Origin of the sequence: Planococcus sp. CP5-4_YE (genome assembly GCF_019042655.1) — a bacterium.
Taxonomy (GTDB): Bacteria; Bacillota; Bacilli; order Bacillales_A; family Planococcaceae; genus Planococcus.
On sequence record NZ_JAHPZO010000010.1, the window covers coordinates 57,232 to 114,623 of the forward strand.

The following is a 57,392-nucleotide window of genomic DNA, read 5'->3' on the forward strand; positions in this document are numbered from 1 at the left end:
GAAACTGCCGGTCGACCAATACGGCGTCGACGCAGCGATTCTTTACAAAGACATCGTGACACCGCTTCCAGCAATCGGGGTGGACGTCAAGATCAAAGGCGGCGTCGGGCCGGTCATCAGTAACCCGATCCGTACAAAAGCGGATATCGACCGCCTCGGCGAAATCAATCCAGAACAGGATGTCGACTATGTCCTAAAAACAATTAAATTGCTGACAGAAGAGCAATTGAACGTGCCGCTTATCGGCTTTTCCGGGGCACCATTCACTTTGGCGAGCTATATGATCGAAGGGGGCCCTTCGAAGAGCTACAACAAAACAAAAGCGATGATGGTATCAGAACCGGAAATGTGGTTTGCGCTCATGGATAAACTGGCGGATACGATTATTCCATATGTAAAAGCACAGATCCATGCAGGGGCGAAAGCGATCCAGATTTTCGACTCGTGGGTCGGCGCATTGAATGTGGAAGATTACCGCATCTTTATCAAACCGGTCATGGATCGTATCTTCAAGGAAATCGGCGAAGAAGGCGTACCGATGACAATATTCGGTGTCGGCGCAAGCCATCTGGCGAACGAATGGCATGAACTGCCGGTGGATGTCGTAGGACTGGATTGGCGTTTGCCGATCACCGAAGCGCGCGAAAGAGGCTTGACGAAAGCCTTAATGGGGAACTTCGACCCTTCTTATTTGCTGGCGGATTGGTCTGTCATCGAAGAACGCACAAAAAAAATCTTGGATATGGGCATGCAAAATGATGGCTATATCTTCAATCTTGGGCACGGGGTCTTCCCGGAAGTGCAGCCGGACACGCTGAAGCGTTTGACGGCATTTGTCCATGAGTACAGTGCAGCACACAAACAACAGAACTAACAAATTTTTGACGAGGTGATTGTGATGAAAAAGACAATGGGATTATTGGTAATGGCGTATGGCACGCCGTATTCTGAAGATGACATCGAGCGCTACTACACGCATATCCGCCGCGGCCGCAAGCCGAGCGAGGAAGCGTTGCAGGATTTGAAAGACCGCTACAAGGCGATCGGCGGCATTTCACCACTGGCTAGAATCACGGAAGACCAAGCGAATGGCTTGTGTAACCGTTTGAACGAATTGCAAGATGACATCGAGTTCAAAATGTACCTCGGCTTGAAGCATATCGAGCCATTCGTGGAAGATGGAGTGGAAGAGATGAAAAAAGACGGCATCGAAGAAGCGATTTCAATCGTTCTTGCGCCGCATTTCTCAACATTCTCCGTTAAATCCTACAACGGCCGTGCAAAAGAAACAGCCGACAAGCTAGGCATCAAGCTGACTTCAGTAGAAAGCTGGTACACAGAGCCGAAATTCATCCAATTCTGGAGCGAAAAAGTAAGCGCGGCATTTGCTGAAATGTCAGAACAAGAGCGCGCCAAATCTTGCCTGATCGTCTCTGCGCACTCATTGCCGGAGAAAATCATTGCAAATGGCGACCCGTACCCGGATCAATTGAAAGAAACAGCAGATTTGATCGCTCAAGCGGCAGGCGTTGAAAACTATGAAATCGGCTGGCAAAGCGCCGGACAGACGCCGGAACCGTGGATCGGGCCGGATGTCCAGGATTTGACGCACGACTTGCATAAAGAAAAAGGCTATACCTCCTTCGTCTACACGCCAGTAGGCTTTATTACAGACCATTTGGAAGTCTTGTACGATAACGACTACGAATGCAAAATCGTCTGCGACGAAATCGGCGCAACTTACCGCCGTCCGGAAATGCCGAACGTCGATCCATTGTTTATCGATGGTATGGCCAATGTCGTCTTGAATAAATTAAACGAAAACTGATCCTGGCGAAACCGCCTAGGATGTAAGCTTTTAAGCAATAAACCGTTAATAAAACGCCGCTCGGCAGTCAACTGCGGCGGCGTTTTATCAATGAATGGGCAGAAATTGCGGCAAGCAGGAGCAATTTCTGCCCAGCACGAGGAGGAAATCACATGAAAAAATGGATCGTTTTGCTGCTGGTGCTGCTGTTGGCGGCATGCGGCGAAGAAGATTCATCGGCTGGTGCGGGAGAAATGCCGCAGGAAGTGAAAGTCGAGTTCAATACAGAAGAAACCGCCGACCCGGGCGAAGAAGTGCTGCTATCTGCCACCATTACACAAGGCACAGAAGCGGTAGAAGATGCAGATGAAGTGGTCTTTGAAGTGTGGCAATCAGGAGCTCGCGAAAACAGCGAAATGCTGGAAGCAACTCATACACAAGATGGCATTTATGAACATAGCTGGACGGCCGAAGAAGAAGGACTGTATTTCATCCAAGCCCATACGACAGCCCGCCGCATGCATGTCATGCCCAAAATGGAATTGACAGCAGGCGATCCGGATCCAGAATCGATTGTGCCTGACGATAGCGAAGATTCAGATGCCATGGAAAAGATGGGGCATTGATTTTTTCCGTCCCTGCCACTGTTGCACAACAGCTGGAAGGCGAGGCATAAAAAAACGGCCGGAGAATTTCTCCGGCCGTTTTGTCTGTTTAGATTTCGTTGCAGGTCTGGCAGTGATTGCCGTAGCACTCGTGTTGCTCTTCGATTTTCTCTCCGCAAGTGGCACACTGTTTCGGTGGCAAGTTCTTGAAGAATTCGACTACGTTCTCAATCATTTCTACCAGCTCCTTTTTGTTATAGTACTGTAAGTGATAAACACAGTGTATTATAACAGTTTGGATCCGTCAACCCTCAACCGTGATTATTTTTAAAAATTCCGTTAAAATAAAGACAGTCAATAGTAAAAAAGGAGAGAGATCATGTATTTCGTAGACAATAAAGGCATTACCGATCCACGTATCAACTTGGCCATAGAGGAATATTTATTGAAAACGATGGATGTCGATCAAAACCCATTCCTGCTGTTTTATATCAATGAACCGTCCATCATCATTGGGAAAAACCAAAATACGGCAGAGGAAATCAATACAGATTACGTCGATTCAAACGGCATCCACGTCGTACGCCGGCTGTCAGGCGGAGGCGCGGTCTATCATGACCACGGCAATTTGAACTTCAGTTTCATCACTAAAGACGATGGCAATAGCTTCCGAGATTTCCGCAAGTTCACCGAACCGGTCGTCAAAGCTTTGCAGGACATGGGCGTCAATGCAGAGCTTTCAGGGCGCAACGACTTGCTCGCAGAAGGCCGTAAGATTTCCGGCAATGCCCAGTTCGCGACAAGAGGGCGCATGTTCAGCCATGGCACGCTGTTATTCGATACGAAGATGGATGAAGTCGTGTCGGCTTTGAAGGTCAATAAAGAAAAGATCGAATCGAAAGGCATCAAATCGATCCGCAGCCGCGTGGCGAACATTTCGGAATTTCTCGATCAGGAAATGTCGGTGGAACAATTCCGTGAAGCCGTGCTGCATTCGATTTTTGCCGGTGAAGAAAATGTCCGTTTCTGGGAACTCACCGATGAAGACTGGAACAATATCCACGAACTGTCGAAAGAACGATACGCGAATTGGGACTGGAACTACGGCAAATCACCAAAGTTCAATATTAAGCAATCCCACCGTTTCCCGGTTGGCGGCATCGATGTTCGCTTGCAAGTGGAAAAAGGCACCGTACAGGAAGCGCATATTTATGGCGATTTCTTCGGTGTTGGCGATGTATCGGAAATCGAACAGGCGATCACCGGCGTGAAATACGAACGCGCTGCACTTGCTGAAGCGATCGAAGAGATCGACATCCCGAAATTGCTCGGAGGGATCACGACAGAAGATTTCCTCAAGTTGATTTATTAAGATTTTCTGTAGAGCCTGCTTTCGAGCAGGCTCTTTTGTTAGAATAGAAGGAAATGGAAGGGGGAGTAAGTATGGGTGAACAGCGGATATTCATTGTCGAAGATGATGCGAAGATCGCTTCGCTATTATCGGATACATTGCGCAAATATCATTACCAAGTGGAAACTGCGAAAGACTTTGACCGCATATTGGAGGAATTCGCTGCCTTTGACCCCCATTTGATTCTTTTAGACATCAATTTGCCTTCTTATGATGGGTATTACTGGTGCCGGCAGTTGAGGCAGCAGACAACTTGCCCGATTTTGTTCATTTCTGCCAGATCAGGCGAAATGGATCAGGTGTTTGCACTTGAAAACGGCGGCGATGATTTCATTACGAAACCTTTCCACTATGAAATCGTCCTTGCAAAAATAAGAAGTCATTTAAGAAGGGCTTATGGGGAATATGCACCGAAACAAGAAGAGCGAACAGTTCGTGCAGGACGGCTCGTTTTATATATGGAGCGGCTCGAATTGCATTGCCGGGAAGCGGAAATCCCGCTCCAGAAAAAAGAAAGCACTATTTTGGAACTGTTGATTGCCGCGCATCCCAAAGTGGTGACGCGTGAGCAATTGCTAGAAGAGCTATGGGATGACCAGGCGTTCGTCGATGAAAATACATTGAATGTCAATATGGCCCGCGTGCGCAAGAAGTTGACGGATTACGGCATCCAGAGTTTCATTGAAACGGTTCGCGGTGCTGGTTACCGGCTGATTCTTGGCAGGGAGGAACAATGATGCTGCGGCTATTCTTGCGTGAATACGCCGCATTTATCGTCTTTCAGATCTTGCTCGTAGGATTCATCCTGATGCTTTATTGGCTTGATGGATTCCGCAATACGGATACGGCCGTCTATTCATTCATCATCAGTTTATTGCTATTGGCTAGTTTTCTCGGTGTCCGCTTTGCGATGCGCTACCGTTATTACGAGCGCCTGCTGAGCAACCCGCCGAATATGGAGCATGCTTTGCAGCGGGAAGGGCGCTCGCCGGAAACGGTGCAGACGGAATTGTATATGCAAAAACTGTACCGCCTGTATCAATACGAAGTGCAGTCGCTTTATGCGGGGCAAACTCGCCATCTGCAATTCATCAACCAATGGGTGCACCAGATGAAGACACCGCTATCTGTCATGCACCTGTTACTGCAGGAGCCGGAAGAACTGGATAAGGCAAGCATCCGTGAAGAAGTGGATCGTTTGCGTGCAGGGCTCGACACGGTATTGATGAACGCCCGCCTCGATACATTTGAGCAGGATATGCAGATCGAGCAAGCGTCGCTGCGCGGCATGGTATCCGAAATGGTCACGGAAAACAAGCGCTTGTTCATCTCGCGCCGCGTCTATCCGGAAATCGACATCGAAGAACGCTACCAAGTGGCGACAGACCGCAAATGGATGAAATTCATCATCGGCCAATTGCTGACGAATGCGGTAAAATACACATTCGAAGAAAACAAGAAACTGTATATCCGGGCCAGCTGCCTAGAAGGCACCATTACCTTATCGGTGCAGGATGAAGGCATCGGGATTCCGCCATCGGATTTGCCGCGCGTTACCAAGGCCTTCTTTACGGGAGAGAATGGGCGCCTGAGCGGCGAATCGACCGGGATGGGGCTGTATCTGGCCCAGGAAGTATGCAACCGGCTTGGGCATGAGCTGGAAATCACGTCATCGCCCGGAGAAGGGACGACCGTATCGATCGTCTTTCCTTATCAGGAACAGAATGTAGGGGGATCAACATGACAGTAGTGAAAATCGATGAAGTGACCAAAGTCTATGAAGGAAAAGTGACGCATCGCGCGTTGAACCAATTAAGCTTCGAAGTGGAAAAAGGGGAATTCCTTGCGGTGATGGGCCCTTCCGGAAGCGGCAAGACGACGCTGTTGAACTTGATATCGACAATCGATTCATTGACTTCTGGCACGATCCTCATCAATGGCATCAATCCGCATTCTTTGGATAAAGATGAGCTGCCGCTGTTTCGGCGGCGCCAGCTCGGGTTTGTGTTCCAGGATTTCAATTTGCTGCAGATGCTGACCGTGGAAGAAAATTTGGTGCTGCCGCTGACGCTTGACGGCATGCCAATCAAAGAAATGGAAAGCCGCGTCCAGGAATTGGCAGCTCGGCTTCAGTTGCAGCCGTTTCTCCATAAGAAGCCGAATGAAATTTCCGGCGGGGAAGCGCAGCGCACGGCGATCGGCCGTGCGCTCATCCATCGTCCGGCGCTCATACTCGCGGATGAACCGACCGGCAATCTCGATTCGAAAGCCTCGAAGGATGTGCTCGAGCTATTGAGCGGCTTGAGCCGTGAGGAAGGGACGACGATCATCATGGTGACGCACGACCCGATCGCAGCGAGCTATTGCGACCGTGTGCTGTTCATCAAAGACGGCGAATTCTTCAATGAAATTTACGGGGATGATCGTCGCCAAACCTTCTACCAAAAGATCCTCAACGTGTTATCTCTATTGGGAGGCTCCGTCAATGACCTTTCGCCAACTCGCCTTCCGTAACGTTTTCAGGAATTTGAGAAGCTATGCAGCCTTCCTATTGGCCAGCGTCTTTTCGGTCATGGTGTTCTTCATCTATTCGATGTTCATCTTCCATCCGTTATTCGAAGAAGAAGGTTTCCGTGTATTGGCAGTGCGCGGCATGTTCATCGCGGAAATTGTACTGTATATTTTCACGCTGTTCTTCTTGTTCTATTCCTTGAGCGCATTTTTACAGGCGCGGACAAAAGAATTCGGCGTCTTGATGCATCTTGGGATGAGCAAAAAGCAGCTCAATAAATTGGTTTTTTTCGAGACGATGATACTCGGCGGCCTTTCGACAGCGGCAGGGATCGTCTTCGGATTCGCGTTCACGAAATTCTTTTTCATGGTCGGCCGTGAAATCATGCAGTTGGAGGAATTGCCGCTGTATTTCTCCTGGAAGCCATTCGTTCTGACCATTGGCGCATTTGCCAGTTTGTTCATCATCATCTCGCTCATCAGCGTGTCTTTTATCCGCACGAAGCGCGTTGTCGATTTGCTGGAGGGCTTCTGGAAAACCGAAGAGGAAGCAGCGTATTCACCGGCTTTATCGGCGTTCGGATTAGTGCTTTTGGGCGTTGCGTATTTTCTGGCGGCGACGGTGTCCGACCGTACCGTTTACATCATGGTGTTCATCGTCCCGCCGCTCGCGACGATCGGCACGTATTTGTTTTTCACGCATTCGATTCATACTTTCCTTCAATTGTATAAGAAGCGGCGCAGTATCTATTGGCATAAAACACGCCTCGTATCGCTAGCCGAAGCAGCGGTTAAGTTAAAAGACAGCGCGCAAATGTTCTTCATCGTGACCATCGTCTCGACCATTGCCTTTCTGACGGTCGGCACGCTTGCCTCGTTCACTTCCTATACAGCGGAGTTCCGGCAAAGCAATCCGCTCGGTTTGATTTATGTTTCTTTTGAAGGCAATTCACTCGAACAGCAGCAACTGGACCAGTTGAGGCGTGAACTCAAACAGCAGCAGCTCGCTTACACGCTCGTGCCTTTGGAAGTGAAGCGGCAGACATCGAGCGCAAGCGGCAATGACGTCGACATCATGTCCTTGTCCCAGTTCAACCGCCTCGCCGTAGCGCTCGGCCATGAACCCGCGAGGCTTCAAACCGGCGAAGCGATGTTCGTGCCGTTTTCACAGGAATCGCTCCGTGAGCTGCAGAAAAGTTATGCAGAAACGGAATTGGTGGAAAGTGGGGTGGAGCTGACGATCGACCAGACCTACCCGCAAGTGTTGTTTCCGGCGCATACCTTGAATGCCAATACGATCATTATGAACAATGAAGATTTCGGGGAAGTCGATGAACCGTTAATGGGCTACCCGCAAGGCGCATCGGATTTTCGCTATTATGCCTTCCATGTGCCGGATTGGACCGAGACCGTCTCGATTGGTGAAAACGTCCGCTACCCGATCAGCGAGGCGATGGTCAGCGGAAATTTTGCCGGGCTCAATTATTATTTCGAGAATCCAGGCTACGAATACCGCTGGTTTAAATCCTCTTTTGCGTTGTTATTGTTCATCGGCTTGATGGTGGCGGCTGTGTTCTTGCTGGCTGCCGGAAGTTTCATTTATTTCAAGTTGTATACCGGGCTTGAGCGCGACCGCAGGCAATACCAACTGATGGTGCGCCTAGGGATGACGGAGCGGGAACTCGGCAAAATCGTCAACCGACAGCTCGTTCCACTGTTTTTCCTACCTTGGGCGCTCGCGCTTCTTCACAGTGCTTTTGCGTTCATTTCGCTTCAAGTGGTGTGGGATGAGTTTGCGGAGCTGTCGATTTTGTCTGAGATGGCGATTGTGCTCGGCGGTTTCACGCTCATGCAGATTCTTTATTTCTTCCTGATCCGCTGGCGTTATATTGCCCATTTGAAAGCTTAAGGACCCAAGCGAGCCGCCGGTTAAATCCGGCGGCTTTTTGCTGGGGATTTTTGGCGGGCAGTTGTATTGTCTGAAGATTTATTTTATAATGAAAAAAGTAAATATGAATGAGTATTCATTCAACAGAAAGAGGGATATTCAATGAATTTGGGAGAACGTGTTCACGAAATTGCACAACAGGAAGCTGGAAGAATTGCTTATACGTTCATGGGCAAAGACACGACTTACGGCGAATTTGATCAATCGGTATCGAAATTCGCAGGGGCATTGCAGGAACTCGGCGTGGAAAAAGGGGACCACGTCGCATTTCTTTTGAGCAATACCCCGCATTTTCTCATTTCACTCTATGCCACTTTGCGGCTGGGTGCAACTGCAGTCCCGGTCAACCCAATCTATAGCCCGGATGAAATCGCTTACATTGTCAATAATAGTGATGCAAAAGTGGTTGTAGCGCTCGATGCCTTGCTGCCGCTTGTGGAAAAAGCACATCAGGCCTTGCCTGCAGTAGAAACATATGTCATTTGCGAGACCGACCCATCGACTGCTGAAAAAATGGCGCAACTGCCAGAAGCGGTGAAGGGGAAAGTCCGTTCGTTCACGCAACTTCTTGCTACTGCCCATGCATTTGATGGAACCGCTGGTATTGCACAAGATGATAATGCGGTCATACTCTATACGTCTGGGACGACCGGCAAACCGAAAGGCGCGATGCTAACCCATGGCAATCTCTATTCCAATGCCCGCGATGTCGCGGAGTATCTCCAAATCACGCCAGATGACCGCGTAGTGGCGACGCTGCCGGTGTTCCATGTGTTCGCATTGACGGTCGTCGTCAATGCCCCATTGATGCAAGGCGCGACGATCGTTCTTGTTCCACGCTTCACGCCGCAAGAGGTATTTGCAGCAACGAAAGCTTCACAAGCCACGGTCTTTGCGGGCGTTCCAACCATGTTCAATTTTATGTATCAACTGCCGGATGTAGACCCGGCCGACTTCGCCTCTGTGCGCTTGGCCATTTCCGGCGGATCCGCGATGCCTGTCGCCCTGCTGCATAATTTCGAAGACAAATTCAATGTGCGGATCTCCGAGGGTTACGGCTTGTCCGAGGCTTCGCCTGTTACTTGTTTCAATCCGATCGATCGCGAACGCAAAGCGGGATCGATTGGCACCTCGATCATTAATGTCGAGAACAAGGTCGTCAATGAACTTGGCGATGAAGTCCCAGTTGGGGAAGTGGGCGAGTTGATCGTCCGTGGACCGAACGTCATGAAAGGCTATTATAAAATGCCGGAAGAAACGCAAGCTGCCATTAAAGAGGGCTGGTTATATACAGGGGATCTTGCGAAGATCGATGAAGAAGGCTATTTCTTTATCGTTGACCGTAAAAAAGACATGATCATTGTCGGAGGCTATAATGTCTATCCGCGCGAAGTGGAAGAAGTTCTATTCGCCCATCCGGCGATTGTTGAAGCAGCGGTTGTCGGCTTACCGGATGCTGATTTCGGCGAGTCGGTCAACGCCTATGTGGTGTTGAAAGATGACGCAGTTTCCATCGATGAGCTGCAGGGATATTGTGCAGAGCATTTGGCGAAATACAAAGTGCCGCGTCATATGGAGATTCTCGATGAATTGCCGAAAAACACGACCGGCAAAATCCTGCGCCGTTCGCTGAAAGACCAGGCCGTTAAAAAATAACCATAAACCGCTTTCCGCTTTTGCCGGAAAGTGGTTTTTTATAGGAAAATTGGCTATCCAGTTTCCAAAGAGCTTTCATTGAAAAGACAGACAATTACCGATATAGTGAAAGGGCAACTGTTACGATAAACGAAATAGTTATCCAGGAGGCTGAACGTATGTCGAAAAAAGCTGTTGGAATAAAAGATTTACTCGAATTAACGTCCGTGACAGACCCGAAGGTTTCACCCGACGGGAAACGCGCGGTATTCGTCCAAACAAAGATGGACGAAGAAGAAAATACATATTATTCGCATGTGCACCATATTTCGTTGGAAACTGGTGCGTCGAGTCCTTGGACTTACGGAAAAAACCGCAATAGCCAACCAGCCTGGTCAGCAGACGGCCGCCACATCGCTTTTCTATCCGACCGCAACGACAAGAACCAATTGTATGTCCTTCCAGCAGGCGGCGGGGAAGCGCGCGCTGTGACGGATTTTGAAAAAGGGGTGAGCAGTTTCCGTTGGTCGCCTTGCAATAAGAAAATCTGGGTCAATGCGCTGGTGCAGGACGGAAAAACATTCACGGATCAAGAACCGGAAAAAGAGGAAGATAAGAAAAAGCCTGAACCTTACCGCACGACGATCATGAAATACAAAATGGATGGCAACGGGCTGGTCAAGCAGGACTACCACCGCCAAATCGGTTTTGTGGACCTGGAGACAGGAACGGTGGAGCAGTTGACGGAAGGGCCTTATCATTTTAGCTTGGAAGCCATTTCCCATGACGGCACGAAACTGGTGTATGGATCGGCCAAAGAAGAAAATCAGGATTTCATTTTCCGCCAGTCGCTCTACATGCGCGATCTGGAAACGGGAGAAGAAACAGCCGTCATCGAACAAGACGGATATTACGGGGATGCCGCATTTTCCTTCGATGATGCACGCTTGGCGTTTGTCGGCCATTCACGCGCTTATGAAAATGCCACACAAGCCGACTTGTATGTGTATGAAACAGCAACTCAAACGACGCAATGCCTGACAGAAGGCATCGATGCTCCAATCGGCGATTATGTCGTCGCGGACCATCAGCAAGGCGCCCAGGCACCGGGCGTCGTCTGGACGAAAGACGACCATTTATACTTCCAGGTATCTACAGATGGCGATGTGCGCCTGTATTTCGCTTCGCTTGACGGCGCGGTGTATCCGGCTTCCCCGGAAGATGAGCATGTCTACGGCTACGACATCTCTAGAGACGGCAGCTTCGCGCTTGCCGCCATCAGCAACCCGGTGTCTCCCGGAGAACTTTACAAACTCGCCATTTCGACTGGAGAGCGCGAAGCACTGACTTCCTGCAATTCAAACTACCTAGAGCAAACAGAATTGATTGCACCGAAAAACGTCTCGCATACAACGGAAGACGATTTTGAAGTACATGGCTGGCTCATGAAGCCACGCGGATTCGAACCAGGCGGAAAATATCCACTCGTCGTCAATATCCACGGCGGACCGCATGCCATGTACGCCAATACATTCGTCCATGAAATGCAATTGCTTGCAGCAAGCGGCTACGGTGTCCTGTATGTCAATCCGCGCGGCAGCCATGGCTACGGTCAAAGCTTTGTCGATGCGGTGCGGGGCGACTACGGCGGCGGAGATTACCGGGACATCCTAGGGGCGCTCGATAGCGTCATCGGAGACAATGACTGGGTGGATATAGAGCGGCTCGGCGTAACCGGCGGCAGCTACGGCGGGTTCATGACCAACTGGATCGTCTCGCATACCGACCGTTTTAAAGCGGCTGTGACCCAGCGTTCGATTTGCAACTGGATTTCCTTTTTCGGCGTTTCAGACATCGGCTATTATTTCAGCGAATGGCAGCACGGAGCCGCCATGGACAATGTCGATAAGCTATGGGAGCATTCCCCGCTGAAATATGCGAAAGACATCCACACGCCGCTGCTCATTCTGCATTCGGAAAACGACCATCGCTGCCCGATTGAGCAAGCGGAGCAATTGTTCGTCACGCTGAAAAGCATGCACAAGGAAACGGAATTTGTCCGTTTCCCGGAAGCGGACCATAATTTATCGCGCACCGGCAAGCCGAATTTGCGTTTTGCCAGATTGCAGGAGATTGTTGGCTGGATGGAACGGCTGTGAATAGAAAAAAGCCAGGCGGAGATTTTTTCTCCGCCTGGCTTTTTTGATTAGCGCCCTTTAAATTCCGGTTTGCGTTTCTCGCCGAACGCGAGCAGCGCCTCAACGCGGTCCTCTGTCGGGATGGTGATTTCGTAAGCTTTCCGTTCGATTTGAAGCCCTGTTTGCATATCGGCATTCATGCCATGTTTAATGGCAAATTTAGCTTGCTGCAACGCGATTGGCCCGTTCGCTAAAATTGAATCCGCAAATTCGCCTGTTACTTGCGCCAAGTCGTCTGGCGCAGCGAGGCGGGTGACGAGGCCGTAATCGAGCGCTTCTGATGATTTCAAACGGCGCGCGGTCAAGATCAATTCCATCGCTTTCGCTTCGCCGATCAATCTCGGCAGGCGCTGCGTGCCGCCGGCGCCTGGTATGATCGCAAGGCTCGTTTCGGTCAACCCGAGCAATGTATCGTCCGCTGCGATGCGGAAATCACAAGCCAAAGCAAGCTCCATGCCGCCGCCGAACGCGTAGCCATTGATCATGGCAATTGTTGGCTGCGGCAAGTTTTCGATGGTCGTGAACACTTCACCGATTTTGTAGAGATTGCGCTTGACCTGGTCTTGCGTCAAGGTCTTGCGTTCTTTCAAGTCGGCCCCGACACTGAAAGCCTTGTCGCCAGCACCGGTGAAGACGACGACCCGAATATCGGGATTGATGCGGATCGCTTCTGCCACTTGGCCAAGTTCAGCGAGCATATCGTAATTGAATGCATTCATCGAATCCGGCCGGTTCAAAGTGATGAACGCCAAATTTCCTTTTTGTTCATAATGAATTGTTTCCATATGCATCCCCCTTTAATAATCCGTCCGTTAAAAACATACCACTTTTTGGACTAATCTGTCACCAAACTCTATAATGGGAACAACAGGGGGGAGCTCATTCATGAACCAGGTTACATATCTCCGTATTTACCGCATCGTTTCCATGGCGATCCGATTTTATTTACAAATATCGCTTTTCCAAAGGCGCAATAGGGGCAAGTGGACTCCAGTCGTTGAACAGCGCTGGAATGAACTCGTCACCCGACAGGCAAAAGAATACAAGGAACTGGCGCTCAAACTGGGCGGCCTGATGATCAAATTGGGCCAATTCTTGTCCACCCGTGCGGATATCATGCCGCCAAGCTTCTTGGCGGAGCTTGAGGGACTAACGGACCGCGTGCCATCCGTGCCGCGAAAAGACATCATCGAAGTGATGGAGCAGGAGTGGAATGTCGAGCATGACAATTATCTGGATGAATTATCGGATCAAGCAATCGCTTCCGCCTCCATCGGCGAGGTGTTCAAAGGCCGCTTGAAAAATGGCACCGAAGTCGCTGTCAAAGTCCAGCGCCCGGGGACCGACCGGATCATCCGCGCCGATTTCCAGGCGATGCGCATCGTCATCTGGCTGGCGAAGAAATTTACCCCGTTTACAAAGCAAGTCGACTTTGACCAATTATACGTCGAGATGACTGAAACGATTGGCGCGGAACTGAACTTCGTCCGCGAACTTCAGAACGGCCGGGCTTTTGCGGACCGCTTCGCGGAAATGAACGGCGTCCACATCCCGGTCTATTACGATGAATACACGACGCGCCGCGTGTTGGTGATGGAATGGATTGAAGGCGCAAGGATCACAGACATCAGTTTTATCGAAGAGCACGGGCTCAACCGCCACGAAATTTCCGAGCGATTGTTCATCCTGTTCTTAGAGCAAGTGTTGTACGGTGGCCAGTTCCATGCCGACCCACACGGCGGCAATATCCTGTTGAAGCCGGACGGCACCATCGTGCTGATCGATTTCGGGATGATCGGCACAATCTCCGAGCGCGATTCGCAAGCGATTCTGCTGATTGCGGAAGGCATCCTGTTCAAGAATTATGAACAAGTGCTCGACGGTTTGGAGGATTTGCGTTTCCTTCTGCCAAATGCGGACCGCGACTTACTAGCGGAGGCCGTTGAGCGGCTCGTCGCCGCTTACGAATCAAATGAGTTGATGCAGATGGATAGCTTTGTTGTCGAGCGTCTATTGAAGGATATGCAGGACATTGTTCGCACACAGCCGGTGCAGCTGCCAGCGGAATTCGCCTTTTTCGGCCGGGCCACATCGATTTTTGTCGGCGTTTTGCATGTGCTGGATCCCAAAGTTGACCTGTTCGCACTTGCACGTCCACGCGTCTTGGAATGGGCTTCGACCAAGCGCGAAGGGAAAGGCATCTTCGGCAAGGAAGATGTTTTCCGCTGGATCCTCAATTCCACAGGACCGGCGAGGGCGTTCCCGAAAAAACTCATCAATTTCCTCGATGAACCGGAACGCATCCGCCATTACTTGGAGAACAAAGAAGGCCGGGAGCGCGAGCATCAGCGCAATCTGCAGAGCCGGATGTTCGCTGGCATTTTCTCGCTAGTGTCATTTTCCGGGATTTCATTATCCGTCTGGTTCTGGCACGAACCGTTCCTATGGGTTTCGTCGGTATTTTTTGTCGGCTCGCTGTGGGCATTCCGTGCCATCCGTTGAACAAAAAAATCGCCTGATCGAAATGCAGGTTGATCCTGCATGCCGAAAAGGCGATTTTTCATATGGTGAATAAATACAGCGCAAGTTCGTCCGGTATGGCAAAAAACAATCGAAATCATCCTTTTTTAACTAGCGGCTCTTGCAATTTACGGATTCCCAGTTAAAATAAAAATAAGAACACTTGTTCCTATTTACTGGGGGTGGGGAAATGCCTCTGATTTCAAGGGCGGAAATAGCCGTGTTTGAGAAGCGGGTGCAATTGCCGATGGTGCTCCTCATTTTGGAACGGGATCGCGAGTGTATCCAAAAAGGCCCTTTCAAATTGAAAGCCCCCTATCTGGAATTACTGGACCGGGCGATCGAACGGGCAAAGGGCGACTTGGCCGAAACCATCGCGTTCATGAGGGCCAATGGCATGAAGGTGAGGCGGGGAAGTAAAGACGACAATTTCTCGGAATATGTATTTTGTCATGGCGGCTATGAAGACCATCGCCGCTATTTGAATATCCGCTTGAAAAATGCCGTTGAAGATCAATTGAGGCTTTATCTGACAGCAGCCGCTAAATCATTTTAATCCAGCGGCTGCTGGCTGCGAGGCGGAAACGCCCGTTTCGTCACATAATTCATCCGGTGGTTATGGACGCGTTGCGCTTTTTTGAAATAGCGGCGCAAAGATCCGGTGAACGAATGCTGGTTGCGAAGCGCAATGGGAGAGATGTCTGCAGGGACGACGACGCCATTGCTGAGCGATACCAAACTGCCTCGCCCGCTATTGTCCGCAGCGATCAAATCGATGGCATCGAAATTGAACCAGATGGAATCCTTGTTTTTCGGAGAGTGGGTAGGAAAGAAAATCAATGGATTGCCGTAATACTCACCGACGATGATCGGCGGTTTGTGTTTAACGCCAATCGCTTTTTGTGCGTAGAGCGTGGCGCTGGCGAGGGAGCCGCGATAGAAAGAGCACGATTTCGCTACAATTTTATAGACCGATTCCTCCACCAGGAATTCGCTGCGGTCTTCAATGACGCGTGTCAAGAGCCGGTGGCCGTCCATATACGGGAGCAGCGCATATGTATTGCTGCAAATTGTATAAGAGACAGGATATTGATTCTTCTTACCCATGAATATTTACCCCCTAAATTTACTTTACATACCTCATTATAATAAAAAATGGAAAATACACAATAAGTATTTTCCGAAAAAATTATTTTTTCAATCTCATTGTAATTTTCAAAAAACTCTTGCTTCTTTCTTGCGCTTTCGTGTATACTAATGAAAAGCATTCGGGGTGAAGAAGAATGGAAAACTATTATTCTTATGCTGACTTCATGAAAGCGATGGCTCAAACGAAAAAGATCACGGAAGCGGAAAAGCTGCTGAATGAGATCTACCTGGATCTGTTCTTGAAGCATGTTCACCGCGAACAACAGGAAACGCAATTGCTGGCACTTATCGACGAAGCCCTGGATCATAACGACCGCAAATCTTTTGACACATATACCGCACAGCTGCAAGAGCTGAAGCGGGAAGAAGAATGACAAAACCGCCCGGAGCAACTCCGGGCGGTTTTTTTGTGCCTTGAATTACGGCAGCTGGTCTTCACTGGACTGCGAAATTCTACCTGTAAACAAGCGATTCGCTGAATATACTTGAGAAAAAACATACGTTCGCTTTTTGTTAGGGGGATTTTAGGGCATATGTTAAAATAGAAGTAGTGAAAAATACGGGAGGACATATCCATGAAAAAGGAATTTAACCTGCAAGCCCCTTATGAACCGGCGGGCGACCAACCGGAAGCCATCACCCAATTGACCAAAGGCATCATCGACGGCAAAAGATTTCAGACCTTGCTCGGTGCTACCGGTACGGGGAAAACCTATACGATGTCGAATGTCATTCAACAAGTGAAAAAACCGACATTGGTCATGGCGCACAACAAAACTTTGGCAGGTCAGCTCTATAGCGAGTTTAAGGAATTTTTCCCTGACAATGCCGTAGAATACTTCGTCAGCTATTACGATTATTATCAGCCTGAGGCATACGTGCCGCAGTCCGATACATTCATAGAAAAAGATGCGAGCATCAATGATGAAATCGATAAACTGCGCCACTCGGCGACCAGTTCTTTGTTCGAACGTGATGATGTCATCGTCATCGCCTCTGTTTCCTGCATCTACGGCCTTGGTTCCCCGAAAGAATACCGGGAACTTGTCGTCTCTTTGCGCAAAGGCATGGAAATTGAACGCAACCAACTGCTGCGTAAATTGGTCGACGTGCAATACGAGCGCAACGACATCAATTTTATCCGCGGGACATTCCGTGTACGCGGCGACGTGGTCGAAATCTTTCCGGCTTCGCGCGATGAGCGCTGCTTGCGCGTGGAGTTTTTTGGCGATGAAATCGACCGCATCCGGGAAGTCGATGCCTTGACAGGGGAAATCATCGGCGACCGCGAACACGTCGCTATTTTCCCGGCGTCCCACTTTGTTACGCGTGAAGATAAAATGGTCAGAGCCATCGAAAATATCGAAGCGGAACTCGAAGAACGCCTGAAGGAAATGCGTGCGGAAGATAAATTGCTCGAAGCGCAGCGTCTTGAACAGCGTACGCGCTACGATTTGGAAATGATGCGCGAGATGGGCTTCTGCTCAGGCATCGAAAACTATTCGCGCCATTTGACGCTGCGTCCAGCAGGCGCACAACCGTATACATTGATCGATTATTTCCCGGACGATTTCCTGCTGGTCGTCGACGAAAGTCACGTCACGTTGCCGCAAGTGCGCGGCATGTTCAATGGGGACCAAGCGCGCAAAAAAGTGCTCGTCGACCACGGCTTCCGTTTGCCATCCGCCATGGATAACCGCCCGCTGACATTCGATGAGTTCGAAGAGCATATCGACCAGGCGGTGTTCGTTTCAGCGACGCCAGGCCCTTATGAACTCGAACATACGCCGGAAATGGTCGAGCAGATCATCCGTCCGACAGGCTTGCTGGATCCAGAAATCGAAATTCGGCCTATTGAAGGACAAATTGACGATCTCATGGATGAAATTCAGCAGCGCAAAGAACGTGGTGAACGCGTCTTGGTCACGACCTTGACTAAGAAAATGTCGGAAGACTTGACGAATTACTTGAAAGAAGCAGGCGTCAAAGTCAATTACCTGCATTCCGAGATCAAGACGCTCGAGCGCATCGAAATCATCCGTGAGTTGCGGATGGGTGTATACGATGTGCTGGTCGGCATCAACTTGCTGCGTGAAGGCCTCGATATCCCAGAAGTGTCATTGGTGACCATACTCGATGCCGATAAAGAAGGATTCCTGCGTTCGGAACGCTCCCTCATCCAGACAATGGGGCGTGCTGCCCGAAACGAGAACGGCCACGTCATCATGTATGCGGATCGGGTCACGGATTCCATGCAGAAAGCGATCGACGAGACGACCCGCCGCCGCACCATCCAGGCAGCTTATAATGAAGAACACGGCATTGTGCCGGTAACGATAAAGAAAAAAATCCGCGACGTCATCCGTGCAACAGAAGCGGCGGAAGAAGCGGAAGAGTATGTCAGCAAAGCGGTCGAAGGCAAGAAACTCAAGAAAGAAGACCGCATGAAGCTCGTCACATTGCTCGAGAAGGAAATGAAAGAAGCGGCAAAAGCGCTCGATTTCGAACGTGCCGCAGAACTGCGTGATACAGTGTTGGAATTGAAAGCGGAAGGATGATAGGACTTGAAAAACCAAGAGATACGCATACAAGGCGCGCGTGCCCATAATTTAAAAAACATCGATGTGACGATTCCGCGTGATAAGCTCGTCGTCATGACCGGTTTATCCGGTTCGGGGAAATCATCCCTGGCATTCGATACGATCTATGCGGAAGGCCAGCGCCGATACGTCGAGTCCTTGTCGTCTTATGCACGGCAATTTCTTGGCCAAATGGATAAACCGGATGTCGATTTGATCGAAGGATTATCTCCGGCGATTTCGATCGACCAGAAGACAACAAGCAAAAACCCGAGATCGACCGTAGCGACTGTGACAGAAATCTACGACTATATCCGGCTCATGTATGCGCGGATCGGCAAACCGATCTGCCCGAACCATGGCATCGAAATTTCTTCCCAAACAGTCGAGCAGATGGTCGACCGTTTAGTTGAATATCCGGAGCGGACGCGCATGCAAGTGCTGGCACCGCTCGTATCAGGGCGCAAAGGCACCCACGTGAAACTGTTGGAAGATATTAAGAAACAGGGATACGTGCGGGTCCGCGTCAATGGCGAACTGATCGACTTGGACGACAATATTTCGCTCGATAAAAACAAAAAACATTCCATTGAAGTGGTCATTGACCGAGTCATCATGAAAGACGGAATCGCCCCGCGCTTGAGCGACTCGCTGGAGTCAGCCTTGCGTCTCGGGGAAGGGCGCGTGCTGGTAGATGTTATGGACGAAGAGGAACTGTTGTTCAGCGAACATCATGCCTGCCCGATTTGCGGATTTTCCATCGGTGAATTGGAGCCGCGCATGTTTTCATTCAACTCGCCATTTGGGGCATGCCCTGAATGTGACGGGCTTGGGATGAAACTGGAAGTCGACCCTGAACTGGTTATTCCGGATTGGGATGTCAGCCTCGAAAATCATGCTATCGCCCCGTGGCGCCCGACGAGTTCACAATACTACCCTCAATTGCTCCAAGCGGTATGCAGCCATTTTGGTATTGAAATGGATGTGCCGATGAAAGAGTTGCCTGAAGACCAGGTCAACATCATCCTGCACGGGTCCGATCGTGAGAAAATCCGCTTCCGTTATGAGAATGATTACGGCAAAATCCGCGACAGCCATATTTTCTTTGAAGGCGTGCTCGCGAATGTTGACCGGCGCTACCGGGAAACCAGTTCTGATTATATCCGGGACATGATGGAGAAATTCATGGGCCAGCAGCCATGCCCAACATGTTCAGGCTACCGGTTAAAACCGGAGTCATTGGCAGTCAAAGTCAATGATCTCCATATCGGGCAAGTCGTTGAGTATTCGATTACGGAAGCGCAAGCGTTTTTCGACAGCTTGACGCTTTCGGAGAAAGACCGCCAGATAGCGAATATGATCCTCCGCGAAATTCAAGAGCGTGTCGGTTTCTTGATCAATGTAGGGCTCGATTATCTGACATTGAACCGCGCATCGGGCACATTGTCAGGCGGGGAAGCACAGCGCATCCGCCTTGCAACGCAAATCGGCTCGCGGCTGACAGGCGTTCTTTATATTCTCGATGAACCTTCAATCGGGCTTCATCAACGCGACAACGACCGTTTAATTAACACGCTAAAAAATATGCGTGATATCGGCAATACGCTGATTGTCGTTGAGCACGATGAAGATACGATGATGGCAGCGGATTATCTCATCGATGTCGGCCCTGGAGCCGGCGTACACGGCGGCGAAATCATCGCTGCTGGAGCACCCGAAAAAGTGATGAAAAACAAGAAATCGTTGACCGGCCAGTATTTGAGCGGCAAAAAATTTATTCCGCTGCCGGCTGAACGCAGACAGCCCAATGAACGGAAGATTTCAATCCGTGGAGCCTCTGCGAATAACTTAAAAAATGTCGATGTCGACATTCCAATTGGGTTGTTCACAGCGGTCACCGGAGTTTCAGGTTCTGGAAAAAGTACCTTGATCAATGAAATCCTCTACAAGTCGCTGGCCCATAAACTGAACCGTGCGCGGGTTAAGCCAGGACAGCACAAATCGGTGGAAGGCATCGAGGAACTGGAAAAAGTCATCGATATTGACCAATCACCGATTGGGCGCACACCGCGTTCCAACCCGGCGACTTACACAGGCGTATTCGATGATATCCGGGATGTGTACGCGACAACCAATGAAGCGAAAGTGCGCGGCTATAAAAAAGGCCGTTTCAGCTTCAACGTCAAAGGCGGGCGCTGTGAAGCCTGCCGTGGAGATGGCATCATCAAAATCGAAATGCACTTCCTGCCGGATGTCTATGTACCATGTGAAATCTGCCATGGCAAGCGCTATAATCGCGAAACGCTGGAAGTGAAGTATAAAGACAAAAACATTGCAGACGTGTTGGAAATGACAGTAGAAGATGCCTATGCATTCTTCGAGAACATCCCGAAAATCAACCGTAAATTGAAAACCATCGTCGATGTCGGGCTCGGCTATGTAACGCTCGGCCAGCCGGCGACTACATTATCCGGCGGTGAAGCACAGCGCGTCAAACTGGCTTCGGAGTTGCATAAACGCTCCAATGGCAAGTCGTTCTATATTTTGGACGAACCGACGACCGGCCTCCATGCCGATGATATTTCACGTTTATTGAAAGTGCTGCAAAGGCTCGTGGATAATGGAGATACCGTGTTGACGATCGAGCATAATCTCGATGTCATCAAAACGGCCGATTATTTGATTGACCTCGGACCGGAAGGCGGAGACAAAGGCGGCACGATCTTGGCCACTGGCACCCCGGAAGATATCGCTAAAGTCGAAGGATCCTATACCGGCATGTATTTGAAACCGATCCTCGAGCGGGACAGTGCACGCATGAAAGAACTGGTCGGCAAGGCAAGCACTAAGAAAAGAAAAGCAAAGTGAAACTTTCCCTCGATACAAACGTATCATTAAAGTAGAACAGGAATTTCTGCGAGGGCAGAAATCCGAAGAGGAGGCCAAACGATATGCAAAGTGAAAAAGAACGCATTTTGGACATGGTTGAAAATGGCACGATCTCGGCACGTGAAGCGGTTGAGCTATTGAAAGCGGTCGATGGCGGGGAAACCGGCAATGCTTCAAAAGACTACGGCCGTGAAACCTACCGCAGTTCGCGCGGCAAGCGTGGATTCTTCCGTCCGGAAGACATGTTCAAAAAGTTCTCGAAAGATCTTTCGAAGGATTTTTCCAAGAACATGTCCAAGGATTTCAATCAACTTGGAGACCGGATGATGCAGTTCATGCAGACGTCCGCCGATAAGCTGAAAACGATGGAATTCGATTCGCCATTCGGTGAAGCCGTTCGTTTTGAACACACCTTTACGGAAGAAAGTGCGGATCTCCACACGATCATTGCCGATATCGCTAACGGGCAATTGGAAGTTTTCCCTTCACAGGACAGTTCGATCCGAGCAGAATGCAGCGTCAAGGCATTCCGCGCAGAATCTCCAGAGCAGGCAAAACAGGATTTCCTGGAAAAATTCGTATTCATTGCGGATGACCGTAAATTGCGTATCATCAGCGACTTGAAAACGACGCAAGTGAATCTCGTCTTATATGTGCCAGCAGCGGCGTTTGAACAAATTGTCGTTCGCCTGTTCAATGGCGGCTTCACGATGAAGCGTCTCGATTCTGCCTTGATCAAAGTCAAAACTGCAAACGGCAAGATTGATTTGAAAACGATCCAATTCGAAGAAGCTGAGCTTGAAACAGCTAACGGCCCAATCCAGATGATGGAAGTGAAAGGCCGCGAAGTTGAGGCGGAAACTTTGAATGGCCGTATTTATATCGATGGGGATATTGAAGACATCGACGCGAAGTCTTTAAATGGCAATGTTGTCGCGACGACGCGCAGCAAAGAAGCGAAGAAGCTCGAAGCGAAAACCTTGGCGGGCAATGTCGAGATTTACATTCCTCAGCATTTGGCGCTGCGTGGGGAAGTTTCTTCAAATCTTGGGCGCATGGATGTTATGCTGCCGGATATTAACAGCAGCCACGAACAAGGCCAGTTCATGCAGAAAAAAATGCATTTCACGAAAACAGGGGATGTGGAGTCTGCAGGTGGGCCATTGCTCGTCTACGGCGAAACCAAAACCGGGTCTATCCTTGTGCGTTATTTGACAATCGATTGAACCATATGAAAAAGCCCAGTGGAGAATTTTCTCCACTGGGCTTTTTTGCGTTATCGTTCCATACAGGTGATGGCAAAGCTGATGGCGCGTGCACAGCGCTTGCGGTAGTCGTCGGATTGCAGCAAGGATGCTTCATGCCGGTGCGTCATAAATCCACATTCAACAAGAACTGCGGGCATGACGGTATCCCTCAGCATAGCGAAATCCGCTGTTTTCAATCCGCGGTCTTTCCTTTGCGTCGACAAGATCAGCGAATCCTGGAGCAACTGCCCCAATTTGCGCGTGCGGGCAGGAGCTGTTGGATAAATAAAACTTTCGATGCCTTGTGCAGGGCTATAGTTATTTCCTGACGCATTTGCATGAATCGATACCAATAGTTCGGCGCCGGACCGATTGGCGAAGTTCGTCCTTTCCTTCAAAGGAACGTCACGGTCTTGCTGATGGCTGAACAACACCGTGTATCCTTCCACCGCTAAGCGCTTTTTCACATCTTCTGCGACAGCGTTGTTAAAATGGAATTCCCGCATCCTGCCGTCCGGTGTCCGTTTGCCAATCGTCCCTGGCCCGTGTCCTGCATCAATGATAATCTTCATCTAACATTCCCCCTTCATTCCTTATATAGAAGGAATGGGCAAGAAAGGGGACGAAATTCTTCAATTTCTTTTTTTCCATGTTAAAATAAAAACAAACCGACCGCAAAGTGAAGGGATTATTTGGAATATCTAGTTTGCGCAGCCGGGGGAATGAGGGGAAATTATGGGACAAGTAACAGTGAAACAAGTAATGGATATGTTCGGCTTGAAACTGATCAGCGGCCAAGAGGGCATTGGGCGCCATATTGCCATCAGTGATATTTCGAGGCCGGGACTGGAAATGGCAGGCTATTTCACCCATTATCCAGCAAATCGCATGCAATTGCTCGGGAAAACAGAACTGTCGTTTTTCGCCATGCTGAAGCCGGAAGAGCGGCTAGACCGAATGATGAGATTGTGTGCGGAGGATACACCTGCAATTATCGTTTCACATGGAGTCGAAGTACCGGAGGAATTGGTCATTGCTTCTGCCGAAAAACATGTGCCGGTGCTCGGGACGAACATGACGACCACCCGGTTCTCCAGTTTACTGACGAACTTTCTAGAAAGCCATCTCGCTCCGACGACTGCTGTACACGGCGTGCTGGTCGATATTTACGGAATCGGCGTGCTCATTACCGGAAAAAGCGGCGTCGGGAAAAGTGAAACCGCTTTGGAACTCGTCAAGAAAGGCCATCGCCTCGTAGCGGATGATTGCGTTGAAATTCGCCAAGAAGGCGAAAGCACACTCGTTGGGCATCCACCGAAGCTGATCGAGTACCTGCTCGAGATTCGCGGTGTCGGTATCATTGACATTATGACTTTGTTCGGGGCGAGCGCCGTACGCAATTTCAAGCGCATTTCGCTCGTCATCGATCTCGAGCTTTGGGATCAAGACAAGACTTACGACCGTCTCGGGCTAGAGGAAGAGACAATGAAAATCATCGATACGGAGTTGACGAAGCTGACGATCCCTGTACGCCCAGGACGCAACCTTTCCGTCATTATCGAAGTAGCTGCGATGAACTACCGCCTGAAACGGATGGGCGTCAATGCCGCTGAGGAATTCTCCAAGCGGCTTGATGATGTCATCGCGCAGGATACAAATTAAGCGAATGGGAAGGTGCATTATATGTTTTCAGTTTTAGCAGCGATCGACCCAGTAGCGTTTTCGCTTGGGCCAATCGATGTCCGGTGGTACGGCGTCATCATTGCGACCGGCATCGTCATCGCGTTTCTCGTAGGCCAGAAAGAAATGGTCAAGCGCGGCTTGCATCCGGATTATCTGACCGATCTATTGATCTGGGCTGTGCCGCTCGCCATTGTTGGCGCGCGTATCTATTATGTGATGTTTGAATGGGAAAATTATAAAGATCAACCTGGACAAATTATCGCCATCTGGAATGGCGGGATTGCAATACATGGGGCATTGATCGCTTCGGTCATCGTTGCCTACGTATTCACGAAACGACGCAATACACCGTTTTTGAAAGTGGCGGATATTTTGGCTCCAAGTATTTTGATCGGCCAGGCCATCGGGCGCTGGGGTAATTTTATCAACCAGGAAGCGCACGGTGGGGAGGTGTCGCGTCAATTTCTTGAGAATCTGTTTATTCCCGATTGGATCATCAACCATATGTACATAGATGGTGCTTATTACCACCCGACTTTCCTCTATGAATCGATGTGGAGCTTGGTGGGAATCATTATTTTGCTGCTGTTGCGCAAAGTGAATCTCGTGCGCGGGGAAATGTTCTTCTTCTATATGATCTGGTATTCGGTCGGGCGCTTCTTTATAGAAGGAATGCGCACCGATAGTTTATATGTTATCGGCGAATTGCGCGCTGCCCAGCTAGTGTCGGTCATCGCGATCGTCATTGGGCTTGCGTTCATCATTTACCGGCGCGTTGCTATCAAAAACCCGCCGCATTATTTGGATAAATAATTAGGAAAGAAGAGATGGAATGTCGACAGTGAAAAATGGCTTGAAAGCCGGATTAAAGACTACGTGGTCACTCGGAAAAATCATTTTTCCGATTACTTTGCTCATTACCATGCTGCAATTCACGCCGGTATTGCCATTTATCATCGATTTAATCGCACCGGTCATGGGGATATTTGGCCTGAGCGGCGAGGCGGCCGTTCCGCTTGTGCTCGGCAACGCGCTCAATCTGTATGCTGGAATCGCGGGAATCTTATCGCTTGAACTGACCGTCAAAGAAGTATTCATCCTGGCGGTTATGTTATCGTTCTCTCATAATATTTTTATCGAAACCGGCGTTGCCTTGAAAGTCGGCGTTCGTTTATGGGTCGTCTTGTTGGTGCGTTTTGGGCTTGCGGCTTTGTCCGGCATCTTGATCAACCTGTTCTGGTCTGGCGGCGGCGAAATTGCACAATATGGTTTTGCGCCTGAAGCTGCCGCTGCCCCGGAAACCTGGCTCGGCATCTTCTTGCTCGGCCTGGAAAAAGCCAGTTTTGGCGTGCTTCAGCTGGCGATGATTGTCATTCCGCTCATGCTGATGATCCAACTATTAAAAGATCGCCATTATTTACAGAAAATCTCCAATATGATGGGGCCGCTCACCAGGCTGATCGGCGTCGAGAAAAATGCCTCGTTGACGCTCGCCTCCGGGTTGATTTTCGGGTTGGCGATGGGAGCAGGTGTGATGATCCAAGCAGTCCAGGAAGATGGCGTCAGCCGCAAAGATGCGACACTCGCCTTTATCTTCCTAGTGGCATGCCACGCAATTGTCGAGGATACGCTGATTTTCATCCCTCTCGGCATTCCGATTTGGCCGCTACTGCTGATTCGGGTCATCACCGCTCTTGCCTTGACGATATTCATCTCTTATCTATGGCGGCGAGCTGAAGACAATCGGAAGGAAGTGCTCTCTACATGAACAAAGATATAACGACTTTATTGTTTGATTTTGATGGAACCTTGCTCGATACGAATGAATTGATCGTCCAGACATTCCTATCGGTGCTCGGCGAACATTTTCCGGGCGAATACGGACGGGAAGATGTCTTGCATTTTATCGGCCCTTCATTGGAACAGACCTTCACAAAAATCGCACCGGGCAAAGTCAGCGAACTGAGCGATCAGTACCGCCGTTTAAACCGGACGCTCCATGATGAATTGGTGTCGGAATACGACGGGGTTGCAAAAACTTTGCGGACCTTAAAATCCAGAGGCTTGAAAATGGCGATCGTTTCCACTAAACGTGAAGAAACGATCTTGCACGGCTTGAAGTTGATGGGGGTGCACGATGTGTTCGATGCCTTAGTGGCATTGGATCATGTGCAGAACCCGAAGCCGCATCCAGAGCCGCTTGAACTGGCATTGCGCTTATTGGAAGCAGATCAGCAAGAAGCCTTGATGATCGGCGATAATTCACACGACATTGAAGGCGGAAAAAATGCCGGTGTTCGCACAGCCGGCGTCGCATGGACTGCAAAAGGAGAAGAGTTTTTAGCTAGCTTTGAACCGGATTTCATGCTGCAGCATATTTCCGACCTGTTGGAATTGACGAAGGCGGGCGTAAAATGAGACGCACCGAGCGATATCCTGTTGAAGGGGCAAATTCGCTTTGGCATATCTACAAAACCGTGCCGTTCTGGAAAGTCTCGAAAAACTTTCTGGTCATCCAGACGGCCCGCTATACACCGTTTTTGCCGATGAAAAACTGGCTGTATCGCCAATTTCTCGGCATGAAGGTCGGCAAGGAAACTTCGTTTGCGCTGATGGTCATGCCGGATGTCATGTTTCCTGAACGTATACAGGTCGGAGACAATACCGTCATCGGCTATAATACCACCATTCTTGCGCATGAATACTTGATTGAAGAATACCGGCTCGGCGACGTCTCGATCGGCGACCGTGTCATGATCGGAGCAAACAGTACAATTTTGCCCGGCATCAAGATTGGGGATGGCGCTATCGTCTCCGCTGCCACGCTCGTCCATAAAGATGTACCGGCTGGAGCTTTTGTCGGCGGCAACCCGATGAAAATTATCTATACAGCCGAAGAAATGGCCGTTCGACAAGCAAAATCCTGAAAGCTCAGCGCTTTCAGGATTTTTTTATAGTCCTTGCTTGACGGGCCAAAGCGGCTTGCGCTAAAATAAGAATCACTTTAATGATTCATCACTCTAGCGAACTAAAGTGAAATAACTGATAATAGGAAGTGTTCAACGATGACCATCGAAATGTTTGAAAAACCATTAGGCATGCGTGACGATTTTCCTTTAATTGCAAAACAGAAAGCAGATTTGAAAAAACAAGGCACCCACTTGATTGAGCATGGAGGGTATGAATTGCTACAGACGCCGACTTTGGAGTATTACGAGACAATCGGAAAGATTTCCGCCATTTCGGACGATGCTTTGTTCAAGCTGCTCGACAACCAAGGAAAGACGCTCGTCTTACGCCCGGATATGACGTCCCCGATTGCGCGGGTTGCGGCATCGAAATTATTGCGTGAGAAAATGCCGATCCGACTTGGCTATTACTCCAATGTATTCCGTGCGCAAAAGCGCGAAGGCGGACGCCCTGCAGAATTTGAGCAGATGGGCGTCGAGTTGATTGGCGACGATTCCCTTTATGCGGATGCAGAAGTCATCAGCCTGGCTTGGGATATTTTGAAGGAATTGGGCGTCGGTTCTGCTCGCACCGTCATCGGCCATACGAGACTGCTTGAACTGATACTTGCGGATTTCGGGCTGGATGCGGAACAAAGCGGCAAAGTGCGCGAATTGTTTGTCGCGAAGAACGGTGTCGGGGTTGAACAATTGGCAAAAAAATTGCCGATCCCTGAAAACAAGTTGGCATCATTCTTGAAATTGATGCAGGCAACAACAGTAGCCGATTGGAAACGCTGGATCAACGAAGAAAATGAAGAACAACGCGAGCTTTACCACGACATGGAGCGTTTAGAAGGACTGCTTGGGCGCAACGGACTCGGAGATGCCATCACTTTTGATATATCCTTCAGCAGCCACATGACTTATTACACTGGATTGGTGTTCGAATTCTACGGAGCTGGCAGCGGATTTCCGCTCGGCAGCGGCGGGCGCTATGACGGCTTGATGGAGCAGTTCGGCTTGCAGGTAGGTGCGACCGGATTCGGTTTGCGTGTCGACCGTTTGCTGGAATCGGTAACGGCTGAAAAAACAGAGCAACCGCACACATTGATCTTATTCGATGAACAAAGCGAGCAAAATGCATTCGATAAAGCCCAACAAATAAGAAATTCAGGGAAACGAGTGACCTTGCAGTATGCACCGGCCGTTAAAGCGCTGGAGCCGTTCACTGCCTTGTTCACCGAAGTCATCACAGGGGAGGAGCTGCACAATGGATGAATTAACAATTGCCATGCCGAAGGGCAGGATCTTTGAAGAAGCATACGAGCTATTGGTAGGGGCAGGCTATGACCTGCCGAAAGAGCTCGACGACTCGCGCAAGCTGATCGTCGAAGCACCGAATGAAAAATTCCGCTTTATTCTCGCGAAGCCGATGGATGTGCCGACTTATGTCGAGCACGGCGTAGCGGATATCGGCATTGCCGGAAAAGACGTCTTGCTCGAGCACGATCGAGACGTCCACGAATTATTGGACCTCGGCATCAGCGCATGCTATATCGCGACGGCCGGTTTGCCGGACACAGAAATGGACGAAGTGACGCCGCGCATTGCGACGAAATATCCGGCGGTGGCTTCTCATTATTACCGCAGCAAAGGTGAACAAGTCGAGATCATTGAATTGAACGGCTCAATCGAATTGGCGCCGTTGATCGGCTTGTCCGACCGAATTGTGGACATTGTGTCAACCGGGCGCACCTTAAAAGACAATGGTTTGGTGGAATATGAGAAGATTGCGGACATCACGTCGCGCCTCATTGCAAACCCGGTAAGCTACCGCTTGAAACAACAGCGCATTACCGAATTGGTCGATAAACTGCGGGAGCAGGTGGAACGATGAACATCCAACGCCTGACAGACGACTTGTCGATTCGGCGCCAATTAGCCGACGGCACAGAGCAGCAATTGCAAGCGGTGAAAGAAATCATTGGAGCGGTGCGTACAGAAGGAGACGCTGCGTTGTTCCGTTTTTCAAAAAAATGGGACAAAGCGGAGTTGTCCGCATTAAAGGTGACACCACAAGAAATCCAGCAAGCAGCTGAGCGTTTCGATCCCCAACTGCTTGCCGACCTGACAGAAGCGGCGGACAATATCCGCAGCTATCATGAAGGCCAACAGCAACAAGGCTACCGCCAAGACCGTGAGGACGGCTCGTATGTCGCGCAGCGCGTCACAGCGATCGAATCTGCCGGATTATATGTTCCAGGCGGCACGGCGGCCTATCCATCCTCGGTCTTGATGAATGTCATTCCGGCACAAGTCGCCGGAGTCGGGCGTATCGTCGTTGTATCCCCGCCTGATAGTGAAGGGAATCTGTCGGACGGGGTGCTTGTGGCAGCACATATTCTTGGAATTGAAGAATTATATAAAACTGGCGGGGCTCAAGCGATCGCGGCACTCGCTTACGGGACGGATACAATCCAGCCAGTCGATAAGATTACAGGGCCCGGCAATATCTTCGTGGCGCTCGCAAAACGCGAAGTGAATGGAGATGTTGCGATCGACATGATCGCAGGGCCGAGTGAAATTGCCATCATTGCCGATGACAGCGCATATGCGGATGAAGTGGCGGCGGATTTATTATCCCAAGCAGAGCACGATCCGCTGGCAAGTGCTGTATTATTGACAGAGAGCCGTGCACTTGCCGAACAAGTCGCGGCGCAAGTGAAAAGCCAATTGGCCACTTTGCCGCGTGAAGCGATTGCCGCGGCGTCGATCCGTGACCATGGCGCTATTTATGTGGCAGACAGCCGCGCTGAACTGATTAACGCAGCCAATCAATTGGCTCCAGAGCATCTGGAGATCATGACAGAGGATGCAGAAGCAGTAGCGGAACAAATCGATCACGCCGGCGCGATTTTTATCGGCCGTTATTCATCAGAACCGATCGGCGATTATTTTGCCGGCACGAATCACGTGCTGCCAACCAATAGCACGGCGCGCTTTTCAAGTGCCTTGTCTGTCTATGATTTTGTTAAACGGACGAGCATTGTCCATTACAGCGAGCAGGCATGGCGCGAAAACCAAGAGAAAATCGCAAGGCTCGCAAGGCTAGAAGGCCTCGAAGCACACGCACGTGCAGTCGAATCGCGCACTTGGAAAAAGGAGAGTCAATCATGAGGAAATCAAATATTTCGCGTAAAACCAATGAAACGGAAATCGCCGTCAGCTTTTCGCTCGATGGAAAAGGACAGGCGGATATTAATACGGGTGTGCCATTTATGGACCATATGTTGGACCTTTTCATCAAGCATGGACAGTTTGATGGCCGGATCCACGCAAATGGCGATACCCATATCGACGATCACCACACGACAGAAGACATCGGTATCGTCCTTGGCCAGGCAGTGCTCGAAGCACTTGGCGATAAAAAAGGCTTGCGCCGCTACGGCAATGCTTTTGTGCCGATGGACGATGCGCTCGCGCAAGTGGTTATCGATTGTTCGAACCGCCCTCATCTGGAATTCCGTGGCGATATTCCGAACGCCAAAGTCGGTGCATTCGATACTGAACTGGTTCATGAATTTCTATGGAAGTTTGCGCTGGAATCGCGCATGAACGTCCATGTCATCGTCCACTATGGCCGTAACACGCATCACATCATCGAAGCGGTCTTCAAGGCGCTTGCCCGCGCGCTTGACGACGCAACGATGATCGACCCGCGCGTAGAAGGCGTCCCTTCGACAAAGGGGCTATTAACATGATCGTCGGCATCATCGATTACGGAATGGGCAATTTATTCAGCGTCGAACAGGCATTGAAAAAACTGGAATGCACCGTCATCACGTCAGACGATGCGGAAGTGCTGGCTGAAGCGGATGCCATCTTGCTGCCGGGAGTCGGCGCCTTTCCGGATGCTATGAAGCGTTTGGATGAAAAAGGCTTGGCCGAATTCATCCGTTCGCTTCCAGAGCGGAAGGTTCCATTGCTCGGGATTTGCCTCGGTATGCAATTATTATATGAAGACAGTGAAGAAGGCAGGCCGGTCAAAGGACTTGGTTTATTGAAGGGCCATATCCGGCGCTTTCCGAAAGGCGATTACCGCATCCCGCATATGGGATGGAACCGCTTGAACTTTACACAACAGCCGTATTGGCTCGAAGATATACTGGAAGATACACATGTCTATTTTGTCCACTCGTTTTTGGCGACGGAAACGGCTCGCGCAGAAGTCTCCGCGACAGCTGAATACGGCGGGCTTGAAGTGCCGGGTGTAGTCGGCGGCGGATTGATTACAGGGATGCAATTCCATCCGGAAAAATCGGGCGAGTTCGGGCATTATTTATTGGCGCAGTGGATTGCAAATGTCAGGGGGGATTACCATGAGTGAATTTCAAATTTATCCGGCGATCGATTTGAGGGGCGGAAAATGCGTCCGCTTGTTCCAGGGAGATTATGGGCAGGAGACCGTCTATGCGGATTCGCCTGTTGAAATGGCGCAAAGCTTTGTGAAAGCTGGGGCCAAATGGATTCATATGGTCGATTTAGACGGCGCGAAAGATGGCAGCCGCATCAACGACCAAATGGTCATCGAGGCGGCGAAACTCAATGCCAACATCCAAGTAGGCGGCGGCATCCGCAGTCGCGAAGACATCGATCATTATTTATCGAACGGGGTTGCCCGTGTCATCATCGGCAGTTTGGCTGTGAGGGAGCCGGAATTGGTGGCGTCGTTTATCAAAGAGTTCGGCGCAGAGCAGATCGTCATCGGCATCGATGCCAAAGACGGTATGGCGGCGACGGAAGGATGGATCGAAACTTCCCATAAGCCGGCATCTGAAGTGGCCGCTTATTTTGCTTCAAAAGGAGCGAAACATTTCATCTATACCGATATTTCGACAGACGGCACGCTTGCCGGCCCGAATATCGACGCTAACCGCAAGCTCGTCGCCGATGATGCTTCTCAAGTCATTGTATCCGGCGGCATCGGCACACTTGATGATGTGAAAAAAGTCAAACAAGCGGCTGGTGACAGCCCGATTGCCGGACTCATCATTGGCAAAGCGCTGTATGAAAACCGCTTCACGCTCGAGGAGGCGCTGTCATGCTGACAAAACGCATCATTCCGTGCCTCGACGTTAAAGAAGGGCGTGTCGTCAAAGGCGTGAGCTTTGTGGAACTTCGGGATGCGGGAGACCCTGTGGAACTCGCCAAGTTCTACGATGAGCAAGGCGCGGATGAGTTGGTCTTCCTTGATATTTCCGCATCGCATGAGGGCAAAGAGACGATGGTGGAAGTAGTGCGCATCGTTGCGACTGAACTATCGATTCCCTTTACCGTGGGCGGGGGCATCCGGACACTAGATGATATGAAACGCATGCTGCGTGCCGGCGCAGATAAAGTCTCTTTGAATACAGCAGCGCTCGACCGTCCGGAATTGATCCAAGAAGGCGCGGATTTCTTTGGGTCGCAGTGCATCGTCGTCGCTATCGACGCGAAAAGAAATGGCGATAGCTGGGACGTCTACACACACGGTGGACGCAACCGGACCGATTGGGATGCGGTTGAATGGGCAAAACACGCAGTCGCTTTAGGTGCCGGAGAATTGCTTTTGACCAGCATGGACAGTGACGGTCAAAAAGACGGATTCGACGTCGCGCTGATAAAAGCGGTGCGTGATGCTGTGGAAGTGCCTGTTATCGCAAGCGGCGGTGCGGGAAATCGAGAGCATTTCCAGCAAGTATTCGAACAAGCGGATGCGGATGCAGCACTTGCCGCATCGATTTTCCATTATAAAGAAACGAGCGTTAGAGAAGTAAAACAGTATCTGCAGCGAGAAGGAGTGAATGTCCGGTGACAAATGTGAAATACGATGAAAACGGGTTAGTGCCCGTCATATTGCAGGATGCATCTACAAAACAAGTGCTGACTTTGGCCTATGCCAACGAAGAAGCGGTCAAGCGCACAATCGATACGAAAGAAACCTGGTTGTACTCAAGAAGCCGCAAGGAACTTTGGAATAAAGGCGCGACCAGCGGCAATACGCAGCGCGTCCAATCCGTACAGATCGATTGTGACGGCGATTCTTTGATTTATGAAGTGATCCCGAACGGACCTGCCTGCCATACTGGGGAGACGAGTTGTTTCCATGAAACTTTGACAGGTGAACGCACGGCTTCAGCATCAGACATGATTACCGAGCTCAGCGCGTTGATCAAACAACGCGAAACCGATATGCCGGAAGGCGCCTATACAACCTACCTGTTTGAAGAAGGTGTCGATAAAATCTGCAAGAAAGTCGGGGAAGAAGCAGCAGAAGTCATCATCGCTGCGAAAAACCGCGACGCACGTGAACTGGCAACGGAAAGCGCAGACTTGCTATACCATCTGCTCGTACTTCTTCAAGAACAGAAAGTCGATTTCACAGAAGTGACGGGTGTGCTCGAAGAACGCCACGCCACGAAAAAGGACAAGTAAATAATAGGGAAATATGCTATAATAACAGCACATTTAGGGATAGGAACGATTCAGGTCGTTCCTTTTCCTGTTACGGAGGCATATTTTGGAGAAAAACAAAAGAAAAAATTTCGATAATGTCGTGTCATTCATTCCGACAGGGGAATTTTACTATCAAAAAGCACTCAAGGAGCTGCAGCGCGAACACTACGGTAAAGCGTATAAGTATTTGCAGCGGGCAAAAGAACTGAGTCCGGATGACCCTCTCATCCTCATGCATTACGGAGTGGTGCTGATGGAACGGCAAGAGTTTGAGTTGGCGATAGATGAATTGCGTGATGCCCATCAGCTCGATCCGGAAGAACCGAATATTTTATTCTTTTTGGCGGAAGTCCATGCACATCTGGGCTTGTTTTTTGATGCCCGGAAATATGCCAAGGATTATCTTGAAAAGGATACGCGCGGCAGCTATGCGGCGGAAGCGATGGAAATCATCGATTTTGCCGAGCAGGAAGACTGGCAGCTGTTCGATGATGAAGGCGAAGCCCATAATAGCGAGTATTATTATTTGCAAGAAAAGGCGCGCCGGTTGATGGAAAAGGGCAAGTTTCCGGAAGCGATCGAGTTATTGGAAGAAGTGATCGAGGAAAAGCCGGATTTTTGGGGGGCCTATAATAACCTGGCGCTGGCATATTTTTATATTGGAGAAACTGAAATGGCGAAATCGCTGCTTCACGAAGTGCTTCGCAGAAACACTGGCAACCTGCATGCCTTATGCAATTTAGCGGTATTCCATTATTATGAGAAAAACGATGAATTGGATGATATCCTTGGCCTACTGAAAAAGATCCAGCCATATGTCTTTGAACATCGCTATAAATTGGGCGCGACCTTCGCTTTAGTCGGCAAGTATAAGGAGGCGTACCGTTGGCTGAAAAGCCTTCAAAAGCGTGGATTTGATGGAGATCCGGCGTTTTATTTCTGGTTGTCGCATGCAGCATATCATTCGGGCCATGAAGAAACCGCAAAGTATGCATGGGAGCAGTTGAAACGCATGGACCCGGCAAAAGAAGGTTATGAGCCATGGGGAGAGCAGCCTGTGATGCCGCATGTCGATGCGCTCGAACACGACCGCGATTTTCTTATCAATAAACTCGACCATGCCCATTTAAGTGAGCGGATTTACGGTTTGTTCCTGCTTGGGAAATCTTCCCATAAACAAGAAATCATCTCGCATCCGAATTGGCTGAAATCCGAACAGCCTTCCGTTTTGGAAACCTATATGCTCGGCTATGCACTCGGCCATCCATTCCGTGAATCGGTCAAAGAAGAAAAAGCCTTTTTGCGTGCGATGGAAACAGCGGAGCGTTTGTATTACCAAAAAGGAATGATCGACCGCGAAAATGATGCCATCTTCCAATTATGGTTTGTACTGGCAGAACAGGCTTTTGATGCACAGTATGCGTTCCGCAACCCGGCAGCACTTGCCGCTGCCGTCAGCTATATGGTTGAAACAGCGGAAAAACGGGAAACAACAAAAAAAGCAGTCGCTGCAAAATTCGGTACATCTGCTGCCACAATGTCCAAGTATGTCGATGAATTAAGCCCGTATTTACCGAATTTCGACAGCTAGGCATAAAAGTTGAAGGCAGCAGTTTATTGCTTTACGATTTAGCTAGTGATTACGAGGAGGGCCTATAATGACAGAAACGACTAATATTTATGATGTGTTAATTATCGGTGCAGGGCCGGCCGGCATGACAGCTGGGGTTTATACATCCCGAGCTAACCTTTCGACGCTCATGCTTGAGCGCGGAATTCCAGGCGGACAGATGGCCAATACTGAAGAAATTGAAAACTATCCAGGATTCGACCATATTCTCGGTCCTGATTTGTCCACCAAAATGTTCGAACATGCGAAAAAATTTGGAGCCGAATATGCTTACGGCGATGTAACCGAAATTATAGACGGTGATGAATTCAAAACCGTCAAAGCCGGTTCAAAAGAATACAAAGCCCGCGCCATCATTTTAACGACGGGAGCCGAGTACAAGAAAATGGGCATCCCCGGTGAAACGGAACTAGGCGGCCGCGGCGTCAGCTATTGCGCAGTGTGCGATGGCGCATTTTTCAAAGGCAAAGAGCTTGTCGTTGTTGGCGGCGGGGACTCTGCTGTTGAAGAAGGTGTCTACTTGACGCGCTTCGCAGATAAAGTGACGATCGTCCACCGCAGAGACGAATTGCGCGCACAGAAAATTCTCCAAGACCGCGCGTTTGCCAATGACAAGATTGACTTTATCTGGAGCCATACCGTAAAAGAGATCCATGATAAAGATGGCAAGGTCGGAAGCGTTACATTGGTATCGACAAAAGACGATGCCGAACGGGAATTCGAGGCGGACGGTGTGTTCATTTACATCGGCATGCTGCCATTGACAAAACCATTCGAATCACTGGGCATCTTGAATGACCTAGGCTATATCGAAACAAATGAAGAAATGCAAACTTCGGTGCCGGGAATCTTCGCGGCAGGCGATGTACGGGATAAAACTTTGCGCCAAGTCGTCACGGCGACTGGCGACGGCAGCATCGCCGCGCAAAGCGTCCAGCATTATGTAGAAGAGCTTACAGAGAAAATTGCTTCAAAAGCACAAGCTTAACGCTTTCTTAATCCCTTTGTAACAGCATTGTCATGCAAAAGAGGTATAGTAAGTAATGTAAATCAACCCCCTTTTTATATGGTTATTTTTGACAGGCTGCTTTCCGGATTGTCCGGAGAGTGGCCTCTTTTTTTGCATTCTTTTGCATGACACGCCAGGATAGATGTATAATGAAAATAGTTTATATTAGATGCGGAGTGGCAAATGTGCAGCGAATCGCGAATTTATTGCTAGTAGAGAATGGCAAAGTATTATTGATGAAAAAGCCGCGCAGGGATTGGTACGTAGCACCCGGCGGCAAAATGGAAAGCGGCGAATCGATTTATGAAGCGGCAATCCGGGAGTTCAGAGAAGAAACGGGTGCAGAGCCATTCGGCGTTCACTTGAAAGGCGTTTACACCATGATGATCCAAGAAGGCGGAGAGACGGTGGATGAATGGATGCTGTTTACGTTCCGGGCGACAAAGCTCCGCGGGATGCCATTCGAGGAAACGCGCGAAGGAATTCTCGAATGGCATCCAGTGGAAAATCTGCATACCCTGCCAATGGCGGAAGGGGACCGGACAAACCTATTATTTGCGACTTATCAGGAAGGCGTCCAATACGGGACCTTCTATTATACGCCAGAGTTCGAACTGCTAGAAGAGAACATCCAATCATCGACTGAAGAGGTGAACCGCCAGCATGGATAAGCATAACGAAGAAACCGAATTAATCATCATCACCGGCATGTCCGGTGCAGGTAAGACAGTGGCCATCCAAAGTTTTGAAGACCTCGGTTTTTTCACGATCGATAATCTTCCCCCGGCCCTTCTCCCCACGTTCATCAAATTGATGCGGGATTCAGGCAAGTCGATGAAGCGCGTCGCAGCGGTCATGGACCTTCGCGGTGGCGATTTTTTCGCAAGCCTCGTTGATGCAATCGATGATCTATCGAAAGAACCGGAAGTGGCAATTACCATCCTGTTTCTCGATGCGGAAAATCAGACGCTCGTCAGCCGCTATAAGGAAACACGGCGTTCCCATCCGCTGTCGCCAGGCGGGCTTGTGCTCGGCGGCATCAAAAAGGAACGAGATATGCTAAAAGATTTACAGGGACGGGCCCATTATATGTATAACACTTCAGACATGAGCCCGCGCCAGCTGAAAGAGAAAATCACGTCGGATTTCGCTTCGAAAACAAGCAATGTCTTTACGGTCAATTTGATGTCATTCGGCTTTAAGCACGGCATGCCGATTGATGCTGACCTTGTGTTCGATGTTCGCTTTTTGCCGAATCCTTATTATATTGAAGAATTGAATCCGCAATCGGGCTTGGATCAGCCGGTTTCCGATTATGTCTTGAAATGGCAGGAAACGCAGACACTGGTGCAAAAACTGGAAGAATTATTCGATTTCATGATTCCCCAGTACAAACAAGAAGGCAAAGCGCAATTGGTCATTGCTTTTGGCTGCACAGGCGGCCAGCATCGATCCGTGACGCTTGCTGAATATTTCGGGAAATACCTCTCCAAAAACAATAAAGTCAGCATTACACATAGAGATGTAAAAATCAGAAAGGGTTGAGCATATGGAAAAAAGTCTCCAGCAAAAACGAATCGTAATCATCGGGGGCGGGACCGGTCTGTCCACTTTGCTGAGGGGCTTAAAAACTTTTCCGCTCGACTTGACGGCAATCGTCACAGTGGCAGATGACGGAGGCAGTTCCGGGCGTTTGCGCGATGACTTGGATATTCCTCCGCCAGGGGACATTCGCAACGTCATGGCCGCATTGTCGGATGCAGAACCGTTAGTTGCTGAAATGTTCCAATACCGCTTCAAGCACTCGCTCGATTTGGAAGGGCATTCACTAGGCAATCTGATGCTTGCGGCATTGACCGATTTGACCGGTGATTTCTCCCACGCAGTGCGGGAAATGAGCCGTGTCTTGAATGTCAACGGCACGGTTTTGCCTGCTGCCAATCAATTGGTGACCTTGAATGCCGAACTAGAAGATGGAACCATTATTAAAGGTGAATCCAAAATCCCCGCCTATATGCAGCCGATCAAGCGTGTATTCCTTGAACCGGCCGGCGTTAAGACATTGCCGGATACCATACAGGCGATTCAATCAGCAGATGTCATCGTCATTGGGCCGGGTTCCTTGTACACAAGCATTTTGCCCAATTTGCTTGTGAAGGATATCAAAAAAGCGCTGCTCGAAGCGAAGGCGCGAAAAATCTATATTTGCAATTTGATGACTCAGGCGGGCGAAACATACGGCTATACAGCCTCGGACCATGTGAAAGCGTTGTACGACCATGTTGGCGTAAACTTTCTCGATGCTATTTTGCTCGATAAAGTCCAAATGCCGCAAGGAGTGGCTGAAAGATATAAAAAAGAAAAAGCGTGGCCGGTGGAATACGATGAAGAACGCCTGAAAAATATGGGGCTTGAAGTATATCGCCATGACATTGCGAATATTTTCGGGGAAGCCGTCCGGCATGAACCAATGAAAGTGGCGAAATGGCTTTTTGAATACACCAGCAGCGAATCGCGTGAACCCTCGCAGCACCGGTATTCCTGAAGCTTGAAAGGGGGGGCATAATTGTCTTTTGCATCAGAAACCAAAAAAGAAATGACCCAGATTGAAGTAGACGATTGCTGCGGCAAGGCAGAGCTGTCGGCGATGATCCGCATGAACGGCACGCTGTCATTTTCCAATCGCCAGTTAAGCCTGGATATCCAAACTGAAAACGCAGCTATTGCGAGAAGAATCTATACCTTGCTAAAGCGTTTCTACAAAGCGTATCCGGTGGAGTTGTTAGTCCGCAAAAAGATGCGCTTGAAAAAAAACAACGTCTATATTTGCCGCTTGCGGGAAGGCGCGAAATTCGTGCTTGAAGATTTGTTGATCTTGTCGGAAGGCTTTCAGTTTCAGCAGGATATCTCCCCTGAACTGATCTCGACGACGTGCTGCAAGCGCTCTTATTTGCGCGGTGCTTTCTTGGCCGGAGGGTCGGTCAACAATCCCGAAACCTCCTCGTATCATTTGGAAGTCTACTCTTCCTATCGAGACCATGCTGAAGCGCTGGTCATCCTGATGAACCATTTCCAGTTGAACGGAAAAATGATCGAGCGGAAAAAAGGCTTCGTGACCTATTTGAAGGAAGCTGAGAAAATTTCCGATTTCCTGAGCCTGACAGGCGCCCATTCGGCGCTATTGAAATTTGAAGATGTGCGGATCCTCCGCGATATGCGCAATAGCGTCAATCGTTTAGTCAATTGCGAAACGGCCAATTTGAATAAGACGATCGATGCGGCGCTGCGGCAGATCGAAAACATCCGCTTTATCGACCAAGTAATCGGAATCGACCAATTGCCGGACCGTCTGAAAGAGATAGCCCGCTTGCGTGTCGAGTACCAGGATGTCACACTGAAAGAACTGGGCGAGATGGTATCGACAGGAAAAGTGAGCAAGTCAGGCGTCAACCACAGGCTCCGGAAAATCGATGAGATTGCTGAGTCGTTGAGAAAAGGCGAAACGATCAGCCGGTAATAAGGCTGCTCTTTTCTATAGATTGCGTGACAGTCAAGTTTTCGGAGGAGGATATGCATGGTAGAAAAACAAGTGGAAGTGCAATTGAAATCAGGATTACAAGCGAGACAGGCAGCATTGTTCGTACAGGAAGCCAATCGCTATAGTTCAGATGTCTATTTGGAAAAAGGCGACAAGAAAGTCAATGCCAAGAGCATCATGGGCATCATGAGCTTAGCTGTCAGCAAAGGAACCAACGTGACAATTTCGGCCGATGGCGCCGATGAAGAATCCGCAGTCGATGCGCTGGCGCAATTGATTGATAAAGAAGCATAAAGCCAAGCGCTTTAAGCATCAAAAAAAGAACTGCCTTTCATGCATCTGCATGAAAGGCAGTTCTTTTCTATGATTTACTCTTCTTTTTCGTGATTTTCCGGCAATTTGTTACGTGTGATGATTTGGTCGACAAGGCCATATTCAAGTGCACGTTCTGCAGTCATGAAGTTATCGCGGTCTGTATCGCGTGAAATCACTTCAAGTGGCTGGCCAGTACGTTCAGATAGAATTTGGTTCAATTTCTCGCGCAAGAACAAGATGCGTTTTGCGGCGATTTCAATTTCGGTTGCTTGCCCTTGAGCTCCGCCAAGTGGTTGGTGAATCATGACTTCAGCGTTCGGCAATGCATAGCGTTTGCCTTTTGTGCCGGCTGCCAGAAGGAAAGCGCCCATGGATGCAGCCATGCCGATGCATACTGTCTGGACATCTGGTTTGATGAATTGCATAACGTCGTAGATTGCCATGCCGGCCGTGATGCTGCCGCCTGGGCTGTTAATATAGATGGAAATATCTTTTTCTGGATCCTCAGCTTCAAGGAATAGCAATTGCGCGACGATGGAGTTCGCGACGTTATCATCAATTCCGCTGCCGAGCATGATGACGCGGTCTTTCAATAGGCGGGAATAGATGTCGTATGCACGTTCGCCTCTGCTTGTTTGTTCGATTACTGTAGGGATTAAATTCATGAATTATTTCCTCCTTCAGGTAAATGTAAGTGCTGCTGAAACACCGTTCAGCCGTACATTCATCATACACACCATGGTCAATGAAGGTCAAATCTAACGAATTGGAAATAGGCGCTTGAAATAAGGAGAAAGCTTTTGTATAATAGAAAAGTCGCGAACAACATTTGCCCTCGTAGTGTAAAGGATAACACGTAAGATTCCGGTTCTTGAGATGGGGGTTCGATTCCCTCCGAGGGTGTAAAAAATAAAAAACCGCACAGCCTGCCAAAGGCTGTGCGGTTTTTTTATTGAATCTTTTTAGCCGCTGAAACGTAGAATCAGAGGGAATGGGTTTCAAGGAACAAGCTGTCAGGGAAAACAAATAATATTATTGTAAAAGAAAAGGAGACGGGAAAATGAAAAAATTACTTATTCCATTGTTGCTGGTGATTGGGCTGATCGTCATTGGCATCGCCGTATTCGGTTCAAGCTATAATAGTTTTGTTCAATTAGAAGAAGACGTCAATCAATCGTACGCGCAACTGGAAAGCCAATTGCAGCGCAGGCTTGATTTAATCCCGAACTTGGTCGAGACGGTAAAAGGTTTTGCTGACCAGGAACAAGAGGTCATCGATAGTGTCACAGAAGCCCGTTCAAGCATGGCGAATGCCGGATCGGTTGAAGAGCAGGCAGAGGCAGACGCCGAATTGAGCGGTGCGCTTAGCCGCTTGCTGGTCGTCGTCGAGAACTATCCGGAAATCCGCTCGAGTGAGAATTTCCAGCAATTATCCGACGAACTGGCCGGAACAGAAAACCGGATCGCCGTCGCCCGCCAAGACTATAATGGCTCGGTGACAGAGTTCAACCGGGAAGTCCGCAGTTTCCCAGGCAATATGGTGGCGGGAATTTTCGGCTTTGATGAAAAGGAATATTTCGAAGCTGATGCTGGGGCGGAAGATGCGCCGGATGTGGACTTTGGGACTGACGAAGAATGATCCGAAGAATTTCTGTTTTGCTCATGCTGTTGCTGATGCTCGCCGGAACCGCGCAGGCGGCAGAATTTCCGGAGTTGACTGATGATATTTACATCCAGGATATTGCCGGCATCTTGAGCGAAGAGCAGGAAGCTGAGATCAAGAGCTTGGGCGCTGGCCTGGAAGATGCAACCACTGCACAGGTTGCCGTCATGGTTGTCGATTCGCTTGAAGGCGAGCCGATCGAAAGCTACGCCAATGAAGCTTTACGCCATTATGGTGTAGGTTCAGCGGAAGAGAACAACGGCGTTCTGGTCGTGCTGTCGATGACGGACCGTGAGATTTATATCGAAATTGGCTACGGCCTTGAAGGGGCACTTCCTGATGGTAAAGTCGGGCGCATTTTGGATGATTACGCTGTTCCGTATTTGCGTGAAGACCAGCCGGACGAAGCGATTCTCAATACGTACCAAGCGCTGTACAATGAAGTTTCTGCGGAATACGGCTGGGACGGGGAAGCGGTCAGCCCACAGCCGCTCAATGAAGTGACACCAGGCAACGGTGAAGGCGAAGGCGGCTTTATGCAGCCGATCGTCACGTTCCTGATCGTACTTGTTTTGTTGTTCCTGTTTACAGGAGGCGGCGGCGGACGTGGACGTGGCGGCCGCGGAAGAACCATGAGGCGCGGCGGATTTTTCGGGCCCGGCAGTTTTGGCGGCGGCTTCGGAGGCGGTTCCGGCGGCGGGGGTTTCCGCGGCGGCGGGGGCGGCTCTTCGGGAGGCGGCGGAGCCGGGCGAGGCTTCTAATAAGGAGGAATGGCATGTATACACTCTATACCCGACCGAACTGTGGGCTTTGCGAAGAGGCAAAGTCTGCATTGCGGATGCTGCAGGAAGATTACCCGATTGACTTCCAGGAAATCAATATTGAAGAAGATGAACAATTGCACGAACAATATATGCTGATGATCCCTGTGCTCGCGCAACAGGAAAAGGTGTTGCTCTATGGAAATTTCGGCTACGGTGAACTTTTGGAAGCGTTAATTCTTTAACGCTTCTTTTTATTTGCATAAATCTAATAGCTCGGCTACAATGAATCTAGTGGGACGTAATTATATGTAGTGGGACAGAAAGCGTCCAACAAAGGGGTGGAGCGATGGATCCAGTTCTGCAAGCGCAAGTGCATCTATTGCCTGAACTGCCAAGCTTGCTGAAAAAGCGCTATAGCATCCTCGAGCTGATTCAAACCGAACAGCCCGTGGGAAGGCGCACGATCAGCGAGATGACAGGCGCAGCCGAAAGGGAAATCCGCAAAGAGACCGACTTATTGAGGGACCAAGCCTTAATCGAAATGAGCAAGAGCGGCATGAGCCTGACGATACTGGGGGACGATGTCCTTGACCAACTCCGTGAGCTGGTCAAGGAATTGGCTGGGACCGCTGAGCTCGAAGTTGGGCTTCAAGCGAAACTCGGCATCAAACAAGCGGTCGTCCTGCCAGGGGATAGCGACCGGCTATCATCGGTCAAAGCCGCTATCGGCAGGCAAGCCGCTCGCATCGCGGAGGAAATGTTCGAAAGCTGCCGGACGATCGCTGTAACTGGCGGCAGTACGATGGCCGCCGTGGCAGCTGAAATCCGTACGGCGAAGAAAAATCCCGCCATGCAGTTTATCGCTGCTCGAGGCGGCCTGGGGGAAGAAATGCTTCACCAGGCAAACACCATCGCTTCATCCTTTGCCGAAAAAACAGGTGGAGCTGTCCGCACGCTTTATCTGCCTGAGCATTTGAGTGCTGAAGCACTTGAAATGATGATGAGGGAACCTGTCATCAAAGAAATGATGGAGCTCTATGACCGGACGGATTTAGTCATCCACGGAATCGGCGATGCAGAAGAGATGGCCATCAGGCGCCGCTCTTCCGTGAACGAAGTCGAGAAGATCAAAACAGGCGGAGCTGTCAGCGAAGCCTTCGGTTATTATTTCGATAAAAACGGAAAAATAGTTTATCGTATCCCAACAGCGGGCATTCAATTAGAGCAGGTCCAAAAAGCACCGGCCATCATGGCGGTCGCCGGAGGACGCACGAAAGCGCGCGCCATCGAATCTTATTTCCAGGCCGCGCCTGAACGTACCATCCTCGTTACAGATGAGGGAGCAGCAAGGGCAATACTCAACCCAACAACAAAATTGGAGGAATTATAAATGACTTTAAAATTAGCAATCAATGGTTTTGGCCGTATCGGCCGTGTCGTATTCCGCGAAGCAATGCAAAACAGTGAAGTGGAAGTAGTAGCAGTCAATGACCTAACAGATGCAGCTATGCTTGCACATCTATTGAAATACGATTCAGTGCACGGCACGTTGGACGCTGAAGTTACAGCAGAGGGCAACTCAATCTTCGTCGATGGCAAGGAAATCAAAGTATTCGCTGAAAAAGACCCAGCGCAATTGCCTTGGAAAGAGCACCAAATCGACATCGTGTTGGAATCGACAGGAATCTTCACAACAGAAGAAGCAGCATCGAAACACATCGAAGCTGGCGCTAAGAAAGTCATCCTTTCAGCTCCTGGCAAAGGCGGCATGAAGATGCTGGTTATGGGCGTTAACGAAGAAACGTATAACCCTGAAGAGCACCACGTCGTTTCAAATGCATCTTGCACAACAAACGGCTTGTCCGGCATCTCTAAAGTGTTGAACGAAAAATTCGGCATCAAGAAAGCCATGATGACAACGATCCACTCTTACACGAACGACCAAGCATTGCTTGATGCGCCTCACTCTGACTACCGCCGTGCGCGTGCAGCAGCTGAGTCGATGATCCCGACAACTACTGGCGCAGCGAAATCTGTTGCAAAAGTATTGCCTGAACTTGACGGCAAAATCGATGGCATGGCAATCCGCGTTCCAACACCGAACGTTTCGTTGATCGACCTTGTCGCTGAACTTGATAAAGATGCTTCTATTGAAGAAGTAAACCAAGCGCTGAAAGAAGCGACTGAAAACGAACTTAAAGGCTACTTGGAATACAGCGAACTTCCGCTTGTATCACGCGACTACAATGGCAGCAAAGCTTCAGCTACAGTAGATGCTCAATCTACAATGGCTCTAGGCGGCAACATGGTGAAAGTTCTTGCTTGGTATGACAACGAATCCGGCTACTCTGCACGCTGTGTAGACTTGGCTGTACACATGTACAAAAAAGGGCTGTAAGCTGAAAATCATAGCTTAATTACCAATGAACCTCTATAATAAAGAGGGTAAAAGGGGTGGGGAATTAACCCCACCCCTTATTTTTTTGAATATAAATAGGAGGTATTTTCATGCTGCAGAAAATGACCATGAAAGACTTGGATTTGAAAGGAAAACGCGTATTTTGCCGTGTAGATTTCAACGTACCGATGGAAGACGGGAAAGTGACTGACGACACGCGCATCCGTGCGGCCATGCCGACGATTGAGTATTTGGTCGGGCAAGGCGCAAAAGTGATCTTGGCAAGCCATCTCGGTCGCCCGAAAGGCCAAGTCAACGAAGACATGAGACTAGCTGCGGCAGGCGCACGGTTGGCCGAATTGCTCGGCAGCGATGTGAAATGCCTTGAAGAATCCGTAGGGAACACAGTGGAGCAGGAAATCGCTTCACTTGAACCAGACGAAATTCTATTGCTTGAAAACGTCCGTTTCCATGCGGGCGAAGAAAAGAATGACCCGGAACTCGCGAAACAATTTGCGGCTCTGGCTGACGTCTTTGTCAACGATGCATTCGGGGCTGCCCACAGAGCGCATGCTTCCACTGCAGGAATCGCCGAACATTTACCGGCAGTATCCGGCCTATTGCTCGAAAAAGAGCTGGACGTTCTCGGCAAAGCTTTATCAGAACCAGACCGCCCGTTTACTGCCATCATCGGCGGGGCAAAAGTAAAAGACAAAATCGGCGTCATCGACCATTTGCTCGATGTAGTTGATAACTTGATCATTGGCGGAGGGCTATCGTATACCTTCCTTAAAGCACTCGGCCATGAAATCGGCAATTCGCTTGTTGAAGAAGACAAACTCGACCTTGCCAAATCGTTCATCGACAAAGCGAAAGAAAAAGGCGTGAAGTTTTATCTGCCTATCGATGTGACAATTGCGAACGAATTCTCGAAAGATGCCGAGACCAATACGGCGAAAATCGAAGAAATTCCGTCTGATTGGATGGGGCTCGACATCGGGCCAGAAACAGCGAAGCTATATGCTGATGTTATTAACGAGTCGAAGCTGATTATCTGGAACGGGCCAATGGGCGTATTTGAAATGGAAGCATTCGCAAACGGCACGAAATCGGTTGCCCAAGCAATGGCAGAAACAGCTGGCTACACGGTCATCGGTGGCGGTGATTCCGCAGCCGCCGTTGAGAAATTCCATGTGGCAGATAAGATGAACCATATTTCAACAGGCGGTGGAGCGTCGTTGGAATTCATGGAAGGCAAAGAGTTGCCAGGCGTTACCGCTTTAAGTAATAAATAAAGGGAGTGTTTTTGTGAGAAAACCGATCATTGCAGGAAACTGGAAAATGTATAAAACAGCATCACAAGCAAAAGAATTTGTGGAACAAGTAAACGGCTTGGTCCCAGATGCAGACAAGCTAGATTCTGTTATTTGTGCTCCAGCTCTATATTTGACTCAATTAATCGAAGCTGCTGAAAACAGCGCATTGAAAATTGGTGCACAGACGATGCACGAAAAAGGTGAAGGTGCCTTTACCGGTGAAATCAGCCCCGTGCAATTGGCTGATATTGGCGCAGATTACGTCATTATCGGACATTCTGAGCGTCGCCAGTATTTCAATGAAACCGATGAAACGGTTAATGCCAAAGTGAAATCAGCATTCTCACATCAATTGACACCAATTCTTTGTGTCGGTGAAACCGACGAACAGCGTGAAGCGGGCCAAATGGAAAGCATCGTGGAAGCGCAAGTCGAAAAAGCGGTAGAAGGCTTGACTGATGCACAAATCGCAGAACTGGTCGTTGCCTATGAGCCAATCTGGGCAATCGGAACTGGCAAAACAGCAACAGCAGAAGATGCCAACGAAGCTTGCGGCATTGTCCGCAAGAAAATCGCTTCACTTTACAGCGATGAATCAGCTGAAAAAGTCCGCATCCAGTACGGCGGAAGTGTGAAACCTGCCAATATCCAGGAATTGCTCTCGATGGAGCATATCGACGGCGCGTTAGTCGGCGGCGCAAGCTTGGAAACGGAATCGTTCGTCAAGCTGTTGGAGGCGGGTTCACATGCGTAAAACGGCCAATCCGGCTGCCTTGATCATCCTTGATGGTTTTGGCTGTCGCGAAGAAACCGCTGGAAATGCAGTTGCCCAAGCGAATAAGCCGAATTTCGACAGACTATGGAACGACTATCCGCATGAATTATTGACGGCTTCAGGCGAAGCGGTCGGTTTGCCGGACGGACAAATGGGCAATTCCGAAGTCGGCCATTTGAATATCGGTGCAGGACGTATCGTTTACCAAAATTTAACGCGTATCCATAAGTCGATTAAAGATGGCGATTTCTTTGAAAATGCCGCGTTTTTGGATGCGGTTATGAACGCTAAGGACAATGGAAAAGCTTTGCATGTCATGGGCTTGCTCAGCGACGGAGGCGTCCATAGCCATTATGAGCATCTGTTTGCTTTATTGCGCCTCGCAAAACAGCAAGGTTTGAGCGAAGTCTACGTACACGGATTTTTGGACGGCCGTGATGTCGGACCAAAAACCGCGCTCCACTATATAGAAGAAACTGAAAAACAAATGAAAGAAATCGGCATCGGGCGTTTTGCCTCAATCAGCGGACGTTACTATGCGATGGACCGCGACAAGCGTTGGGAACGCGTTGAACTCGCTTACCGCGCAATAGTCGACGGAACCGGGCCAAGCGCCAGTTCCGCTGCGGCCGGCGTGGAAGCGTCTTATGCAGAAGGAATTGTCGATGAGTTTGTCTTGCCGTTTACGGTCGTGAAAGAAGGGGAAGCGCCTGCTGTCCTTGAGTCAGGTGATTCCGTCATCTTCTTCAATTTCCGTCCGGACCGGGCCATCCAATTGACGACTGTATTGACGCGTCCCGATTTCGCCCATTTCCCGCTAAGCATCCAGCATCCGAAAGATCTGGCGTTTATCAGTTTTACTACCTATAGTGAAGAATTGAAGACCATGATTGCTTATGGCAACGTCAATTTGGTGAATACCATCGGGGAAGTATTATCCGCGAACGGCATGACGCAATTGCGCATCGCTGAAACGGAAAAATACCCGCACGTCACCTTCTTCATGAGCGGTGGGCGGGAAGAAGTTTTCCCTGGGGAAGACCGTATTCTCGTTTCGTCGCCGAAAGTGGCGACTTACGATTTGCAGCCTGAAATGAGCGCGTATGAAGTGACTGACCGCCTCGTCGAACAAATCGATGCAGGCGCACACGACGCCATCATCTTGAACTTCGCCAATCCGGACATGGTCGGCCATAGCGGCATGCTCGAACCGACGGTTAAGGCTATCGAAGTCGTGGACGAATGCCTCGGGCGCATCGTGGAAGCACTCCACCGCCAAGGCGGCTCGGCGCTTATCACGGCCGACCACGGCAATGCGGACGAAGTGCTGACTGAAGACGGCTTGCCGATGACGGCGCATACGACAAACAAAGTGCCAGTCATTTTGACGAAGCATGGGGAAGTATTGCGCAGCGGCGGCATTCTAGCGGATCTCGCACCAACGATCCTCAAACTGCTGGATGTTGAGCAGCCGGAAGAGATGACTGGAAAACCGTTGTATTAAAAAGTTTAAATAGTTATAAAATTTTTGTGAAAGAGAGTGATGAACTCGTTTCAGGCGGACGCTTTCCGCGGGCACGGCCTCAGCCGCTTCCCTCGCTTACACTCAGTCCAGGGTCTTCAGCTCGTGCTGTTCCCGCAGGAAACGAATCGTGCTTGGCACGATTCGTTTGCGACGCAGAAGCGCAGCGATGCAGGAGCATATCTTTGCTCTTCGCCGCCTTACACTCTTTCATCTCAACTGTTTTGTGGAATATCATTTGCATTGAAATAATATGGATAAAACTTATCATTAACTCATATAGTTTAAAATCTGCACATTTCGAATAACTTATAAACGAAATTGAACAAACCATTTGAAAAGGGAGCTGTTGACATTGCCAATTATTACACACATCCAAGCACGCGAAGTACTCGATTCTAGAGGGAACCCGACTGTTGAAGTTGAGGTGTTCACAGAAAGCGGCGCATTCGGCCGTGCAATCGTGCCATCTGGCGCATCTACTGGAGAACACGAAGCGGTTGAACTTCGCGATGGCGACAAGAGCCGTTACCTTGGAAAAGGCGTCCTAAAAGCGGTCGATCATGTAAACAATGAAATCGCTGACGAGCTAGAAGAAAACTATTCAGTACTGGATCAAGTATCTATCGACCAAGCGTTGATCGAACTTGACGGAACTGAAAACAAAGGCCGTCTTGGCGCAAATGCGATTCTTGGTGTTTCCATGGCAGTTGCCCATGCAGCAGCAAACTATTTGGACATGCCTCTTTACCAATACCTCGGCGGATTCAACGCCAAGCAATTGCCGGTACCGATGATGAATATCTTGAACGGCGGCGAGCACGCGGATAACAATGTCGACATCCAGGAATTCATGGTCATGCCAGTAGGCGCTGAATCTTTCCGCCATGCGCTTCGCATGGGTGCAGAAATTTTCCATAACTTGAAAACTGTACTGAAAGACAAAGGCTATAACACATCTGTAGGCGACGAAGGCGGATTCGCACCGAACCTTGGCTCGAACGAAGAAGCGCTTGAGACGATCATGGTTGCGATCGAAAAAGCCGGCTTCAAGCCAGGCCAAGACGTCTTGCTCGCAATGGACGTGGCTGCTTCTGAAATCTACGACAAAGAAAAAGGCGTCTACACATTGGCTGGCGACAACACAGTCAAGACTTCTGCTGAAATGGTCGACTGGTACGAAGAGTTGGCAAACAAATACCCGATCGTTTCCATTGAAGATGGATTGGACGAGAACGACTGGGATGGCTTCAAGCTATTGACAGACCGTATCGGCGATAAAGTACAGCTGGTCGGCGATGACTTGTTCGTCACGAACACGAAGAAATTGGCACAGGGCATCGAGCAAGGCATTGGCAACTCGATCCTGATCAAAGTTAACCAAATCGGTACGTTGACAGAAACATTCGACGCGATCGAAATGGCGAAACGCGCTGGCTACACAGCGGTCATCTCCCACCGTTCAGGCGAGTCGGAAGATGTGACGATTGCGGATATCGCAGTTGCGACAAATGCTGGTCAAATCAAGACAGGCGCACCGTCACGTACGGACCGCGTTGCGAAATACAACCAATTGCTTCGCATCGAAGATCAATTGCACGACACAGCGAAATACTTGGGCGTTAAAACTTTCTATAACTTGAAGAAATAATAGCGAATAGGTGAGGAAAAGCTGCCGGAGATTTTTTCCGGCAGCTTTTCTGTTAGAATGTGTGAGGAAGAAGAGCTTGCATAGTACGGGTTGTCAGAAGCTGATTTATGAATCATTGTAAAAAGCTTACGCTTCAGGGGCATGATTGGGGCTCGCAGGATGCGAGTCATGCAGCTGAAGCGACAGGACGTCGCGTTCTCAGCTGCCCGATAGTCGGGGCGGGCGTCGAGCCCTTATGGCTACGCCATATAGGTCTCGCCTGTCCCGCGCAGTCCCTCCGGCGTCAGCCCCTTGCACTTCAGCTATAAGAAAGCTTTTATAAAAAAATATGCTTCCTTCATTCATTACCTAATAAATACTTGTATTAAATATTGAAACGGAGCAAAATTGCGAAGACTCCCGCGGGAAAGCGAGACAGCTAAGACCCCACAGGGAGCGAAGCGACTGAGGAGGCTTAGCGCTCGCCCGCAGGAAGTGAATAGGCGAAGAGAAACTGAGGCTATTCACTTGCGATGCTCGAGTGCAGCGAGAGTTGAGCAAAGCTTTTTGTAGCGATTTTGTGGAGTGAAGTCTAAATGAAATCTTGTTCTACTCTTTATTAAAAAAGCAAATGCCACTCATCAACCGTTTCCAAAAAAGAATGAACAGAAAAAGATGAAATGGTCTAAACTATTTGTATTTTTTAGGGGCTCTATTGCTTGAGGTTTCAATTTTTGGTAAACTAGAGTTTGTTGTGAAGGTTCTTTTCAGGAGGTGGTATTTATGCATACATTGTTAATGACATTACTTCTTATCGTCTCGATCGCTTTGATTGTTGTCGTTCTATTGCAATCAGGGAAAAGTGCAGGCCTTTCAGGAGCCATCTCCGGTGGAGCAGAGCAACTTTTCGGCAAGCAAAAAGCCCGTGGGTTGGATCTTGTCCTACACCGGGTGACGATCGTCCTTGCTGCCTTATTCTTTATTCTGGCTATCGCCGTAACGAAAGTATAATGTAGAGCACATCGCCTGACCATTTAGTGGTTGGGCGTTTTCTTTTATGGGAAATTGGGCACAGGCCTATATAATATAGTAAGTAAATTTAGTTGGAGGGAACGTTTATGCGCATTTCACAACCGAAACCATTCTTCTTTGAGCAAGGGCCGCGTGCGGTATTATTGTTGCACGGGTTTACCGGCAATTCTGCAGACGTCCGGATGCTCGGGCGATTTTTGGAAACGAAAGGCTATACAAGCATCGCGCCGCATTACGCAGGGCATGGTGTGGCGCCGGAGAAGCTGGTGGAGACAGGACCGGTTGATTGGTGGAAAGACGTCGAAGAGGCATATCAAACACTGATCGACAAGGGCTACCAAGAGATTGCGGTAGCCGGCTTGTCGCTCGGCGGCGTATTCAGCCTAAAACTAGGGTATACAAAGCCTATCAAGGGCATTGTGACGATGTGTGCGCCAATGCACATGAAATCGACCGACTTGATGTACCAAGGTGTTTTGGAGTATGCCCGCGAATACAAGAAATATGAAGGAAAAGATGATAAGCTTATCGAAGAAGAGATGAAGAAGTTCGAGGAAAAGCCGATGGATACACTCAAAGAGCTACGTGAGTTGATCGGTGAAGTACGGAACAACGTCGATCATGTCTATGCACCGCTTTTTGTCGTCCAAGGTTCGCTGGACAAAGTCATCAATACCGAGTCTGCGAACATCATCCACGACGAAGCGGAGTCGACTGACAAGCGCATCAAATGGTACGAGAAATCGGGCCATGTTATTACGCTGGATCAGGAGAAAAAGCAATTGCATGAAGATATATACGAGTTTCTCGAATCGCTCGACTGGAGCGTGTGAGACGGTCTCAAAAGGAGGAGTTAGGATTGAGCAAGAATGAACAGTCATTGGATCAGCGTTTATTGGCCTTTATGCGCGAAGAAGCATATAAGCCATTAACGGTGACAGAAATAGAAGAACAATTCGGCTTTGAAAACGCCGACGAATTTAAGGAATTGGTGAAGACACTCGTCAAGCTTGAAGAAAAAGGCGAATTGGTGCGTTCTCGTTCGAATCGCTACGGTGTGCCGGACCGCATGAACTTGATGCGCGGCAAATTCATTGGCCACGCCAAAGGCTTCGGCTTTTTTGCGCCTGAAGAAGCAGGCCTCGACGATGTCTTTATCCCGCCGAATGAAGTCAACGGAGCGGTAAACGGCGACACGGTCATGATCCGTGTTTCTGAAGGGTCATCTGGAGACCGCCGCGAAGGATCCGTCATCCGCATCTTGGAACGCGGCACAACGAAAGTCGTCGGCACGTTCCAAGCGAACAAAGGCTTCGGCTTTGTCGTCACAGATGACAAGAAAATGAATATGGATATCTTTATTGCTAAAGACGATACACTCGGTGCCGTCGACGGCCATAAAGTCGTCGTCGAAATCACTGGCTGGCCTGAAGGGCGTTTGTCCGCTACGGGCATGGTCACACAAGTGCTCGGCCACAAAAACGATCCAGGCGTCGATATTTTATCTATTATCCATAAATACGGCATCGAAGTGGAATTCCCACAGGATGTGCTGGGCCAGGCAAATGCTGTGCCGGACCAAATCGACCCTGAAGACTTGAATGACCGCCGTGATTTACGCGATGAGCAGATTGTGACGATTGACGGGGCGGATGCGAAAGATTTGGATGATGCTATTCAAGTCAAGAAGTTTGAAGATGGCACATATAAACTCGGCGTCCATATTGCAGACGTCAGCCATTACGTCACGGAAGGCTCGCCGATTGACCGGGAAGCATACGACCGCGCGACGAGCATTTACTTGACCGACCGCGTTATTCCGATGATCCCGCATCGCCTGTCGAACGGGATTTGCTCGCTCAACCCGCAAGTCGACCGTTTGACTTTGTCTTGTGAAATGATTTTCAATGACAAAGGCGAAGTATTGTCACACGATATTTTCCAGAGCGTCATCAACACAACGGCTCGCATGACTTATACCGATGTCTATGAAATTCTTGAAAAAGACAATCAGGAATTGAAAGAACAATACGCTGAACTGGTTCCGATGTTCGAATTGATGAAAGAACTTTCATCTGTCTTGCATCAGCGCCGCATGACACGCGGAGCGATCGATTTTGACTTTAAAGAGTCCAAAGTAATTGTGGACGACGAAGGTTACCCAATCGATATTGTTGTTCGTGAGCGCACAGTTGCTGAGCGTTTGATCGAAGAATTCATGCTCGCAGCGAACGAAACCGTAGCGGAACATTTCCATCGCATGGATGTGCCGTCTCTATACCGTATTCACGAAGAACCGAAAACAGAAAAATTGCAGCGCTTTTTCGAATTTATTACGAATTTCGGTATTACCGTGAAAGGCTCAGGGGATGAAGTTTCTCCGAAGGCGTTGCAGGAAATTATCGAATCCATCGCAGGCAAGCCTGAAGAGCCCGTTGTGTCGACGATGATGCTGCGCTCGATGCAACAGGCGAAATATTCTTCAAACAGCCTTGGCCATTTCGGCTTGTCGACGGAATTTTATACGCATTTCACGTCACCGATCCGCCGCTATCCGGATTTGATCATCCATCGTTTGATCCGCACGTATTTGATCGAAAAAGACTTGTCGAAAAAGACAATTCGCCATTGGGAAGCGGAAATGGATGATATCGCAACTCACACATCTGACCGCGAAAGACGTGCAGTCGAAGCGGAGCGCGATACGGATGCACTGAAGAAAACACAGTATATGGCCGATAAAGTCGGAGAAGAATTCGACGGCATTGTGTCATCTGTGACGAACTTCGGCATGTTTATCGAGTTGCCGAATACCATTGAAGGCTTGGTCCACGTGTCCAACTTGACGGATGATTATTATCAATTTGATGACCGTCAGATGATGATGATCGGCGAACGAACCAAGCGCCAGTTCCGCATCGGTGATGAAGTCAAAGTACGGGTCATCGGTGTCAAACCGGAAGAGTCATCCATCGACTTTGAAATTGTCGGCATGACGCAAAATACGCGCCGCAGCTCGCGCAAGGAAACCCCGAAAGTGATTCGCAGCGGCCGTAATGGCGATAAGCCAAGAGATAGCCAAAAGCGTGGCGAAGGCGGGGCAAACCGCAAGCCAAAAAACAAGAAAAAGTTTTATGAAGGCCCTGCCAAACAGCAAGGCCGTAACAAAAAGAAATAAAAAAAGCGGCCGCGTGCCGCTTTTTCCAACAGTTTGAGGTGAACAGAAATGGCCAAAGGAGAAGGCAAAGTAATTGCCCAGAATAAAAAAGCGGGATTCGATTTCGCTATTGAAGAAACAATTGAAGCGGGGATAGTCCTGCTCGGTACGGAGATCAAATCTGCGAGAAGCGGCAAAGTGCAGATCAAGGATGCATTCGTCCGCATCAGAGGCGGGGAAGCGTGGATTTCCAATATGCACATCTCGCCGTATGAACAAGGCAACCAGTTTAACCATGACCCGTTGCGCTCTCGCAAGCTCTTGCTCCACAAAAAGCAGATCAACGAACTTGTCGGCAAGTCGAAAGTCGAAGGTGCGGCAATCGTTCCGCTCAAGATGTATTTGAAAGACGGATATGCCAAAGTGCTGCTCGGCGTCGGTAAAGGGAAGAAGAAATACGACAAGCGCGAAGACTTGAAGAAGAAAGATGCGAAGCGGGCAATCGACCGCGCGCTCAAAGAGAGAAGCCGTTAAACTTGAACTCTGACCTGTTTTGTCCTATACTGGTAACAGTACACCGAAGCTAAACCACTTCCGTGTTCTCTTTTAATGAGGGGACGTTACGGATTCGACAGGGATGGTTCGAGCTTGGGTTGCGCGTCGGAGGATCGGCTCCGTCATCAACGTAACTTATAACAACTGGCAAAACTAACAACAACCTAGCATTCGCAGCGTAAGCTCGGATCTGCTTTATGTAACCATCGCCCATGTGGCTGCATAGAGCTCACTTTTAGTGGGATACGGTAGTCAGTGCCGTTTGAGCTGACTGCAAGAGATTCTCGAACTAGCCCTCATGACGCCTGCTTATCGGCAGATTGAGCGGCGAAACTCCAATAGATAAGCTACACGCGTAGATGCTCAAGTAACGGAGTCTCTGGACGCGGGTTCGACTCCCGCCGTCTCCATAGAATTTTATGGAGTTAAAGAAACGCCAAAATCCTTTGATAGGATTTTGGCGTTTTTTTTTGTAAATTTTATATTAAATATAATTATTCCACTTATAGAAATTATAAAAATTCCGTTTGTCAATTTAAGCTAGACAGATCGATGCCATTCAGGTGACTCAAAAATACTTCCAAGGGTGTGCGGTAATCCAGTGACTTGCGTGGGATGTGATTCCGTTTGTCAGCCACCGTGGAGATGAACGGTTGATCCACTTGGTTAAAGTCCATTTCCTTAGGCAGACCATCTTTTCGAAGGAGCCCGTTGGAATGTTCATTCAAGGCACGCTGGGAAGGGGTGCCGGGATCCGCAAAGTAAATGGAGACGTCGTGTTGGTTGCACAGCGGCTTCCAGTTGGAGAATTCCTTCCCGCAATCAAACGTGATGGACTTAAACAGGTGTCTCGGAATGCCTTGAAACCATTGGTCTAAAGCGATTTCAATATCACGCGCTTTGCGCCCCGAAGGCTTCAAGGCGATAATGACTTTCGTCAACCGTTCGACCAGCGTGATCACCGCACTTTTGTGGCGAGCACCCACAATGGTATCGCCTTCGATGTGCCCGAACTCTTGTTGGAAAGAAGGATAATCGACTTCTCTTTCCGAGATATGCCGTTTGAACGCCTGCTTTCCGCGGCGTTCCTGGTGGCCATTGGGTTTTCGTTTCCCTTTCATCGGGAGTGTGGCGACATCGAAGACACGGTTTTTGAACAGGCGATAGAGGGTGCGCACCGAACAATCGATCACGGTTTCCGCGCGGCCCACAATGACATCCGGCGTCCAACCTTGAGCCACTTTGTCTTGAATATAAGCGAGTTGTTTCTGCGGCAAGACCATCTTTCGCCGTCCGCAGCGCTTCTTGTTCTGTTGATATCGAGTGTAATAATCGAGCGCCGTATGTCCCAATTTCAAGAAATGGATGACATTGTAAATCGGCTGTCTGGAACGCTTCAGGCGTGCAGCGATGATCGCCACAGGTGTCTCTTGGTGGAAGTAGGCTTCTATCATCACCAGTTCATCCGTGGTAAGATGGGTGTAGGTCATTCGTGGTCACTCCTATGTTTTTCTTTGGTCGGAAAATACATTGAGAGTGTACTGTTAATGACGCCTGATTTTGTCTAAAAACTGACGGTTTCTTTGGCCAAACGAATAGAGAAAAAACGAGGGGGAACTAAGCTAGTTCCCCCTCGATTACTTTCTTCACCATGCGATCATCAATGATGCGATTTCCATTCTGTGCTGCGAATAATAGGCAATGCGTCGCCAATTTGTTGATGAGACGCGAGGCGCCACTTGAATAGCTAAACACTTCATCAATCGCAGATTCGCTAAAGATGTCTCGTCCCACTCCTGCATAGGCGAGATGCTTGATCATGTATTGTTCGGTCTCGGCACGGTCGAGATGATGCAAGCGAAACTGGATATCGATCCGTTGGCGGATCGCCGCAAAAGACTGAAGCTGAAGTCGGTCCCATAATTCCGTTTGTCCGACCATGATAAGCGCCATCGGACTTTGCGCATCCATGCGAAAGTTCAAGAGGAAACGCACTTCTTCCAACATCTCTCGGTCTAATAGATGCGCTTCATCGACCACGCAGACAGGCGTCAGCTTGTGGATGCCTTTCATGAGCTCGATTTCCCGATGCAACTGGCGCTTGGCATCGCCGCGATAGAACTTCGACTCGAGCCCCAATTGCTCCAACATGCCTTTATAGAAATGGCGGGGCGTTAATTTAGAATCCGATAGATAAAGCAGTTTATAGCGAGAAGAATCCAGTTGATCGGTGAACCTGCGGATCGCTGTCGTCTTTCCAAGTCCGCAAGTATGAAGTCGGACTCCACTTTGTTGGATGCAAGGTCGAGATTACATTCGATCCACAGGATACTCGTGAATTAACCGTCGACTATCCAGGATACGATAGTTGGAAAGCGCGTGAGATGGTGATGTCTGAGAAAACGGGCAAACGGCCTTCGCTCCCCGAGAAGATGACCAAAGAACCGGCCGGTTCTTCTC

56 protein-coding genes, 1 tRNA gene and 1 other RNA gene (1 of these 58 running past the window's edge) are annotated in these 57,392 nt (G+C 49.4%); 51 read left to right on the forward strand and 7 right to left on the reverse strand.

Annotation, left to right across the window (positions count from 1 at the left end; all coding sequences use genetic code 11):
* The 3 genes from hemE to KTG14_RS12150 all read left to right on the forward strand — a co-directional run.
* Positions 1-874: the 3' portion of a uroporphyrinogen decarboxylase gene (gene hemE, locus KTG14_RS12140; RefSeq protein ID WP_211653686.1), read on the forward strand. 170 nt of this gene lie to the left of the window's left edge; the window shows 874 of its 1,044 coding nt (coding positions 171-1,044); its start codon lies off the left edge, out of view; the stop codon is at positions 872-874.
* 21 nt (positions 875-895) lie between these two features.
* Positions 896-1,828 carry a ferrochelatase gene (gene hemH, locus KTG14_RS12145; protein WP_216971176.1) on the forward strand — a complete coding sequence of 311 codons (933 nt, stop codon included), beginning with the start codon at positions 896-898 and terminating at the stop codon, positions 1,826-1,828.
* Between the two features lie 152 nt (positions 1,829-1,980).
* Complete coding sequence (locus KTG14_RS12150) at positions 1,981-2,433, forward strand: FixH family protein (RefSeq protein ID WP_216971177.1); 453 nt, start codon at positions 1,981-1,983, stop codon at positions 2,431-2,433.
* A gap of 88 nt (positions 2,434-2,521) precedes the next feature.
* Here the strand turns inward: KTG14_RS12150 and yhfH are convergent, their stop codons facing one another.
* Positions 2,522-2,647, reverse strand: coding sequence for a protein YhfH (gene yhfH, locus KTG14_RS12155; protein WP_083509120.1), 126 nt, complete (start codon positions 2,645-2,647; stop codon positions 2,522-2,524).
* Between the two features lie 144 nt (positions 2,648-2,791).
* Here yhfH and lplA point away from each other — a divergent pair, with 144 nt between their 5' ends.
* From lplA to KTG14_RS12190, 7 genes are all read left to right on the forward strand, one after another.
* Positions 2,792-3,784 carry a lipoate--protein ligase gene (lplA, locus tag KTG14_RS12160; RefSeq protein WP_211653689.1) on the forward strand — a complete coding sequence of 331 codons (993 nt, stop codon included), beginning with the start codon at positions 2,792-2,794 and terminating at the stop codon, positions 3,782-3,784.
* A gap of 71 nt (positions 3,785-3,855) precedes the next feature.
* Positions 3,856-4,560 (forward strand): response regulator transcription factor, encoded by a 705-nt coding sequence (locus KTG14_RS12165; protein WP_216971178.1) that lies wholly within the window; start codon positions 3,856-3,858, stop codon positions 4,558-4,560.
* The gene (locus KTG14_RS12170) at positions 4,560-5,567 is read left to right on the forward strand and encodes a HAMP domain-containing histidine kinase (RefSeq protein WP_249222072.1); all 1,008 of its coding nucleotides are present in this window, start codon (positions 4,560-4,562) and stop codon (positions 5,565-5,567) included. The genes KTG14_RS12165 and KTG14_RS12170 overlap by 1 nt, the downstream gene beginning before the upstream one ends.
* The gene (locus KTG14_RS12175) at positions 5,564-6,337 is read left to right on the forward strand and encodes an ABC transporter ATP-binding protein (protein ID WP_211653692.1); all 774 of its coding nucleotides are present in this window, start codon (positions 5,564-5,566) and stop codon (positions 6,335-6,337) included. The genes KTG14_RS12170 and KTG14_RS12175 overlap by 4 nt, the downstream gene beginning before the upstream one ends.
* Positions 6,309-8,243, forward strand: coding sequence for an FtsX-like permease family protein (locus KTG14_RS12180; protein ID WP_216971179.1), 1,935 nt, complete (start codon positions 6,309-6,311; stop codon positions 8,241-8,243). The genes KTG14_RS12175 and KTG14_RS12180 overlap by 29 nt, the downstream gene beginning before the upstream one ends.
* 141 nt (positions 8,244-8,384) lie before the next feature.
* Entirely contained in the window at positions 8,385-9,938 is a 1,554-nt protein-coding gene (locus KTG14_RS12185) for a fatty acid--CoA ligase family protein (RefSeq protein WP_216971180.1), read from the forward strand.
* Positions 9,939-10,096: 158 nt separating this feature from the next.
* The gene (locus tag KTG14_RS12190; protein ID WP_216971181.1) at positions 10,097-12,076 is read left to right on the forward strand and encodes a S9 family peptidase; all 1,980 of its coding nucleotides are present in this window, start codon (positions 10,097-10,099) and stop codon (positions 12,074-12,076) included.
* A 47-nt stretch (positions 12,077-12,123) separates the two neighbouring features.
* On the opposite strand, the gene KTG14_RS12195 is transcribed toward KTG14_RS12190, so the two are convergent.
* Positions 12,124-12,900: an enoyl-CoA hydratase-related protein gene (locus KTG14_RS12195; protein WP_216971182.1), complete on the reverse strand. Its 777-nt coding sequence runs from the start codon at positions 12,898-12,900 to the stop codon at positions 12,124-12,126.
* A 100-nt stretch (positions 12,901-13,000) separates the two neighbouring features.
* On the opposite strand from KTG14_RS12195, the gene KTG14_RS12200 reads away from it, so the two are divergent.
* Both KTG14_RS12200 and KTG14_RS12205 read left to right on the forward strand, forming a co-directional pair.
* Positions 13,001-14,617: an ABC1 kinase family protein gene (locus KTG14_RS12200; RefSeq protein ID WP_216971183.1), complete on the forward strand. Its 1,617-nt coding sequence runs from the start codon at positions 13,001-13,003 to the stop codon at positions 14,615-14,617.
* 208 nt (positions 14,618-14,825) lie between these two features.
* On the forward strand, positions 14,826-15,191 hold the full coding sequence (locus KTG14_RS12205; protein ID WP_211653698.1) for a YhjD family protein: 366 nt from the start codon (positions 14,826-14,828) through the stop codon (positions 15,189-15,191).
* Here KTG14_RS12205 and KTG14_RS12210 read toward each other — a convergent pair.
* Positions 15,188-15,742: a competence protein ComK gene (locus KTG14_RS12210; protein ID WP_216971184.1), complete on the reverse strand. Its 555-nt coding sequence runs from the start codon at positions 15,740-15,742 to the stop codon at positions 15,188-15,190. The two genes, KTG14_RS12205 and KTG14_RS12210, sit on opposite strands and share 4 nt — an antisense overlap.
* A gap of 176 nt (positions 15,743-15,918) precedes the next feature.
* Between KTG14_RS12210 and KTG14_RS12215 the strand changes: the two genes are divergently transcribed.
* The 4 genes from KTG14_RS12215 to KTG14_RS12230 all read left to right on the forward strand — a co-directional run bounded on the left by KTG14_RS12215 (position 15,919) and on the right by KTG14_RS12230 (position 22,478).
* The gene (locus tag KTG14_RS12215) at positions 15,919-16,158 is read left to right on the forward strand and encodes an IDEAL domain-containing protein (protein ID WP_058381274.1); all 240 of its coding nucleotides are present in this window, start codon (positions 15,919-15,921) and stop codon (positions 16,156-16,158) included.
* A 201-nt stretch (positions 16,159-16,359) separates the two neighbouring features.
* Positions 16,360-18,342, forward strand: a complete 1,983-nt coding sequence (uvrB, locus tag KTG14_RS12220) for an excinuclease ABC subunit UvrB (protein ID WP_216971185.1) — start codon at positions 16,360-16,362, stop codon at positions 18,340-18,342.
* A gap of 6 nt (positions 18,343-18,348) precedes the next feature.
* Complete coding sequence (gene uvrA, locus KTG14_RS12225; RefSeq protein ID WP_216971186.1) at positions 18,349-21,231, forward strand: excinuclease ABC subunit UvrA; 2,883 nt, start codon at positions 18,349-18,351, stop codon at positions 21,229-21,231.
* An 83-nt stretch (positions 21,232-21,314) separates the two neighbouring features.
* Positions 21,315-22,478 carry a DUF4097 family beta strand repeat-containing protein gene (locus KTG14_RS12230; RefSeq protein WP_216971187.1) on the forward strand — a complete coding sequence of 388 codons (1,164 nt, stop codon included), beginning with the start codon at positions 21,315-21,317 and terminating at the stop codon, positions 22,476-22,478.
* A 50-nt stretch (positions 22,479-22,528) separates the two neighbouring features.
* Here the strand turns inward: KTG14_RS12230 and KTG14_RS12235 are convergent, their stop codons facing one another.
* Positions 22,529-23,071, reverse strand: a complete 543-nt coding sequence (locus KTG14_RS12235; protein WP_216971188.1) for an N-acetylmuramoyl-L-alanine amidase family protein — start codon at positions 23,069-23,071, stop codon at positions 22,529-22,531.
* Between the two features lie 163 nt (positions 23,072-23,234).
* On the opposite strand from KTG14_RS12235, the gene hprK reads away from it, so the two are divergent.
* The 20 genes from hprK to KTG14_RS12335 all read left to right on the forward strand — a co-directional run bounded on the left by hprK (position 23,235) and on the right by KTG14_RS12335 (position 40,099).
* Positions 23,235-24,161 (forward strand): HPr(Ser) kinase/phosphatase, encoded by a 927-nt coding sequence (gene hprK, locus KTG14_RS12240; protein ID WP_216971189.1) that lies wholly within the window; start codon positions 23,235-23,237, stop codon positions 24,159-24,161.
* Positions 24,162-24,182: 21 nt separating this feature from the next.
* The gene (gene lgt, locus KTG14_RS12245; protein ID WP_216971190.1) at positions 24,183-24,995 is read left to right on the forward strand and encodes a prolipoprotein diacylglyceryl transferase; all 813 of its coding nucleotides are present in this window, start codon (positions 24,183-24,185) and stop codon (positions 24,993-24,995) included.
* A gap of 19 nt (positions 24,996-25,014) precedes the next feature.
* On the forward strand, positions 25,015-25,950 hold the full coding sequence (locus KTG14_RS12250) for a nucleoside recognition domain-containing protein (RefSeq protein WP_216971191.1): 936 nt from the start codon (positions 25,015-25,017) through the stop codon (positions 25,948-25,950).
* Positions 25,947-26,600, forward strand: coding sequence for a pyrophosphatase PpaX (gene ppaX / locus KTG14_RS12255; protein ID WP_216971192.1), 654 nt, complete (start codon positions 25,947-25,949; stop codon positions 26,598-26,600). Before KTG14_RS12250 ends, ppaX begins: the two co-directional genes overlap by 4 nt.
* The gene (locus KTG14_RS12260; RefSeq protein ID WP_216971193.1) at positions 26,597-27,109 is read left to right on the forward strand and encodes an acyltransferase; all 513 of its coding nucleotides are present in this window, start codon (positions 26,597-26,599) and stop codon (positions 27,107-27,109) included. Before ppaX ends, KTG14_RS12260 begins: the two co-directional genes overlap by 4 nt.
* Before the next feature lie 138 nt (positions 27,110-27,247).
* Positions 27,248-28,411, forward strand: coding sequence for an ATP phosphoribosyltransferase regulatory subunit (locus KTG14_RS12265; RefSeq protein WP_216971194.1), 1,164 nt, complete (start codon positions 27,248-27,250; stop codon positions 28,409-28,411).
* The gene (gene hisG / locus KTG14_RS12270) at positions 28,404-29,030 is read left to right on the forward strand and encodes an ATP phosphoribosyltransferase (protein WP_101189964.1); all 627 of its coding nucleotides are present in this window, start codon (positions 28,404-28,406) and stop codon (positions 29,028-29,030) included. Before KTG14_RS12265 ends, hisG begins: the two co-directional genes overlap by 8 nt.
* Complete coding sequence (gene hisD, locus KTG14_RS12275; RefSeq protein ID WP_216971195.1) at positions 29,027-30,310, forward strand: histidinol dehydrogenase; 1,284 nt, start codon at positions 29,027-29,029, stop codon at positions 30,308-30,310. Before hisG ends, hisD begins: the two co-directional genes overlap by 4 nt.
* Positions 30,307-30,894, forward strand: coding sequence for an imidazoleglycerol-phosphate dehydratase HisB (hisB, locus tag KTG14_RS12280; protein ID WP_254178142.1), 588 nt, complete (start codon positions 30,307-30,309; stop codon positions 30,892-30,894). Before hisD ends, hisB begins: the two co-directional genes overlap by 4 nt.
* Positions 30,891-31,520, forward strand: coding sequence for an imidazole glycerol phosphate synthase subunit HisH (gene hisH / locus KTG14_RS12285; protein ID WP_216971196.1), 630 nt, complete (start codon positions 30,891-30,893; stop codon positions 31,518-31,520). The genes hisB and hisH overlap by 4 nt, the downstream gene beginning before the upstream one ends.
* Positions 31,513-32,241 (forward strand): 1-(5-phosphoribosyl)-5-[(5-phosphoribosylamino)methylideneamino]imidazole-4-carboxamide isomerase, encoded by a 729-nt coding sequence (gene hisA / locus KTG14_RS12290; protein ID WP_216971197.1) that lies wholly within the window; start codon positions 31,513-31,515, stop codon positions 32,239-32,241. Before hisH ends, hisA begins: the two co-directional genes overlap by 8 nt.
* Positions 32,235-32,987 (forward strand): imidazole glycerol phosphate synthase subunit HisF, encoded by a 753-nt coding sequence (hisF, locus tag KTG14_RS12295; protein ID WP_216971198.1) that lies wholly within the window; start codon positions 32,235-32,237, stop codon positions 32,985-32,987. Before hisA ends, hisF begins: the two co-directional genes overlap by 7 nt.
* A complete protein-coding gene (gene hisIE, locus KTG14_RS12300; RefSeq protein ID WP_216971199.1) occupies positions 32,984-33,607 on the forward strand; it encodes a bifunctional phosphoribosyl-AMP cyclohydrolase/phosphoribosyl-ATP diphosphatase HisIE in 624 nt (207 codons plus the stop codon). Before hisF ends, hisIE begins: the two co-directional genes overlap by 4 nt.
* 85 nt (positions 33,608-33,692) lie before the next feature.
* A complete protein-coding gene (locus KTG14_RS12305) occupies positions 33,693-35,219 on the forward strand; it encodes a tetratricopeptide repeat protein (RefSeq protein ID WP_254178143.1) in 1,527 nt (508 codons plus the stop codon).
* 67 nt (positions 35,220-35,286) lie between these two features.
* Positions 35,287-36,246 carry a thioredoxin-disulfide reductase gene (gene trxB / locus KTG14_RS12310; RefSeq protein ID WP_216971200.1) on the forward strand — a complete coding sequence of 320 codons (960 nt, stop codon included), beginning with the start codon at positions 35,287-35,289 and terminating at the stop codon, positions 36,244-36,246.
* Positions 36,247-36,452: 206 nt separating this feature from the next.
* Positions 36,453-36,938: an NUDIX domain-containing protein gene (locus tag KTG14_RS12315; RefSeq protein ID WP_216971219.1), complete on the forward strand. Its 486-nt coding sequence runs from the start codon at positions 36,453-36,455 to the stop codon at positions 36,936-36,938.
* Positions 36,931-37,812 carry an RNase adapter RapZ gene (rapZ, locus tag KTG14_RS12320; protein WP_216971201.1) on the forward strand — a complete coding sequence of 294 codons (882 nt, stop codon included), beginning with the start codon at positions 36,931-36,933 and terminating at the stop codon, positions 37,810-37,812. The genes KTG14_RS12315 and rapZ overlap by 8 nt, the downstream gene beginning before the upstream one ends.
* Positions 37,813-37,816: 4 nt before the next feature.
* Positions 37,817-38,812: a gluconeogenesis factor YvcK family protein gene (locus KTG14_RS12325; RefSeq protein WP_216971202.1), complete on the forward strand. Its 996-nt coding sequence runs from the start codon at positions 37,817-37,819 to the stop codon at positions 38,810-38,812.
* Positions 38,813-38,833: 21 nt separating this feature from the next.
* Positions 38,834-39,784, forward strand: coding sequence for a DNA-binding protein WhiA (gene whiA / locus KTG14_RS12330; RefSeq protein ID WP_216971203.1), 951 nt, complete (start codon positions 38,834-38,836; stop codon positions 39,782-39,784).
* A 57-nt stretch (positions 39,785-39,841) separates the two neighbouring features.
* Complete coding sequence (locus tag KTG14_RS12335; RefSeq protein ID WP_058381251.1) at positions 39,842-40,099, forward strand: HPr family phosphocarrier protein; 258 nt, start codon at positions 39,842-39,844, stop codon at positions 40,097-40,099.
* A 74-nt stretch (positions 40,100-40,173) separates the two neighbouring features.
* Here the strand turns inward: KTG14_RS12335 and clpP are convergent, their stop codons facing one another.
* Positions 40,174-40,785 (reverse strand): ATP-dependent Clp endopeptidase proteolytic subunit ClpP, encoded by a 612-nt coding sequence (gene clpP, locus KTG14_RS12340; protein ID WP_058381250.1) that lies wholly within the window; start codon positions 40,783-40,785, stop codon positions 40,174-40,176.
* A gap of 166 nt (positions 40,786-40,951) precedes the next feature.
* Between clpP and KTG14_RS12345 the strand changes: the two genes are divergently transcribed.
* From KTG14_RS12345 to ssrA, 15 genes are all read left to right on the forward strand, one after another.
* Positions 40,952-41,023: transfer RNA gene (locus KTG14_RS12345), tRNA-Arg, on the forward strand.
* Positions 41,024-41,180: 157 nt separating this feature from the next.
* A complete protein-coding gene (locus tag KTG14_RS12350; RefSeq protein WP_216971204.1) occupies positions 41,181-41,759 on the forward strand; it encodes a LemA family protein in 579 nt (192 codons plus the stop codon).
* On the forward strand, positions 41,756-42,544 hold the full coding sequence (locus tag KTG14_RS12355; RefSeq protein ID WP_216971205.1) for a TPM domain-containing protein: 789 nt from the start codon (positions 41,756-41,758) through the stop codon (positions 42,542-42,544). The genes KTG14_RS12350 and KTG14_RS12355 overlap by 4 nt, the downstream gene beginning before the upstream one ends.
* A 14-nt stretch (positions 42,545-42,558) precedes the next feature.
* The gene (locus KTG14_RS12360; protein WP_216971206.1) at positions 42,559-42,789 is read left to right on the forward strand and encodes a glutaredoxin family protein; all 231 of its coding nucleotides are present in this window, start codon (positions 42,559-42,561) and stop codon (positions 42,787-42,789) included.
* 104 nt (positions 42,790-42,893) lie between these two features.
* Positions 42,894-43,937: a sugar-binding transcriptional regulator gene (locus KTG14_RS12365; RefSeq protein WP_216971207.1), complete on the forward strand. Its 1,044-nt coding sequence runs from the start codon at positions 42,894-42,896 to the stop codon at positions 43,935-43,937.
* The gene (gene gap / locus KTG14_RS12370; protein ID WP_058381245.1) at positions 43,938-44,945 is read left to right on the forward strand and encodes a type I glyceraldehyde-3-phosphate dehydrogenase; all 1,008 of its coding nucleotides are present in this window, start codon (positions 43,938-43,940) and stop codon (positions 44,943-44,945) included.
* 110 nt (positions 44,946-45,055) lie between these two features.
* On the forward strand, positions 45,056-46,240 hold the full coding sequence (locus KTG14_RS12375) for a phosphoglycerate kinase (RefSeq protein ID WP_374939902.1): 1,185 nt from the start codon (positions 45,056-45,058) through the stop codon (positions 46,238-46,240).
* 13 nt (positions 46,241-46,253) lie between these two features.
* On the forward strand, positions 46,254-47,015 hold the full coding sequence (gene tpiA, locus KTG14_RS12380) for a triose-phosphate isomerase (protein WP_216971208.1): 762 nt from the start codon (positions 46,254-46,256) through the stop codon (positions 47,013-47,015).
* Positions 47,008-48,540, forward strand: a complete 1,533-nt coding sequence (gene gpmI, locus KTG14_RS12385) for a 2,3-bisphosphoglycerate-independent phosphoglycerate mutase (protein ID WP_216971209.1) — start codon at positions 47,008-47,010, stop codon at positions 48,538-48,540. The genes tpiA and gpmI overlap by 8 nt, the downstream gene beginning before the upstream one ends.
* 373 nt (positions 48,541-48,913) lie before the next feature.
* Positions 48,914-50,209, forward strand: a complete 1,296-nt coding sequence (gene eno / locus KTG14_RS12390; protein ID WP_216971210.1) for a phosphopyruvate hydratase — start codon at positions 48,914-48,916, stop codon at positions 50,207-50,209.
* A gap of 762 nt (positions 50,210-50,971) precedes the next feature.
* Positions 50,972-51,199, forward strand: coding sequence for a preprotein translocase subunit SecG (secG, locus tag KTG14_RS12395; protein WP_058381240.1), 228 nt, complete (start codon positions 50,972-50,974; stop codon positions 51,197-51,199).
* A 107-nt stretch (positions 51,200-51,306) separates the two neighbouring features.
* Complete coding sequence (locus KTG14_RS12400; RefSeq protein WP_216971211.1) at positions 51,307-52,053, forward strand: alpha/beta hydrolase; 747 nt, start codon at positions 51,307-51,309, stop codon at positions 52,051-52,053.
* A gap of 71 nt (positions 52,054-52,124) precedes the next feature.
* A complete protein-coding gene (gene rnr / locus KTG14_RS12405) occupies positions 52,125-54,398 on the forward strand; it encodes a ribonuclease R (protein WP_254178149.1) in 2,274 nt (757 codons plus the stop codon).
* 48 nt (positions 54,399-54,446) lie between these two features.
* Complete coding sequence (gene smpB / locus KTG14_RS12410; RefSeq protein ID WP_216971213.1) at positions 54,447-54,911, forward strand: SsrA-binding protein SmpB; 465 nt, start codon at positions 54,447-54,449, stop codon at positions 54,909-54,911.
* Positions 54,912-54,990: 79 nt separating this feature from the next.
* Positions 54,991-55,345, forward strand: a transfer-messenger RNA (tmRNA) gene (gene ssrA, locus KTG14_RS12415).
* A gap of 117 nt (positions 55,346-55,462) precedes the next feature.
* Here ssrA and KTG14_RS12420 read toward each other — a convergent pair.
* Together KTG14_RS12420 and KTG14_RS12425 are read right to left on the reverse strand one after the other, a co-directional pair.
* Positions 55,463-56,422: an IS30 family transposase gene (locus tag KTG14_RS12420; RefSeq protein ID WP_216971214.1), complete on the reverse strand. Its 960-nt coding sequence runs from the start codon at positions 56,420-56,422 to the stop codon at positions 55,463-55,465.
* Between the two features lie 127 nt (positions 56,423-56,549).
* Positions 56,550-57,230, reverse strand: coding sequence for an ExeA family protein (locus tag KTG14_RS12425; protein ID WP_216971221.1), 681 nt, complete (start codon positions 57,228-57,230; stop codon positions 56,550-56,552).
* Positions 57,231-57,392: the final 162 nt, after the last annotated feature.

Coding starts and splice junctions, on each gene's coding strand:
- lgt (WP_216971190.1), top strand. CDS start 24,183: ATGTTTTCAGTTTTAGCAGCGATCGACCCAGTAGCGTTTTCGCTTGGG.
- KTG14_RS12230 (WP_216971187.1), top strand. CDS start 21,315: ATGCAAAGTGAAAAAGAACGCATTTTGGACATGGTTGAAAATGGCACG.
- hisF (WP_216971198.1), top strand. CDS start 32,235: ATGCTGACAAAACGCATCATTCCGTGCCTCGACGTTAAAGAAGGGCGT.
- KTG14_RS12350 (WP_216971204.1), top strand. CDS start 41,181: ATGAAAAAATTACTTATTCCATTGTTGCTGGTGATTGGGCTGATCGTC.
- KTG14_RS12170 (WP_249222072.1), top strand. CDS start 4,560: ATGCTGCGGCTATTCTTGCGTGAATACGCCGCATTTATCGTCTTTCAG.
- KTG14_RS12195 (WP_216971182.1), bottom strand. CDS start 12,900: ATGGAAACAATTCATTATGAACAAAAAGGAAATTTGGCGTTCATCACT.
- KTG14_RS12150 (WP_216971177.1), top strand. CDS start 1,981: ATGAAAAAATGGATCGTTTTGCTGCTGGTGCTGCTGTTGGCGGCATGC.
- trxB (WP_216971200.1), top strand. CDS start 35,287: ATGACAGAAACGACTAATATTTATGATGTGTTAATTATCGGTGCAGGG.
- KTG14_RS12200 (WP_216971183.1), top strand. CDS start 13,001: ATGAACCAGGTTACATATCTCCGTATTTACCGCATCGTTTCCATGGCG.
- KTG14_RS12215 (WP_058381274.1), top strand. CDS start 15,919: ATGGAAAACTATTATTCTTATGCTGACTTCATGAAAGCGATGGCTCAA.
- KTG14_RS12210 (WP_216971184.1), bottom strand. CDS start 15,742: ATGGGTAAGAAGAATCAATATCCTGTCTCTTATACAATTTGCAGCAAT.
- KTG14_RS12365 (WP_216971207.1), top strand. CDS start 42,894: ATGGATCCAGTTCTGCAAGCGCAAGTGCATCTATTGCCTGAACTGCCA.
- yhfH (WP_083509120.1), bottom strand. CDS start 2,647: ATGATTGAGAACGTAGTCGAATTCTTCAAGAACTTGCCACCGAAACAG.
- hisB (WP_254178142.1), top strand. CDS start 30,307: ATGAGGAAATCAAATATTTCGCGTAAAACCAATGAAACGGAAATCGCC.
- KTG14_RS12265 (WP_216971194.1), top strand. CDS start 27,248: ATGACCATCGAAATGTTTGAAAAACCATTAGGCATGCGTGACGATTTT.
- uvrB (WP_216971185.1), top strand. CDS start 16,360: ATGAAAAAGGAATTTAACCTGCAAGCCCCTTATGAACCGGCGGGCGAC.
- hisA (WP_216971197.1), top strand. CDS start 31,513: ATGAGTGAATTTCAAATTTATCCGGCGATCGATTTGAGGGGCGGAAAA.
- KTG14_RS12165 (WP_216971178.1), top strand. CDS start 3,856: ATGGGTGAACAGCGGATATTCATTGTCGAAGATGATGCGAAGATCGCT.
- hisH (WP_216971196.1), top strand. CDS start 30,891: ATGATCGTCGGCATCATCGATTACGGAATGGGCAATTTATTCAGCGTC.
- hprK (WP_216971189.1), top strand. CDS start 23,235: ATGGGACAAGTAACAGTGAAACAAGTAATGGATATGTTCGGCTTGAAA.
- KTG14_RS12360 (WP_216971206.1), top strand. CDS start 42,559: ATGTATACACTCTATACCCGACCGAACTGTGGGCTTTGCGAAGAGGCA.
- ppaX (WP_216971192.1), top strand. CDS start 25,947: ATGAACAAAGATATAACGACTTTATTGTTTGATTTTGATGGAACCTTG.
- KTG14_RS12420 (WP_216971214.1), bottom strand. CDS start 56,422: ATGACCTACACCCATCTTACCACGGATGAACTGGTGATGATAGAAGCC.
- smpB (WP_216971213.1), top strand. CDS start 54,447: ATGGCCAAAGGAGAAGGCAAAGTAATTGCCCAGAATAAAAAAGCGGGA.
- KTG14_RS12180 (WP_216971179.1), top strand. CDS start 6,309: ATGACCTTTCGCCAACTCGCCTTCCGTAACGTTTTCAGGAATTTGAGA.
- KTG14_RS12175 (WP_211653692.1), top strand. CDS start 5,564: ATGACAGTAGTGAAAATCGATGAAGTGACCAAAGTCTATGAAGGAAAA.
- rnr (WP_254178149.1), top strand. CDS start 52,125: ATGCGCGAAGAAGCATATAAGCCATTAACGGTGACAGAAATAGAAGAA.
- KTG14_RS12235 (WP_216971188.1), bottom strand. CDS start 23,071: ATGAAGATTATCATTGATGCAGGACACGGGCCAGGGACGATTGGCAAA.
- KTG14_RS12250 (WP_216971191.1), top strand. CDS start 25,015: ATGTCGACAGTGAAAAATGGCTTGAAAGCCGGATTAAAGACTACGTGG.
- KTG14_RS12400 (WP_216971211.1), top strand. CDS start 51,307: ATGCGCATTTCACAACCGAAACCATTCTTCTTTGAGCAAGGGCCGCGT.
- KTG14_RS12355 (WP_216971205.1), top strand. CDS start 41,756: ATGATCCGAAGAATTTCTGTTTTGCTCATGCTGTTGCTGATGCTCGCC.
- hisD (WP_216971195.1), top strand. CDS start 29,027: ATGAACATCCAACGCCTGACAGACGACTTGTCGATTCGGCGCCAATTA.
- KTG14_RS12185 (WP_216971180.1), top strand. CDS start 8,385: ATGAATTTGGGAGAACGTGTTCACGAAATTGCACAACAGGAAGCTGGA.
- KTG14_RS12260 (WP_216971193.1), top strand. CDS start 26,597: ATGAGACGCACCGAGCGATATCCTGTTGAAGGGGCAAATTCGCTTTGG.
- clpP (WP_058381250.1), bottom strand. CDS start 40,785: ATGAATTTAATCCCTACAGTAATCGAACAAACAAGCAGAGGCGAACGT.
- gpmI (WP_216971209.1), top strand. CDS start 47,008: ATGCGTAAAACGGCCAATCCGGCTGCCTTGATCATCCTTGATGGTTTT.
- KTG14_RS12205 (WP_211653698.1), top strand. CDS start 14,826: ATGCCTCTGATTTCAAGGGCGGAAATAGCCGTGTTTGAGAAGCGGGTG.
- KTG14_RS12375 (WP_374939902.1), top strand. CDS start 45,056: ATGCTGCAGAAAATGACCATGAAAGACTTGGATTTGAAAGGAAAACGC.
- secG (WP_058381240.1), top strand. CDS start 50,972: ATGCATACATTGTTAATGACATTACTTCTTATCGTCTCGATCGCTTTG.
- KTG14_RS12325 (WP_216971202.1), top strand. CDS start 37,817: ATGGAAAAAAGTCTCCAGCAAAAACGAATCGTAATCATCGGGGGCGGG.
- gap (WP_058381245.1), top strand. CDS start 43,938: ATGACTTTAAAATTAGCAATCAATGGTTTTGGCCGTATCGGCCGTGTC.
- hisG (WP_101189964.1), top strand. CDS start 28,404: ATGGATGAATTAACAATTGCCATGCCGAAGGGCAGGATCTTTGAAGAA.
- rapZ (WP_216971201.1), top strand. CDS start 36,931: ATGGATAAGCATAACGAAGAAACCGAATTAATCATCATCACCGGCATG.
- KTG14_RS12335 (WP_058381251.1), top strand. CDS start 39,842: ATGGTAGAAAAACAAGTGGAAGTGCAATTGAAATCAGGATTACAAGCG.
- lplA (WP_211653689.1), top strand. CDS start 2,792: ATGTATTTCGTAGACAATAAAGGCATTACCGATCCACGTATCAACTTG.
- KTG14_RS12190 (WP_216971181.1), top strand. CDS start 10,097: ATGTCGAAAAAAGCTGTTGGAATAAAAGATTTACTCGAATTAACGTCC.